Here is a 56,481-nt window from a genome sequence, read left to right as displayed (position 1 = left end):
CCGAGGACGCGGTCTACGCGGCTTCCGGCTGGGTGTGGTACAAGGCGCGGGTGGCGCCGATGTCGCGCATCCAGACCGTCGACACCGTGCGGGGGCCGCTGCAGCAGATCTTCAAGCTGTCCGGGGTGAAGGTCACCACGGCCTCGGCGGCAGGCTCGATCACCATCCAGGGGCTCGACCACGTGCTCGCCGCCGACCTCGTCGAGCGGCTCACCGCCAGGACGCAGGCCGTCCCCGGGGACGCGACGTGACCGGGCACGACATGACCGGGCACGACATGGCAGGGCGGGACGTGACCGGGTGTGGCACGGAGGGGCGTGACGTGTCCGGCGGGTGGGAGCGGCTCGACCGGCGGACGGTGGGGACCGGGCTCGGCTGGGTGATCGGCCCGGCGATCCCCGCGACAGCCGTCGTCGCCCTCGCGGGGCCGAGCCCGCGGACGGTCATCCCGCTCCTCGCCCTGCTGACGGTCTTCGCCGGCATCGCGGTGCTCGTCACGCTCCGGTACGCCACCACCCGGTTCCGCGTCACCGACGAGCGGGTCGAGCTGCGCGCCGGGCTGCTGTTCAGGCGGCACCGCTCGATCCCGCGCGACCGCGTCAGGGCCGTCGACCTCACGGCCGGGCCCGCGCACCGGCTGTTCGGCCTGGCGGTGGTGCGCGTCGACGCGGGCGAGCAGCAGGCGGGGCTCCGTCTCGACGCGATCGCCGGACCCAGGGCCGAGCACCTGCGCCGGCTGCTGCTCGGCGGGGGGACGGCGGCGCAGCGGGACAACACGCTCGCGGGCCTGCGCCCGCGCTGGATCGGGTTCGCGCTGCTGAGCAGCTGGACGCCGCTCATCGGGCTGGCCCCGTTCGGCGCCTTCTTCCGCGTGCTGGACATCTTCGGAGTCGAGCCCGCAGAGGTCGGGTTCCTGCGTGACGCCTGGGCCGCGGCGAGCACGACCTCGCCGGCGCTGCTGGTCGTGGCGGCGGTCGTGACCGTGACGGTGATCGGGCTGGTGGGCGCGTTGGCCCTGTACGTGGAGGTGTGGTGGCGCTTCCGCCTGTCGCGCGAGTCCGACGGCGCCTACCGGGTACGGCGCGGCCTGCTCACCACGCGGTCGCTGTCGCTGGAGGAGAGCCGGTTGCGCGGGGTCGAGCTGGCCGAGCCGGCGCCTCTGCGTTGGGGCGGCGGCGCCAGGCTGCGCGCGCTGGTCGCCGGCATGAAGCCCGACGACAGCGAGGAGCGGACGTCGGCCGCGCTGCTGCCGCCCGCGCCCCGGGTGACCGCGCTGCGGGTGGCCGCGCAGGTTCTCGGCGGGCCCGCGCTGGAGGTGCCGCTGCGCCCCCATCCGCGGGCGGCGCTGCGGCGGCGGCTGCTGCGGGCCGTCTGGCCGCTCGTGCCGGCGGCGCTCGCGCTGGCCGGGCTCGGGGCGTGGCTGAGCTGGGTTCCCGGCGCGCTGTGGCTGCTCGCTCCCGCGTGCGCGCTGGTGACCGTGCCGCTGGCCGTCGGCGCCTATCGCAGCCTCGGGCACGGGCTGGCCGGGCCGTACCTGGTGACCCGGTACGGCGCGGCGCTGCGCAGGACGGTGGCGCTGCGCAGGGACGGGGTGATCGGCTGGACGTTCGGCACGTCGCCGGCGCAGCGGCGCAGGGGGTTGATGACGCTGACGGCGGCGACGGCGGCGGGGGCGTACCGGGTGAAGGACGTCGGCGTGGGGGAGGGCGTGGTGTTCGCCGAGGAGGCGGTTCCCGGGCTCCTGGCTCCCTTCCTCGTCTCCAGCGTCTCCCCGCCGGCGCCGCCGCGTTCATGAATGAGACGGGCGCACGGCGACGAGGACCAGCGCGCCACCGCCACCGGGGGACTGCGGCGACCAGCGCACCACGGCCCGGCGGGCGCGGCGCCCCCCAATGTGACCGTCCGGCGGGCGCGGCGACGGGCATGCCGCCGCCCGTCGGGCGCGGCGGCGCGAGGCGTGCCGGCCCGGACGGCTCAGAAGAGGCGCTGGCAGCCGTAACCGGTGATCCCCGTGGGCGTGTCGGCCTCCCCTGACGTGCACAGGATGATGCGGGTCAGCTGGAACGGCGACCAGACGGCGAACGGTTCGAGGATCGGCCCCTGGGCGGGCGCGCCGTCGGTGCCCTGGCAGTAGGCGCCGGTCAGCGTGCCGTCCTCGCCGAGGTTCACGATGACACAGGTGTAGGTGGGGGTCGCGGCGGCGTGGGCGGGCGAGACGGGGCCGAAGAGAGCGAGCAGGGCGAAGCCGAGCAGGGCGACAATGATCTTCACGGAAGGTTCCTTCCTGAGAGAGCGATCAAGCGGGTGGAGTCATGGTCAACGACCCCATGTCGGCAATGTAGTATTCGCTCGATCACGCAACGTAGTCGCCACGAGGGGGAGTGCTCAGGTCATCGGCCAGGCGTCCTGATCGGCCAGGCTGAGCACCAGCGCGGCGATGTTCCACGCGTCGTCCTCGCCGCGATGGTGGCGTCCCTCCAGGGGAAGTCCCGCGATCCGCAGGGCTGCGGCCATCCCCGGCCGCTTGCGCAGCCCGTGCGCCTCGGTGAAGACCGCCTTGGCGTTGGCGTGACGGCGACTGAAGGGGTAGGCCGCGCCGGTGGCCGCGCACTGCCGGGTGAACTGGTGGCGGTCGTAGTCGCCCCAGCTCGCCCACGGCCGCGACCGCGCCGCGTGCTCGGCCGCCAGCGTCCTGCACGCCTCGGCGAAACCCACTCCCGTCTCGACCTCGGCCTGGGTGAGCCCGGTCAGGTCGGTGCAGAAGGCGCTGACCGTGGACCGTGCCGGCCGTACGAGGATGCGGTGGCGGGAGCGGCGCTCACGCGTGCGGAGGTCGACGACGGTCAGCCCGATCTCGATGATCTCGCTGACCGATCCCGGCGGCGGCTGGCCGTCCCAGCAGGTGGCCTCGACGTCGACGACGTTCAGTTCCATGTCGGCGAGCGTAGAGAGGCCACGGGGCCGGGGTCATCTCAGTTTCGGCCGAGCACCGGGTAGTTGCTGCGGAAGACGCCGTCGGGGTCGTGGCGGCGCTTGATGTCGCGCAGCCGGGCGAGGGTCTCGGCGGGGAAGGCGGCCTCGGCGCTCTCTCCGGGCGACAGGAACGTGAACGGCTTGCGCCCGCCCTCGATGATCTCCCGCTGCCGGTCCTCGACGCCGGGCGTGCCGAACAGGTACAGCAGGTAGGAGGCGTCGAGCTGTCCCGCGGCGCTGTCGGACGGCCGCGCGAGGGCCCCGCCCAGGTGCCTGATCTGCACGCCGATCAGCGGGTCGATGGGTGTGAGCCGGTCCAGGAGGAGCGGACGCTGGAGGAGGCCCAGCCGTGCGCGCGGGAGAACCAGGACAGGCCGCCGCCCAGGGTGTACCCGGTGACGGTCACCACGGGTGAGCTGCCCGGCAGGCCGGTCAGGCCGTGCGCGCCGGCCGCCGCCTGCACCTCGCCCCACGCGACGCCGGCGCCGGCACGCGCGGTCCTGGCCGGCACGTCGATCTCCAGGGTGGACAGCCCGCGGGTACGCAGTAGCAGGACGCCGTCGACGTCGCCGCTCGCGCCGTGCCCGCTCGGCTGGGCCGCAACCGCCAGCCCCTGCTTGCGGGCCAGCTTGACGGCGTCGGCCACGTCGTCGGCGTCGTGCGCCTCGGCGACCGCGCTGACGGGCTGGTCGACGGCCAGGTTCCAGGGGCGGGTCGCCTGCTCGAAGCCTGCGTCCCCGGGGAGGAGAAGGTTCACCATCAGCCACCGTTCTCGATGTCAGATATCCAGGATTGTGTCATGGGACGATCAGGTCCGCAGGTTCGCGAACCACGATCGGGTGCCTGCGGGTGTCGCGGGGTAACGCGCCTCGACGGTCTGCCTGATGTCGGCCAGCGTCTGGCTCGCCAACTCGTGCCGCCAGGCCAGCTCCGCCCTGCGCATCGCCTGCGCGATCACGCAGGACTCCCGGTAGTCGACGTGCGGGCTGCCGCCGGGGCCCTGGCGCAGGATCTGCTCACACCTGAACGCCTCGTCCGCGCCTTCGATCGCGGTCACCACGTCCATCAGCGTGATCCGGTCGAGGGGACGGGCCAGCCGGAACCCGCCCTTGGGGCCCGACGTCGAGCTGACGATGCCCGCCCGCGCCAGCGCCTGCAACTGCTTGTTGAGGTACGCCGTGGGGAGGCCGTAGAAGGCGGCCAGCTTGGCCGCCGTCATCGCCTCGCCCGTCTCGATCCACGAGAGGTTGAGGCAGCTGTGGAGCGCCCACTCGACGCCCTCGCTCATGCGCATATCCTGGATATTACACGTCTAGAATAGGGATCGCCATGGTCGCGCCCCACGAATCCGGCCGGACCACGCTGAACCCCATGGCCTGGTAGAAGGCGAACGCTCCGGCGTTGCCCGCGCCCACCCCGAGGTGCAGGCCCGGCACCTCCCTGGCCCGCAGCTCGTCGAGCAGCGTCCGCATCAGCCGTCGCCCCAGACCCGCCCCCTGCCCCCTCGGCAGGACGTCGATGTGCAGGTGGGCGGGGTAGCGGTCGTAGAGCTCGTCCGGTGTCGGCCTGGCGTCGTGGATGCGCTTCACGCACCACCAGTCGAGCGTGCCGTCGCCGGGGTCGGCGGCCATCGTGCGCGGATAGCGGGCCCGCAGGCCGGGCCACCAGTGCTCCTCCAGCCAGTGCTGGAAGGCCGGGGTGTCGGCGGTGGCGATGATGTAGCCCAGCACGCCCCGCCGGTCCACGGCGACGAAGCTCAGGCCGGGATCGGCGGCCGGATAGGGGCCCGCGTAGATGTGGGCGAGCAGGTCGGGGTCGTGGTAGAGCGCGGTGGCGTCCTTGCCCGAGTCTCCCGTCTGGAGACACACGCGGTACATGCCCGGCAGATCGTACGGCTGGAACGGTCGAATCTCCGCCATCTGGCTCATCCCCCTCGCGCACAGTAGCGATTGCGCGAACGTACCAGGCACCGCCCGCCGTACCGCCGAGCGCACCCCCGGCGCAGGCCCGCCGGTTACGTTCGGGAGACCCTGACGTCGCCGTCGACGCTCCTGGCCACGATGGTCCTCTCACTTCCCTTGCCCGCGTCCTTGAGCTCCGCATCGGTACGGCCGTTGCGGCTCTCCGCGGTGATCCCGTACTCGCCCTCCGGCACGGTCACCACCACCCCGCCCTCGCGTGACAGGGCGTCGACCCTGCCCGGCGGGGCGGCGAACTGCACCCGGACGGCGCCGTCACGCGAGTGGGCCCGCACGTCGGCCGACCGGGTGGCCCTCGACCTGATCAGCCCCTCGCTCGTGCGCAGCCGCAGCACACCCGACAGGCCGTCGGCGAGGATGTCGCCGCCGGTGGTGGCGACCGTGACGTCCTGGTCCAGGCCGGACAGCGTCACCCGCTCGTCCCCTCCCTCGACCAGGAGCTTCACCCCCGGCGGCAGGTGCACGGTGTAGCGGGCGCCGCAGGTGGCGAAGAAGACCGTGCAGTCGGTGCGCAGCGACAGCCGGCCGTTCTCCAGCGCCCACGTGGACTTGCCCGGCTCACCGGCGGAGCCCTGCAGCCACCTGTCGACCTTCACCCCCGAGGCGTCGCCGGGGACCACGCGCAGATCGCCCACCCTCGTCTTGACGGTGAGCGTGCCTCCCGGGTGAGGGAAGGTCGTGGCCTGGTGCCGTTCTGTCGTGTCGAGCTGGAGTCCGCAGGCGGTCAGAGTGACGAGGCCCACCGCGGCCAGTGCGATCATCCGCTTCATGAAGCCGATCGTGGCGCCGATCGGCGGCGCTGCTATCGGCCATGTGGACGATCCGCCATCGGCCGATCGTCCCTACCTGTGGAGCGCGGACAGCAGCTTCTCGACGGGGGAGAGGGGGTCGTCGCCGACGGGGCGGAGCACGACGGTGCTCGCGCCGGCCGCCCACAGCGCCTTGACCGCCGCGGCGGCCTGGGCGGGGGAGCCGTCGGCGGCGAAGACCTCGGCCCTGTCGACCTCCAGGAAGCTCGCCACCTCCTCGCGGATCCCGTCCAGCCCGGCCGGGTCGTCGACGCACAGGTGGGTGAAGACGATCAGCTCGTGCTCGCCCGCCGCGCAGATGCGCTCCAGTGCCGGGCCGATCGCCTCGGGGCCGAAGCCCTCGGGCAGGATCGTGCCCTGCGCCACCCGGCCCGACAGGGCCAGCGAGCGAGGGCTCTTCACGCCTGCCACGACCGGCGGGACGACGGCGGGCGGGTGCACCAGCCGTACCTCGTCGAGACGGACGGACCTGCCGTCCATGGTCACGCTCTCGCCGCGCAGCAGCCCGCGCACCGCGGTGATCGTCTCCTCCAGCAGCGCCAGCGGCGAGGGGGCGGCGGCGCCGACCTGCCGCATCCACTCCTGCACGCCGTGCCCGACGCCGCCGACGAAGCGCCCGGGGAACATCCTGGCCAGGTTGGCGAACTCCATCGCCAGCAGCATCGGGTTGCGCAGCGGGGCCGGCGCGATGCCGAGGCCGACGCGCAGCCGCGAGGTACTGGCGAGCGCGGCGGCGGCCGAGGTGAGGCCGCCCGTCCAGCCGAGGTCCTCGACCACCCAGAGGTCGTCCACCCTGGAGTCGAGCGCCTGCGCGAACGGGACGAGCCGCTCGGGCGGCAGGTCGCGGTCGAACATCACGCCAAGCCTCATCAGGCCATCCTCCGACGGTCGGGGCCGCGCCTCAGGCCGGCGCGCGAGCGTCGCCGATGCTAGTGAACGCTCTCAGCCGGCGGCAAGGTCACGCCGCCAGCGCCTGCCGCGCCTCGTCGATCGAGTCGGTCACCTCGAAGTGCCGGTCCAGGTTGGTGATCGTCAGCAGGTGGGGGATCATCCCGTCGCCCACGATCAGCATCAGCCTGCCGCGCTGCTGACGGACCCTGGTCAGCGTCGAGACCAGCAGCCCGAGACCGACCGAGTCGCAGAACGGCACCTGGCTCAGGTCGATGGCCAAATGCGGCTGTTCCATGGTGGCGAGCATGGCAGCGAGCACGGTGTCGATCTCGGCTCTCATCCGGGGGACCGTCGTCAGATCCAGATCCCCGACCGCCTGGAGGAGTGCGAACCGACCGTCCGTCCAGGACCTGACCACCATTTCAGACACCTCCGCTCATGCGGTCTTCCCCTGCCCACAATGGACGGGAGCTATGCCCCCTTTTTGCAGATGTTCTCCCTTGCCGTGCGGGTGTCCGGGGTACTCTCCGGCGACGGCGACACGGACGGTGTGGTGGCCGGCGCGGGCTTGCGGATCTTCGGCTGGTCCCGCCCGGCCACGACCTCGATGCCCTTGATGTCGCTCTCCTTGAGCTCGGCGCCCGGAATCGCCGCGGCCACCGTCTTCGCCGCCTCGGCGTGGTCGGGCGCGTACCGTACGACCGTGGTCGCGAAGTCCTTGCGCGGGGTGTTGCCCGGCTCGTCCGGCACCTTGAACCCGTAGGCGACCAGCCCCGCCTTGGTGCGCGCGCCGAGCCCGGTGATGAGCGTGCCGTTCAGCACCCTGACCGTGATGTCCTTGGCCGGTACGGCCCGCGTGCTCGGCGTGGGCGGCGGCTTCGGCGCGGGCTTGGCCAGGTCCTGGTCGGCGGCGATGCGGCGGAACAGCTCGGTGGCCCGCTCCTTGTCCCACAGCACGGCCGACTCGCCCGTCGGCGTCTTGAAGTCGACGTCGGCCAGCGGCACGTGGGCGAACTTCACGTCGTTGAGGGAGACGCCCTTGAGCTGCTCGACCAGCGGCACGAGCCCGTCGTCGGGATCGACCTTGATCGTGGCGAGCGAGGCGTTGACGAAGGAGATCAGGTTGGCCGGGTTGGCCAGCGCCTCACTGAGCATCGCCGAGATGACCTGCTGCTGGCGGTCGATGCGGTCGAGGTCGGAACGGGCGGTCGCCCTGGTGCGGGCGTAGCCGAGCGCCTTCGCGCCGTCGAGCCGGTGGGTGCCCGCCGCCAGGTCGAGCCCGGTCTTGGGGTCGTCGATCGGCACCGGCGTGCAGACGGTCACGCCGCCGAGCCGGTCGACGACGTCGACGAAGCCCAGGACGTTCACCTCGATGTACCGGGTGATCGGCAGCCCCGTCACCTGCTGCACCGCCTTGACCGCCAGCTTGGCGCCGCCGAACTGGTAGGCCGAGTTGATCTTGTGCTGGCCCTTGCCGGGGATCGTGGTCCAGGTGTCGCGCGGCAGGCTCACCACCGTCACCCTGCGGTGGTCCTCCGACAGGTGGATCACCATCATCGTGTCGGTGCGCTCGCCCGACTCGCGGCCCAGCTTGAGCCGGTTCTGCTCCTTGCGGGTCAGGTCGTCGCGCTTGTCGACGCCGACCAGAAGAATGTTCATCGCGCCGCGAGGGGCCTGCTCGACCGCGCCGAGACCCGCGTCGACCGAGCCGATCTGCCGGGGCGTGGCCCAGACCCAGCCGGTGCCGGCCAGGATGACGCTCGACAGGCCGCCCGCGATGATCAGATTGCGCCGCCGCGCCCGCGCCCCGCGACCCGGCCTGCGCGGCGTGCGACGGGGCGCCAGCCTGACACCCCCGGGGGCGTCACCGCCCACGTGCACACCCGCGTCATCCTCCTCCGGGTCGCGCATGCCCGCCCCCTCCAAGCGCCGCCGGAATCGGGCTTTGGATTGCCCTCCTCCCCTGGTCGTACAGTAGCGTGAGGCCCGCCATGAAGCAGTTGCCCGACTCGCCCGCGCAGCCCGCGTTCCCGCAGACGCGCGCCTGGCCGCCGATCTCCGTCGTGATGCCGATCCTCAACGAGGAGCGTCACCTGCGCGAGGCCGTCGCCCAGATCCTCGCCCAGGCCTACCCAGGCCCCATCGAAGTGGTGCTCGCCGTCGGCCCCTCCCACGACCGCACCCAGGAGGTCGCCGACGCCATCGCGGCGGCCGACCCCAGGGTGACCGTGGTGGCCAACCCGACCGGCCGCACCCCCAACGCGCTCAACGCGGCCATCGCCGCCTCCAGACACGCGATCATCGCCAGGGTCGACGGGCACGCCATGCTGCCCGACGACTACCTCAGGGTGGCGGTCGAGACGCTGGAGGAGACCGGCGCCGACAACGTCGGCGGGGTCATGGCGGCCGAGGGCATCACGCCCTTCGAGCAGGCCGTCGCCCGCGCGATGACCTCCAAGATCGGCGTCGGCGCCGCCGCCTTCCACGTGGGCGGTACGGCCGGGCCGGCCGACACCGTCTACCTCGGCGTGTTCCGGCGCAGCGCCCTCGACCGCGTCGGCGGCTACGACGAGCACTTCCAGCGCGCCCAGGACTGGGAGATGAACCACCGCATCCGCGCGACGGGCGGCCTGGTGTGGTTCCAGCCGCGCATGCGCGTCACCTACCGGCCGCGGCCCAACCTCAGAGCGCTGGCCAAGCAGTACTTCCACTACGGGCGCTGGCGGCGCGTGGTGGCCCGCACCCACGAGGGCACGATCAACCTGCGTTACCTGGCCCCGCCGGCGGCGGTGGTGGCGATGGCGCTGGGGCTGCTGGTCTCGCCGTTCTTCCCGCTGGGCCTGGTCATCCCCGGCGGCTACGCGCTGGCGATCGTCGCGGGGTCGGTGCTGACGGGCAGCGGGCTGCCGGGACGGGCCAGGGCGGTGCTGCCACTGGTGTACGCGGCGATGCACCTGTCGTGGGGCTGGGGGTTCCTGACGAGCCCCCGCGAGCTGTCCCGCCCCCAGCACTGAGCACGTTCCCCGGGGGCCCGCTCGCGGGCCCCCTCTGACGTCGCGTGGCTCCGGCTCGCCGGCGCCGGTCCGGGCCGCGGTCAGACGTCGATCACCTGACCGGTGCGGTCGGTGGCCAGCAGGTCGACGGCGATCCCCGGGGCGTCCGTGCCCGCGGTCGCGACGCAGTTCACCGCGATCCCGTCCGGCGCCCAGTCCTCGGCCAGGCCCCGCGACAGCTCGGCCACCGCGGCGGCCGCCGACCGGGCGACCCCTTCGCCCGTCAGGCGCGACGAGGTGAGCAGCAGCAGCCGCCCGCCGGAGTCGCGCAGGTGCGGGTGCGCGGCCCTGGCCACGTCCACCGCCTCCAGGTAGGCGTCCCCTGCCGCCGCCAGCCGGTCGCCTGGCCGTACGGCGGCGGCGTGGACCACGCAGTCGACCCTCCCCGCCTCCGCCAGCGCCGCGGAGACGGCCGCGTGGCCGCCCGCGGACGGCAGGCGGAGCACCCGCGCGGCCCCGTGCGCCCGCGCCAGCTCGGCCACGCCCGCCCCGATCCCCCGGTCGCCGCCGGCGACCACCACCGTCCTGCCCTCCAGCGCCGTCGCGGACGCCCGCGGCACGGGCGCGGCGGCCAGCCGGAACAGCGTGTCCGCGACCTGCAGGTCGAGCGGGTGGGTCACCTTGATGTTGCGCTCGCTGCCCTCCACCACCACGATCGGCACCTCGGGCAGGTAGCGCAGCACCACACCGCAGTCGTCCGTCGGCGGCCGGTCGCCGAAGCCGGGGTCGGCGAAGGCACGCTCGTAGGCCGCTCTGATCACCGACAACCGGAAGCCCTGCGGTGTCTGCACGCGCCGCAGCCGTGCCCGCTCCGGCACCTCGCGCACGACGTCGCCGCGCGGCCCCGGCTCCACCACGACGACGGTGTCCGAGCTGGGGATCGCCACCTCGACCGCGCTGTCATGCTTCAGCGCCTCGACGCACGCGGTGATGATGCGCGGCTCCAGCAGCGGCCGTACCGCGTCGTGCAGGAGCACGTCGCACTCCTCCGGGCCCAGCGCGTCGAGCGCCCGCCACGTGGTCTCGGTGCGGGAGGCACCGCCCTCGAGCACCTTGCTCACCTTGGCGAAGCCGCGGGCGGCCACCAGCTTCTCGACCTCGGCGGTGAAGCCCGGCGTCATCAGCACGACGACCTCGTCGATCTCGGGCGCGGCGTCGAACACGGCGAGCGTGTGCTCGATGATCGACCTTCCGGCGACCGTGACGAGCTGCTTGGGGGTGTCGAGCCCGACCCGCTGCCCCACGCCGCCCGCCAGGAGCACTCCGACGACCCGCAGGCGAGATTCCATATGGCGAGCGTAACGGTCTCTTCCGACACGGGCGTGGCCCGTGAATTGCCGTCATCCGATCGCTACGCTGGGCAACGCACTCCTCGTGTCCGAAGGAGAACTGCGCGTGCCAGAATCCACGACCGCCAGAACAGGCGTCACGGCCGCGGCCGTGGTGCTCGCCACGACCCCGGCCGCCCACCTGTCATGCGCGGACGGCACCCTGCTCGACCGGATCAACGACCAGCTCGTGCTGCTGCCGGTGCGCGACGTGCACCTGGTGCCGCAGGGCGGCGGCCTGGGCGCCGACCTGCGCGGCGTGGCCAAGATCGCGCGCATCTGCACCGGACCGGTCGTCCTGCTGACCGCCGACCTCGTCGCGCACACCGAGGCGCTCGCCCTGCTCATGGAGCACCCCACCCGGGGCACGGGCGCGCTGGTCAGCTCGGACGCCACCGTCGGGCCGCTGCGCCCGCCCGTCAGGACGACCGGCAACAGGGTCGTCGCCGCCGGAAGCTCCTTCCACACCGTGCCGGACGCGAACGCCACGTTCCGGGGCGTGCTCCAGGTGAGCGAGGCCGATCTCGCCACCCTGGCCGACGTCGCCGACGAGCTGGCCGAGCTGGCCGAGACCGGACGGTTCGGCCCCGTGAGCCCCATCGAGGTCGTCGACCTGCTGCTGGTCGGGCTGGTGCGGTCAGGGCTGCCGGTGCGGGCGGCGCAGATCGGACGGCTGCACGCCGACCGCGTGGCCGCGCAGTCCGCCGCCGACCTGGCCGTGAGCAGGCTGGCCGACGTCGACGAGACCCAGGTACGGCTCGACGCCGCGGTCAAGAGCGAGGACGGCTTCTTCACCACCTACTTCGTCAGCTCCTGGTCCCCTCACCTGGTCCGCCTGGCGGTGCGCCTGGGGCTGACACCCAACGCGGTGACCGGCATCTCGGTGGGCCTGGCGGTGCTGGCGGCCGTGTGGTTCTCGGCGGGCACCAGGAACGCCCAGGTCGTCGGCGCCGTGCTGCTCCTGCTGTCGTTCGTGCTCGACTGCGTCGACGGCCAGCTCGCCCGCTTCACCAGGGGGTTCACGCCGCTGGGCGCATGGGCCGACGGCATGGGCGACCGGTTCAAGGAGTACGCGGTCTACGTCGGCCTGGCTGTCGGCTACACCGCGGGGCTCGAGGCGGGCGACGGCGGCCCCGACGGGATCTGGCGGCTGGCCGTGGCGGCCATGATCCTCCAGACGCTCCGCCACATGGTGGACTTCTCGTTCAAGGGGGCGCTGGCCGACGCCAGGCGGATCGGCGCCGCCTGGAGCAGGTCGCGCCGGTCGCTGCTGGAGTCCGTCGACGCCGAGCGCGTCGCGGTGCCGGCGCAGGGCGTGCGCGGCCTGGTGCGGCGCATGGACCGCCAGTCGCTCACCCGATGGGCCAAGAAGGTGATCGTCCTGCCGATCGGCGAGCGGATGGCGCTGATCGCGGTCACCGCCGCGCTGTTCAACGCGAAGGTCACGTTCACGGCGCTGCTCGCCTGGGGTGCTCTCGCGCTCTTCTACCAGCTCCTGGGCAGGCTCATGAGGTCGACCGGATGATCTCCGTACAGATGGTTCCCGTTCCGCGCAGCCTGGTCGTGGCCTACCGCGACGACGGTCTGCTCTCGCGCGGCATGGGCGCGCTCGTGGCCGGGCAGCTGCCGCCGCTGCCGCCCGCGGTCGCCGGCGCGTTCGTCATCGGCATCCTCCTGCTGGTCGGGGTGGGCGGCACCGACGGGCTGGCGGTGTTCGCGCCCGCCGTGACGCTGCTGCTGTCCGGGCCGGGCAGCTCCCACCCGCACGACGGCAGGCTCGACTGGCTGGTGCCGCCGATCCTGCGGCTGACGGAGTACGTCTTCATCGCCTCGGTGTGCTTCGGCCACGACGTCCACCCGCTGATCGTCTTCATGCTGCTCGGCGCGATGGCCTTCCACCACTACGACGTGGTCTACCGGATACGGCAGCACGTCTACCCGCCGCCGTGGCTGTCGACCGCGGGCCTGGGATGGGACGGCAGGATGCTGGTCGTGGCGGCGGGCGCCCTCGTCGGCCAGGTGACCGCGGTGTGCGTGCTGCTGGCCCTGTACCTGTGGTGCCTGTTCGGGTGGGAGTCGCTGACGTGCTGGCTGGCCGCGCCGCGTTCCGGGCTGGATGCGGCCGATACGGGAACTCCTGACTAAGTGGGGATGACACGATCAGGGCCTCGAGGGAACTAACCTTTGGGGTCTTACATAGTCATGCTCGACTGAGGAGTGCACGTTGCTGGGAATGGTGCTGGCCGCCGGGGCCGGACGACGCCTGCGGCCGTACACCGACACGCTGCCCAAGGCGCTCGTGCCGGTCGACGGAGAGACGACGATCATGGACATCTCGCTGCGCAACCTCGCCGCGGTGGACCTGCGTGACGTCGTCGTCGTGGTCGGTTACGCGGCGCAGGCCGTACACGAGCGCAAGGCCGAGCTGGAGAAGCGGCACGGTGTGAAGCTCACCCTCGTGCACAACGACAAGGCCGAGGAGTGGAACAACGCCTACTCCCTGTGGTGCGCGCGCGACTACTTCGCCCAGGGGGCGCTGCTGGTCAACGGTGACACCGTGCACCCCGTCTCGGTCGAGGAGACGCTGCTGTCGGCGCCCGCGACCAGCGACATCCTGCTCGCCGTCGACGACGTCAAGAGCCTGGCCGACGAGGAGATGAAGGTCACGCTCGACGACGGCGCGCTCAAGCGGATCACCAAGCTCATGGACCCCGCCGAGGCCTACGGCGAGTACATCGGCGCGACGCTGATCAGGCCCGGCGCCGCCGCGCGCCTGGCCGACGCGCTGCAGGCGACCTTCGAGCGCGACCCGCAGCTCTACTACGAGGACGGCTACCAGGAGATGGTCGAGCGCGGCGAGAAGATCCACGTCGCGCCGATCGGCAAGGTCGAGTGGGTCGAGGTCGACAACCACGACGACCTGACCAAGGCCCGCGACATCGCCACCCGTTACTAGAGGAGGCTCGATGCCGCTTCTAGCGAGGATGCTGCCGGCGCCCCTCACCATGGAGGTACGGCGGGGCGCCGTCGCCCAGCTCGGCGCGCTGCTCGCCGACAGCAGGGTGGCCACCTCGGGCAGGGTCGCCGTGGCGGTCGGCCCGGGCCAGGGTGACCACATCGAGGGTCTCATCGCGCCGACCCTCACCGAGGCCGAGGTGTTCCGCGTCTCGGACGGCTCGGTCGAGGCGGCCGTCTCGCTCGGCGCCGACCTGCGCAAGGGCGCCTACGAGGTGGTCGTCGGCGTGGGCGGCGGCCGCACCATCGACGCCACCAAGTACGCCGCCTCGCTGGCGGGGATCCCGATGGTGGCCGTGGCCACCAACCTCTCCCACGACGGCATCTGCTCGCCGACCGCGTCGCTGGTCTACGAGGGCGGCAAGGGCTCCTTCGGCGTGCCGATGCCGCTGGCCATCCTGGTCGACCTCGACTTCGTCCACGCGGCGCCCGACGCGCTGGTGCGGTCCGGGGTGGGCGACGTGGTCAGCAACCTGTCGGCGATCGAGGACTGGCAGCTGGGCAACGTGGAGCGGGGCGAGCCGATCGACGGCCTGGCCTGCTCGATGGCGCGCACGTCGGCCGAGGCGCTGATCGGCCGTACCGACTCCATCGAGTCCGACGCGTTCCTCACCGTTCTGGCCGAGTCGCTGATCCTGTCGGGCATGTCCATGGTGATCGCCGGATCATCCCGTCCTTCCAGCGGCGGAGATCATGAGATCCTTCATGCCGTGGATCAGCTCTTTCCTGGCACCTCCAACCACGGCGAGCTCGCCGGGATCGGTGCCGCCTTCTGCTTCTTCCTCAGGGAGGACCAGGCCAGGCTGACGCAGGTGGTGAGTTGCCTCAGGCAGCACCAGCTCCCTGTCACGCCGGGCGACATCGGTCTCAGCGCCGAGCAGTTCACCGAGGCCGTCATGCTGGCGCCGGCCACCCGTCCAGGTCGCTACACGATCCTGGAGCACCTGCGTCTGTCGGAAACCGAGGTTCGTGATCGGGTGGAGAGCTATGTCCGGGCCTTCGGTAGCTGAGCTGCGGGCGGTCGCCCAGCCCGCCGGCACGATGGACCGTCAGAGCGGCGAGCACTGGGCCGGCTCGCTCTACATGCGCAAGCTGTCCATCTACGTGACCTGGGCGCTCGCCAAGACGCCGATCACGCCCAACCAGACCACCGGGCTGATGATCGTCACGGGGCTCGTCGCCGGAGCGGTGCTGGCACTGCCGGGGCTGGCCGCGGCTGTCGCGTCCTTCCTGCTCGTCCAGCTCTACCTGCTGTTCGACTGCTCGGACGGCGAGCTGGCCCGCTGGACGCGCCGCACCTCGATCACCGGCGTCTACCTCGATCGCGTGGGCCACTACTTCTGCGAGGCGGCCCTGCTGATCGGGCTCGGCTTCCGGGCCTCGACCACGCTGCCCGACTGGTACACCGTGCTCGGCGTCGCCGCCGCGCTCGGCGCGATCCTGATCAAGGCGGAGACCGACCTGGTCGACGTGGCCAGGGCGCGCTCGGGCCTGCCGGCGGCGACCGAGTCGTCGGCCGGGCAGTTCCGGTCAGGGCTGATGGGGCTGGCGCGCAGGGTCATCGGCGCCACCAAGTTCCACCGCATCGTCCAGGCGGTGGAGCTGTCGATCCTCGCGGTGCTGGCCGCCGTGATCGACCTGGTCGTCGGCGACATCACCGCCACCAAGGTGCTTACCGTGGCGTGCGTGGTCGCCGCGGGCATCCAGGTCATTCTTCATCTGGTCAGCATTCTGGCTTCGAGGCGGCTAGCGTGAGTCGGAACCGTCGGGGCGCCGTACCCGTCGAAGGGATCAGACGCCCGCTGTTCGGTGGGGGTTCACTGACGGTTCCGATACTCTTGTCTCCATCAATCCGCATATTGGCAGACCCCAGCAGACTCGGTGATCATGAAAGAATGCTCCGCTCGTGCTCTCGACGCGTCAAGGCGATGACCCGTTGAAGATCTCGTGCGTCATCCTCACCATGGGCAACCGGGTCGCCGAGCTGAACCGGGCGGTCGAGTCCGCGCTGCACCAGATCGACGGCGACGTCGAGGTGGTCATCGTGGGCAACGGTGCCGACGTGCCCGCGCTGTCGGCGACACCGCCCGAGGGCTCTGCCGCGACCGTCAAAACCGTCCGCCTGGCGCACAACACCGGCATTCCCGCGGGGCGTAACCGCGGGGTCGAGGAATGCTCGGGCGACGTGGTCCTCTTCCTCGACGACGACGGCTGGTACGCCAGCCAGAAGGTCGTCGCCCACGTCCGCGACCGCTTCGCCACCGAGCCCGACCTGGCCGTCATCTCCTTCCGCGTGATGGACCCCGACGGCGGCATCGGCCAGCGCCGCCACGTGCCGCGCCTGCGCGCGGGCGACCCGGAGCGCTCCTCACCCGTCACGACCTTCCTCGGCGGCGCCTCCGCCATCCGCAGGTCGGCCTTCCTCCAGGTGGGCGGGCTGCCGGAGCGGTTCTTCTACGCCCACGAGGAGACCGACCTGGCCTGGCGGCTGCTCGGCGAGGGCTACCGCATCGAGTACGACGCCCAGACCGTCATGTACCACCCGCAGGTGCCGCCGACCAGGCACGCGGACTTCTACCGGCTCAACGCCCGCAACCGGGTGTGGCTGGCGCGGCGCAACCTGCCGTGGCCGCTGGCGGCGTGGTACCTGCTCGACTGGGTGGTGCTCACCCTCTGGCGCGAACGGCGTTCGCCGGTCGCGCTGCGGGCCTGGTTCGAGGGCTTCCTGGAGGGGTTGCGCACTCCGGCGGGCGAGCGCAGGCCGATGGCGTGGCGTACGGCATGGCGCATGGTGAAGCTGGGCCGTCCCCCGATCGTCTGACCCGGTCCCGCGACTAGCCGGCTGCCTGATTCTCGGCGCTCGCCGCGTCGAAGGTCATGGACGCCCGCAGGGTCGTCGACATGAGCGCCCGCTTCGGCAGGCCCAGTTCGCTGAGCTCCTTGGCGACGGGATGGTTGCCCAGCCGGACGAGTGCCCCGCCGGGACGTACTCGCATCGCGCTGCCCCACATCCTGGCGGGGACGCGGCGGGTGACCCCGTCCTGGTGGGTGTAGGCGGTCAGCGGCGCCGCCGCGCCGGGCACCGGCAGCCCGGGTTTCACCAGCATGTCGATGACCAGCCGCCCGTCCTTGCGCAGGATGCACCGCTTGTAGGGCGACGACAGGCGCAGCTCGATGTCGGCGAGTTCCTTGGGGAAGCCCCAGATCGTCCGGCCCGCCTCCAGCGTGAAGCCCTGGTCCACCGGCAGCCAGTGGACGAACGCGCCCGCCGACCTCAGCGTGGCGGGCCCCGCGGTACGCGAGCGCGGGCTGCCCGGCGGACGCACCAGGAAGGTGACGCCGAACTCGTGGTAGGAGTCGAGGTCGCTGTCGCGGTACTCGACGAACACCAGCGTGCAGATGGCCTTGCCGGGCAGTACCTCGGCCACGTCGAGCCCCGAGTAGGCGATCACCGCGCGGGCCGCGTCGGCGCGGACCGGGTACATGGCGCTGCAGACCGTGGCGTCGGTCACCCTCACGGGCATGGTGATCGTGCGGCCCTGGATCAGATGCGAAGCCATGGCTCCAGTACATGTGACCATCAGGCCCTGCGTCCACGTCTTGCCGCAACTCCGCCGGGGGAAGGCGTCAGACGGCCAGCTCGTGGGCGACGCCCGCCCAGTTCTCCAGGCGCCCGACGAACGCCGCCGCCTGGTCGGGCCAGTGGTGGTGGCGGCGGGCGAGCGCGTTGCCCGCCGCGCCCAGCTTCGCGCGCCGCTCGGGGTCCTCCTTGAGGTCCAGCAGCGCGTTCAGGGCGGCGTCCACGTCCCCGTACGGCACGACCGACCCGCAGCCCGCCTGCTCCACCACAGCGCCGGCCACGGGCGTCGTGACGACGGGCACGCCGCGGCCCATGTAGTCGAGGACCTTGGTGGGCGGCCTGGCGGAGGGCTCGCGCCACAGGCACACCCCCGCGAGAGCGCCCTCGGCCATGCGGAGGGCGTGCCGGTTGGGCACGTAGCCGTACCAGTCGAGCAGGCCCACCCGCTGGGCGTCGCGCAGGAGGGGCCTGACCTCGCGGTCGGCGGCCCCGATGAGGTCGAGCCTGATCCCGTGGGGCACCAGCCGATGGGCCAGGTCGATCAGCTCCTGGACGCCCTTGGGTGTGGTCAGCCGTCCGATGTGGACGATCCTGGTGTCACCGGGCGGCGGCGGCGCGGTGGCGGCCTGGGTGGCCTCGGCGGCGTCGGGTTCGAGCACGTGGTGCAGTCGCCGGGCCCGGGTGACGAGCCCGCGGCCCAGCGTCCCCACCGGCTCGTCGCGGATGTCCAGCACGACCGGCGGATGCCGGAACGGCAGCGCCAGCAGCAGCTCGGGCTCGTGCAGGACCAGCAGGTCGGCGTCCTTGGCCCCACGTCTGAGCGCGGCCCGCGGTACGCCGCCCCGCCTGACGTCGATCGCGGTGATCGGCGGCACGGGCGTCACGTTGAAGTGGGTGAAAGGAGCGACGTAGGTCACCTCGTGGCCCGCGTCGAGCAGCGCCCTGATCTGCCGGTGCATGATCCGGGCGTCCTCGGGATGATGAAGGGTGGTGCCGACGCAAACGCGCATAAAGGTGATGGTGCGCGGCTATGCCATCACCTGCGTGAATGCGAAGGGAACTGCCGTTTAACTTCCGGACGGCCGGCGGTAGAGCCACGTCAGGCGCGGCTCGAGCACCCACTTGAACACCGTGCGCGTCTCGGGCAGGCACAGCACGATGGCGAGCGCGAACGCGCTGGTGCTGATCGCCAGCACGCCCAGCGGCCCGTGCAGCCAGGGCAGGTCGAGCCAGCCCATCTCCTTGGCGATCAGCACGGGGATGCCGTGGAGCAGGTAGCAGTAGAGCGTGCGGGTGCCGAGGTCGGTGTACCAGGTCTCGCCGCGCGGCACCAGCGCGAGGAAGGCGAAGCACATCGCCAGCGAGGCGAGCAGCAGCCCCGCCCGCAGCCCGAGACCCATGTACCACGACAGGTCCATGTCCTGGAAGCTGTGCTTGAAGTAGAACGGCTTCAGCGACCACGGGCCGAGCCCGATGTAGATCGCCACGCCGGCGGCGGCCAGCAGCGTCACGGCCGAGACGACCTTGACCCAGACGCGGTTGAGCATCTCGAAGTGCTCGGGCTGCATCACCAGGCCGATCACGAAGAACGGCAGCAGGCCGAAGAAGCGGTCCATGCTGAAGTCGCCGGAGATCTGCGAGAACCCGGCGAACAGGTAGATCGCGATGGCCACGGGGACCGGCTGCCGCATCCGCTTCCACACCGGTGTGGACAGCCGCCAGAACAGCAGCGCCAGCAGGTACCAGTTCAGCCAGGCCGGGTCGATGATCGTCAGGCTCCACTTCTGCCCGAGGGAGAAGCGCAGCGCCGCGTAGCCGATCTCCACGATCACGTACGGCATGACGAAGGTGTCGACCAGCTTGTTGGTCTTGGCGTTGGAGTTCCAGAAGTTCCTGGACAGGTAGCCGCTGATGATGACGAACAGCGGCATGTGGAAGGTGTAGACGAAGACGTAGAGCGCCTTGGAGGAGTCGGCGTCGAGCGTGGGCACCAGCGAGTGGCCCACCACCACGAGCGCGATCAGCAGGAACTTGACGTTGTCGAGGTACGGCTCGCGCTTGCGCGGCTTCGGCCGTTCGGGCTCGCTCTCGCCGGGACCCTCCTGCGCGCCTTCAGCGGGACGCTCCTGCGCGAGCTCGCCGGGCCGCTGCTGCTGCGCGGGGGCCGAACCCCAGAAGGACGCCTCCGCCGGCTGCTCGCCCCACATCGCGCCCTGCTGGGGCGGCTCGCCCGGCCCTGGCCGGCGGGTGTCCACCCGTCCCTTCTCGGCAGGCGGCGCCCCCGCGGCGGCGCGCGCGGTGCCGTTGCTGCTGTGGGCCGGAACCGGGAAGGGCGATCGGGGGTCACTCACGGTGGGGACGCTCAGCTATCTATCGGGGCCGGTGATCGCAAGCCACGGTAACCGTGGCTCCATGCACACGCCTAGCAGGATGCCGAATCGCGTTGGCGGTCTGACAACAGTAATGGCCTGTGCGGCGGATGTCGCGGCGGAGACGGGGGAAACGGAGGGAATCCACAGGGAATCCGGAGGTTGACCGGCAGGCAGGGAGCGAGTCAGAAGACCCGCTCCGTGCCCGTCCGTGACGGTCGTCCACCGACAGGCCTTAGGAGCAGATGTTCTTGGTATCGGCCTTGATGGCCGTCTCCTTGATGCCGTCGGGGATCTCCGTGCGGACACCGGTGAAGTCGTCACCGATCAGCAGCTGGATGACCGGGGCCGCGTCGGCGCCGGTGTCCGACACGGTCTGGGTCGCGGCGCCGCCGCCGGTGAACGGTGCCGGGTTGACGACCTTGACCTTGCCCTTGGTGGCGGCCCGCTTGGTGCCGGACAGCTTGCCGGCGAGCACGTCGGCGTAGTCGGGGCCGGCGGTGTCGCGCTTGCCGTACAGGAGCTTGGTGGTCGGCTGGCTGGTGCCGGCCGCGGTGAGGGCGTTGCCCGTGCCGACGACCTGGAAGCCCAGGTCGGACAGCTGCTTGGCCACCTCGCCCGCCCTGCCGACGGTGGTGGTGCCGTTGATGACCTGGACCTTGACCTGTTGCACCTTCGGCACGACCTTCTTGACCGTGGTCGACGGGGCCGGATCGGGCAGCTGGGTGTCGTTCTTGATGGCCGAGAAGAGCGCCGGCGCGGTGGCGGTGTTCCAGATGACGCGGTTCTTGTCCTGGGGGTCGTCCAGGACGGGAACCGTGTAGAACTGGACCTTGCTCGCCGTGAGCGACTTGGCGCTCTGGGCGATCTCGAGGAGCTTGGTGGTGTTGTTGGCCAGTTCCTTGTCCATGGTGACCGAGGAGGCCGCCGCGTTGATCAGGCTGATCAGCTCGGTGGGGTTGGTCAGCACCCCGCCGCTGGTGACCTTCTTGACCACCTGGCTGGCGAAGATCTGCTGCCGTTTGATGCGCTGGAGGTCGCTGCCGTTGCCGTAGGCGCGCAGGCGGACGTAGCCGAGGGCCTGCTCGCCGTTCAGTGTGGAGCGGCCCGCCGGTAGCTTGAGCTTGGACTTCCGGTCGTCGACGGGGTTGGCCAGGCAGATCTCGATGCCGCCGAGGGCGTCGACGATGCTCTTGAAACCGTTGAAGTCGATCTCGACGTGGTGGTCGATGTGGATGTCGGTCAGGCTCTCGATCGTGGTGATCGTGCAGGCGATGCCGCCGGTGTTGTAGGCCGAGTTGATCATACCTCGGGTCGGCGGCATGATCACGCCGGGCTGGCCGTCCTTCTCGCACCTGGGGATCTCGACCATCGAGTCGCGCGGGAAGCTGACGAGCGTGGCCTTGTCGCGCGCTGGAGAGATGTGCATCAGGATCATCGTGTCGGTGCGCTTGCCGGAGTCGCGCATCGAGTCGATCTTGCCGTACTTGGCGTTGCCGTCGCCGTGGCGGGTGTCGGAGCCGACGATCAGCACGTTGAGCGCGCCGGTGGCGTTCACCGGGCGCCTGTTGACGATCTTGCTGTCGACGTCCTCGGTCTTGATCTTGCTGAACGCGCTGCGATAGACCGTGTAGCCGGTCAGCGAGCCGGCGACCATCAGGCCGGTGACCGCGATGCTGGCCCACGCCATGCCGCTCAGCTTCCTGCGGCCGCCGCCACCGCCGCGGTGGCCGCGGGGCTCCTCCGGTGGACGGGGTGGTGGGGGCGGGGACGCGGCGGCGGCCCTGCGGGAGGACCGGTGGCCGGGGCCGGCCGGTACGACCAGGCGATCCTGGACGCCGACGCTCCTGTGGTTGCTCATACGATCCCCTCACCCGAGGGCGGGGAGTCCGTGTTCGGCGTGCTGCTCACCACGGCCTCCTCGTCCGGAGATTCGGAGCCCGCTTCATGCTGGCTCGGTCGATCGCTCATCGCGCCATGAGACTAAGTCACTGTAAGCGTTGCCGGAGCCATGATCGACCTAATCGGTCGTGACCCGAGCGTGATGATCTAGGCCCAGAGCTTACTCAGACCCGGACATTTCATGGAATGTGGATGTGCAAAATTTTACGGTTTGGGGCTGCTGGAGAGCGCCGCGGCCAGGCAGGCGAGCGGTACGGCCGGCAGCGTGTAGCGGTAGTCGAACTCGGCCACGGCGGGCGGCACGATCAGCAGCACCCATGCCGTCGACCAGGGCAGCAGCCACGCGCCCTGGTAGCTCCTGCGCCTGATCGCCAGGATCGGCGGGACGAGCAGGATCACCAGGAGGGCGGCGCCCGGCAGGTGCGCCACGTCCTGGTAGGCGCGCATCCAGCCGGCGAACGGCTCCACGATGTCCGTGCCAATAGCGCCATTTTCGTATTTTTGTGCGAATTGTGCGCCGACTTGGGCGGGATAACGGCCCGGCGGTCCCGGGGGATTCACAGGAAACTCGTAGTAGCCGTAGATTTCCGCGTCCGGATAGACCGGCCTGCCCAGCGCGAAGGTGCGGGCCAGCTCCGACAGCACCGAGCCCGCGTAGTCGAGCGGCTGGGCGCGGATGGCCAGCAGCGCGAACCTGCCCGCCAGCTCGTCGTTGGCCCGGGAGAAGGTGATGCCGGGCAGCTTCACCAGCGGCGCGTCCTTGGCCCAGATGTACTCCTGCGACGGCGGCCGCCGGCCCGCCGGACGCGGGTCGCACAGCACGGCCAGGTCGGCGGGCGGATCCATCCTGGCGCAGTCGGCGAACGACATCGTGCGGGCGTAGAGGAAGACGCCGTTGGCGCCCACGATGCCGACCCGCTGGTAGGTGGCGTGGAACCAGGCTCCGTAGGCCAGCACGGGCAGCAGCGCGGCCGCCGCCATGACGCCGGCCGGCCCGATCCGCCTGCGCAGCAGCAGCCACGCGCCGATGACCACGACGAGCGGCTGGCCGACGGTCCTGGTGAGGGAGGCGAAGGCCAGCAGCAGCCCGATGGCGAGAGCCATACGCCAGGTCAGGTTCTTCCTGATGGCCAGGACCACGGCCGCCACCACCAGGAACGTGAACAGCGCGTCGGAGACCAGCAGGTGCTCCAGCTCGATCTGGTAGGCGTCGAGCAGCACGGGAACGGCGGCCAGCGTGGCCGCCCACCGCGGCACCCTGCGGGCGGCCAGGTAGACCAGGACGCCGGTGGCCAGGCCCAGCAGGTGCTGGACAGCGGTCACGGCCGCGAAGCTGTGGAAGGGCTGCAGCAGCTTGAGGAAGAGCGAGTAGCCCGCCGGGCGCACCAGGTCGGGGCGCGGGTGGAAGACGGTGACGATGTAGGTGTAGGAGTCGGGGAACCACAGCGCGGGCCGGTAGCCCAGCATCGTGATCGCCCGCAGCAGGGCGCCGAGCGTGAACACGGCCAGGAACCAGCGGTGCCGCAGGGCCCACGGGCCGGCCGCCTTCCGCGCCCTCGCCGCCGCGTCGCGTGACGCCTGGGCGAGCCGTCGCGTCCAGGCCACTCGCCTCCAGGCCGTCAGCCCGGTCTCCACCCCGCGTGTCCTCCGTCCCCGACGCTGCAGCCACCGGCCGGGCGGCACCCGACGCCAGCCGTACGCTACCCGCTCCTGCCACTGCTCCCGGCTACGCGGCGTCCCGCGCCCGGCGCGCCCGTCGTGACCCCGGCCACGGCCGGGTGGTGTGAGCGGTGGCCCGCGTTGGATAGCCTCCCGATCAACCGATGAGACTGGCCTGGTTCGATCAGACGCGCGGACCGTCGGCGGGCAGGGTGCTCGCCGTCGTCTCCGTGCTGCCCGCCCTCGCCGTGGCGAGCTGGCTGCTGGCCGGGCTGCCGCTGCTGCTGGCCGGCTGGTTCCGCCCGCTGCCCACCCTGGTGCTGAGCGTCGTGGTCCTCGTGGCGCTGTGCAGGATCACGCTGCCCAGGATCACCGACCTCGACGCCACGGCCTGGCAGGCCGGCGGCGTCGTCGGCGTCGCGTTCGGCTCGCTGGTCTTCAACGCCGTCATGCACAGCGAGCAGCTCATCGTCCGCCGCGACCCCGCCACCTACGCCCAGTACGCCATCTGGATCGCCAGGAACGGCTTCCTGCCCATCCCGCAGCAGGCCGACGCGTTCGGCGGCCCCGACCCCGCGCTGCGCTTCGACAGCATGGGCTTCTACGACTCCGACGGCGCGGTCGTGCCGCAGTTCCTGCCGGGCCCGCCGATGCTCTACGCCGCGGGGGAGTGGCTGGGCGGGCTGCTGCTCACGCCGCCCGTGCTCGGCGCGCTCGCCGTGCTCGTCGTGGCGGGGGTGGTGGCCAGGCTGGCGGGCGCCCGGTGGGCCCCGCTCGCGGCGCTGACCTTCGCGATCAGCATGCCGATCCTCTACACCTCGCGCGCCACGTTCAGCGAGATCGCCTCCGTCATCCTGATCTTCGGCGGCATCGCCCTTCTGCACGACGCCCACGACAGGTGGGAGACGGCCGTGGCGGGGCTGGTGTTCGGGCTGGCGGTGCTCGTGCGCATCGACGCGCTGCGCGACGTGCTGCCGGTGCTCGCCTTCGGTGGGCTGCTGGTCGCGCTGCGGCGCGGCTTCTCCCTGCTGGCGGGGCTGGCCGTGGGCGTGGGGCTGGGCTTCGTCGCGGCATGGGTGTTCGCGGGGCCCTACCTCGACTACCTGTCCCGTTCGGTGCGTCCGCTGCTGCTGATCTGTGTCGTGGTTCTGGTCCTGACCGCCGTCGGCACGGCGCTGGCGGGACGGCTGACGCGGATCAGGCTGCCCCGGCGGCTGCCCGAGATCGGCGCCGCCCTGGTTGTCCTGGTCATGGTCGGCCTGGCCGTACGCCCGTGGGTGCAGACGGTGCACCGCACCCCCGTCACGGTCGAGGACCGGACCACCTTCCGGTTCCTCGAGGCGACCCAGAAGGCCAACGGCCTGCCCGTCGACGGCACCCGGCTCTACTTCGAGGACTCGCTGTTCTGGGTGGTCTGGTACGTCGGCGTCCCCGTCGTCGTGCTGGCGACGCTGGCCGCGGCCGTCCTGGTCAGGCGGATGCTGCGCGGCTCCTCCGGCGAGTGGTTGCTGCCGCTGGCCGTCATCGGCTGGACCACCGTCACCACCCTGCTGCGTCCCGAGATCACCCCCGACCACCCGTGGGCCACCCGCCGCCTGGTGCCGATCGTCATCCCCGGCCTGATCGCGCTGGCCATGTGGGGGCTGGCCTGGTCGCGTGACAAGCTGGGCCGGCGGGGCCACGGCACGCGCTGGTTCGCCGCGGCCGGCACGGTGCTCGTCCTCGTGCCGGTGGCGGTCGTCTCCATCGGCGCCGCCTTCACCCCCGTCGAGCGCGGCGAGCGCGCCGCCGTCGCCGGGCTGTGCGCGCGGATCCCCCCCGACGCCTCGGTGCTGATCGTCGAGCGGGTCACCGCCGACCGGTTCACGCAGGTCGTGCGCGGCACTTGCGGCCTGCCCACGGCACAGGTGAACAGGTCTTCCTGGTCCGACGTGGCCGCGCCGGGCGAGGTCCGCCGGCTGGTCGAGCGCATCCGCGCGGCGGGCCGCCGGCCCGTCCTGCTGGCCGCCGAAAGCCGCCAGCTGGCGCCGTACGGCACGCCGCGGCACGTGGTCTCCCTCGACACCCGCCAGGACGAGCGCTCGCTCGTCGAGCCGCCCAACGGGACGTGGCGTCTGGTGGTCGACGTGTGGATGGCGCTGTCGGTGTAAGAGCGAGGTGAGCGGGCAGTGGGGGTGGCCAAGGAGCCACGATCACATTCCAGGTAACGGTACCCTCGTCCCACGTGAGCACGCTTGAGCCCCCCGAGACTGGATCCGCTGTGGAAGCTACGCCGTACGTCACGATCGTCCTGCCCTGCTACAACGAGCAGGACCACGTCATTGACGAGGTCGAACGCATCACCGAGGCGATGGACTCGAGCGGCTACACCTACGAGCTGGTCGCGGTCGACGACTGCTCGACCGACGAGACGCTGGTCAGGCTGCAGGAGGCGGCTCCGCGTTTCCCGCACATGCGCATCCGCGCCTTCCACCGCAACGGCGGCTCGGGCACGGTCCGCAGGATCGGCACCCAGGAGGCGCGCGGCGAGATCGTCGTGTGGACCGACGCCGACATGACCTACCCGAACGAGCGGATCCCCGAGCTCGTCCAGATCCTCGAGAAGGACCAGACGGTCGACCAGGTCGTGGGCGCGCGGACCAGCGAGGAAGGCTCGCACAAGCTGCTGCGGGTGCCCGCCAAGTGGGTGATCCGCAAGATCGCGGAGAAGCTCGCCGGGCAGAAGATCCCCGACCTCAACTCGGGGATGCGCGCGTTCCGCAAGTCGGTGGCCAGGCCGTACCTGAGGCTGTTGCCTCCCGGTTTCTCCTGCGTCACGACGATCACGCTGTCGTTCCTGTCGAACCAGCACGACGTCTACTACCTGCCGATCGACTACGCCAAGCGGGCGGGCAAGTCCAAGTTCAGCTTCGTCAGCGACGCCTACCGCTACATCCTGCAGGTGCTGCGGATGGTGATGTACTTCAACCCGCTCAAGGTCCTGATGCCGCCCGCGCTGTGGCTGGTGGTCCTCGGCCTGGGCAAGGGTGTCTACGACGTGGCCCGCTACGGCTTCTACCTCACCAGCAACACCATCGTGATCTTCCTGTCCGGCATGCTGATCGGCTCGGTCGCGCTGCTGGCCGACCTGATCGTGAGGTCGCGCGGCGAATGAGGATCGCGATCGTCGGCCCCACGTACCCGTACAAGGGCGGCGGGGCCCAGCACACCACCGAGCTGGCGCGCCGGCTCGCGGCTCTGGGCCACGACGTGGTGATCGAGTCGTGGAAGGCGCAGTACCCGTCCTTCCTCTACCCGGGGCAGCAGACGATCGACGTGCCCGAGGGCGAGCCGTACCCGAAGACGCGCAGGAAGCTCGACTGGCGCAGGCCCGACGGGTGGCTGGCGGCGGGCCGCCGGTTCAGGACCGCCGACCTGGTGATCCTGGCCGTCCTCAGCCCGGTGCAGGTGCCGCCCTATCTCGGCATCGCGTACGGCGTGGGCCGCGCCGCCAGGGTCGTGGCGCTGTGCCACAACGTGCTGCCGCACGAGCGCAAGCCCTGGGACGAGCCGCTGATGAGGGCGCTGCTCCGGCGGGTCGACGGCGTGCTCACCCACTCCGAGGAGCAGGCGGAGCTGGCCAGGAGCCTGACGGGCAGGCCGGTCAGCACGGCCGCGCTGCCGCCCCACCTGCCCGCCAGGAGTCAGGCCAGGGGCGAGGGCGTCCACCGCAGGCTGCTGTTCTTCGGCATCGTCCGCCCCTACAAGGGGCTCGACCTGCTGCTCAGGGCGCTGCCCGAGGGCGTCTCGCTGACCGTGGCCGGCGAGTTCTGGGGCGGGATCGAGCAGACGAAGGCGCTGGTCGCCGAGCTCGGCATCGGAGACCGGGTCGAGCTCAGGCCGGGCTACGTGGCCGCCGCCGACGTACCCGCGCTGTTCGCCGCGGCCGACGCGCTCGTCCTGCCGTACCGGCACGCCACCGCCAGCCAGAACGTCTGGCTGGGCCACGAGCACGGGGTGCCGGTGATCGCGACGCGGGTCGGCGCGCTGGCCGACAACGTCCGCGACGGCGTCGACGGGCTGCTGGTCGAGCCCGGTGACGTCGAGGCGCTGCGCAAGGCGATCGAGCGCTTCTACGAGGACCCGGAGCGGCTGCGCGGGGGCGTGCGGGCGGTCGACCCCGAGCCCTACTGGAGCGACTACACCGACACGCTCCTCGGGGCCTGAGAGGATGCGGGTGTGGTGAGGGAAAAGCAGCTGGAGTACTCCGAGTTCCAGTCGGCGATGCTCGACGAGGCGAAGCGCCGGCGCAAGGCCGCGAAGATCATCGCGGTGCTGGAGCACTTCCACGGGCCGCTCGACGGGCTGACGGTCGGCGACATCGGCTGCTCGGCCGGGTTCATCGCCGACGAGCTGGCCGCGGCGGGCGCGGGCCGCACGCTGGGCATCGACATCGACGTGCCGGGCCTGCGCAAGGCGGCCGACAGGTTCGGCAAGCGGGTGGCCTTCATCTGCGGCGACGGCACCGCGCTGCCCTTCCCCGACGGCTCGGTCGACGTGCTGGTCTTCAACCACATCTACGAGCACGTCATCGACCCCGACGCGGTCGTGGCCGAGATGCACCGCGTGCTGTCCGACGACGGCGTCCTCTACCTCGGCCTCGGCAACAAGCTCGGCATCATGGAGCCGCACTACAAGCTGCCGTTCCTGTCCTACCTGCCGCCCGCGCTCGCCGACCGCTACGTCCGCGCCTTCGGCCGGGCCGACCACTACTACGAGCGCTTCCGCACCCGGCGCGGCCTGCGCCGGATGACCCGCGCCTTCCACGTGTGGGACTACACCTTCCCCGTGCTGGCCACGCCCGCGGCCTTCGCCGGCGGCGAGCTGTTCCCCGGAGCGCTCGGCAGGCTCGTCAAGACCGTGCTGGCCAGGACACCGCGCGGCGTGCTCAAGCTGATGCTCCCGCTGGTGCCGACCTACCTGTGGGTGGCCACCAAGCGGCCGCGCACCCCCGCGGGCGCCAGGCTCCCGCAGCCGCCGGAGCGACTGTGAAGAAGGCGGTACGGCTCGGCTTCCTGCTGGTCGCCCTCGGCTTCGGGGCCTGGGTCGTCGCCAAGCAGTGGGACGCCGTGCTGGCCGGGTTCGCCAGGCTGACCTGGCCCATGGTGGCCGGCTCGCTCGTCTCCGTCGTCGCCGCCCTGCTGGCCGCCATGCTGACCTGGCGCACCCTGCTGGCCGATCTGGGCTCCCCGTTGCGGCTCAGGCCGGCGGCCAGGGTGTTCTTCGTCGGCCAGCTCGGCAAGTACATCCCCGGCGCGGTCTGGCCGGTGCTCGCCCAGATGGAGATGGGCAAGGACCTCGGCGTGCCACGCGCGCGCAGCGCGGCGGCCTTCTTCCTGATGATGCCGATCCAGCTGGCCACCGGGCTGCTGGTCACGCTGGTCACGCTCGGCTGGGACCGCTTCGGCTGGGCGCTGCTGCTCATCCCGGTGCTCGCCGTGCTGCTCGAACCCAAGGTGATCAACTCGCTGATCGGCTTCGGGCTGCGCAAGCTGAAGCGCGAGCCGCTCGAACGGCCGCTGACCCGCAGGGGCATGCTGATCGCGCTGGCCTGGTCCGTGGCAGGCTGGACCGCCTACGGCGCCCACCTCTACCTGCTGGCCGCCGACATGGGCGCCTCGGGCGGGCTGCTGTTCTCCGTCGGCGCCTTCGCCCTGACGTGGTGCCTGGGCATCATGACCTTCGTCGTGCCGGCCGGGGCGGGGGTGCGCGAGGCGGCCATGGTGGCGGTGATGTCGCCCGTGCTCGACCGCGGCTCGGCGCTCGCGCTCGCGCTCTGCTCCCGCATGGTGATCATCCTCGGGGATCTCGTCTGCGCCGCCATCGCGGGCGCCGCCGCCAAGTCCGCCATGGACCGCAATTCCGTGTGATTCGCCCCACACGGTCGTAGGGTTGAGGGCAGGCGAGGGTCTTCTGGGGAGGGATCTTTCGTGATACCCCGAGTGCTCATCGACGCGGCCGCCGTGCCGGCCGATCGTGGCGCGCTGAACAGGTATGTCGACGGGCTGGTCGGTGGGCTCCACCGGGCGGGCGCCGATGTGAGCGTGGCCTGCCAGCGGGCCGACGCCGACCGGTACGCCAGGATCGCGCCGTCGGCCAGAGTGGTGCCGGGGCCCGCCTCCATCACCAACAAGGCGGCCAGGCTCACCTGGGAACAGTCCGGGCTGCCGCTGATCGCCCAGCGGGTGGGCGCCCAGGTCATCCACGCGCCCTACTACTCGATGCCGCTGCGCTCCGGCCTGCCCACCGTGGTGACCGTGCACGACGTCACCTGGTTCAGCCAGCCGGAGCAGCAGGAGTCCGTCTTCTTCCGGTCAGCCACCCGCACCGCCGTACGGCACGCCCACCGCGTGATCGTGCCGTCCAAGGCGACGCGCGACGAGCTGGTCAAGGTACTGGCCGCCGACCCGACCAGGATCGACGTGGCCTACCACGGCGTCGACCACGCGATGTTCCACTCGCCCAGCGAGGCGGAGATCGGGCGGGTGGCCGACCGGCTGGCGCTGCACGGCCGGCCGTACGTCGCCTTCCTGGGCGCGCTGGAGCCGCGCAAGAACGTGCCGAACCTGATCAGGGGCTTCGCCAGGGCTGTCGAGGGGCTGCAGGACCCGCCCGCGCTGGTGATCGGCGGCGGCGTGCACGAGGCCGACGTCGACGCGGCCGTCAGCGAGGTGTCGGCGACGGTGAAGGTCGTCAGGCCCGGCTACCTGTCCTACGCCGACCTGCCGGGCTTCCTCGGCGGCGCGCTCGTGGTGGCCTTCCCCTCCATGGGGGAGGGCTTCGGGCTGCCGGTGCTGGAGGCGATGGCCTGCGGGACGCCCGTGCTCACCACGCAGCGCACCTCGTTGCCCGAGGTCGGCGGCGACGCGGTCGCCTACACCGAACCCGACTCCGACAGCATCGCCACCGCGCTCCGCCAGCTGCTCACCTCGGCCGAGCGGTGCGCGGGGCTCGCGGCCGCGGGCCTCGCCAGGGCGAAGGAGTTCAGCTGGGACGCCTCCGCGCAGGCACATCTGTTGTCCTATCAACGCGCGGTCGAATAGTTGGGTAACCTCACGGGGTGATGGGAAGCTCCTTGCCAGGTCTTGAGGCCATACTCCTGGTCGGAGGCCAGGGAACGCGCCTGCGCCCACTGACGCTCGGCACGCCGAAGCCGTTGTTGCCGACAGCCGGAGTTCCGTTCCTGGCGCACCAGCTCGCCCAGGCGCGCTCCTTCGGCGTACGGCGCATCGTGTTCGCCACGTCCTACAAGGCAGCGATGTTCGAGCCGGTCTTCGGCGACGGCTCCGCGATGGGCCTCGAACTGGTCTACATGACCGAGGAGACGCCGCTCGGCACCGGTGGAGCGATCCGGAACGCGGCCCAGGCGCTGACCGCGGGTCCCGACGACCCCGTGCTGATCCTCAACGGCGACATCCTGTCCGGGCACGACGTCGGCGACCAGGTCAGGCAGCACGTCGCCCGTGAGGCCGCGGTGACGCTGCACCTGACCGAGGTCGACGACCCGTCGCGGTTCGGCTGCGTGCCGACCGACTCCGACGGGCGGGTCACCGCGTTCCTGGAGAAGACCCCGCATCCCGTGACCAACCGCATCAACGCCGGGTGCTACGTCTTCACCCGGTCGGTGATCGACTCCATCCCGCCGGACGAGGTCGTGTCGGTGGAGCGGCAGACCTTCCCCGGGCTGATCGAGTCGGGCGCCCTGGTGCTCGGCTACGCCGACCGCAGCTACTGGCTCGACGTCGGCACTCCCGCCGCCTTCGTGCAGGGCTCGCGCGACCTGGTCCTCGGCCGGCTCAGCTCCCCGGCGCTGCCGGGGCCGACGGGCGAGTCGCTGACGCTCGACGGGGCCGTCGTGTCGCAGGAGGCCAAGGTCACCGGCGGCTCGGTGGTGGGGGCGCGGGCGGTGGTCGAGGCGGGCGCCTCGGTGCGCGGCAGCGTGCTCGGCGACGGGTGCGTGATCGAGAAGGGGGCGACGGTGGTCGACTCCCTCATCGGGCTCGGCGCGCGCATCGCCCAGGGCGCCGCGGTGCGTGACTCGGTGATCGGCGACGGCGCGACCGTGGGGCCGGGCAACGAGCTGCAGGCGGGGGCCCGGATCTGGCCTGGCGTGGTGCTGCCGGAGTGCGCGGTCCGCTTCTCCAGCGACGCGTAGCCTGGCTGTCATGGACGGCCTCTCCCCGGCCCCGGACGCCCGCCCGGTCCGTACGGCGGCGCCCCGCCCCCTGCCGGCCGTGCGGCCGAGACCGGTGGCCGCGATGGAGCGGAGGCTGGCGGTCGGCGCCGACCACGCGCGGATCCTGGGGCCGCACCAGCACGGCGGGCACGACCCGACCTGGCACCGGGCCGCCGACGGCACCATCTGGCGCACCTGCCGCACCCCTGACGGTCCCGGCACCCTGCGCGTCACCAGATGGGGCGGGCAGGCGTGGGGGCCAGGCGCGGCGTGGCTGCTCGACTCGCTGCCCGGCCTGCTGGGCGCGGAGGACGATGTCTCCGGCTTCGTGGTGCACCATGACGTGCTGCGCGGCTACGGCGTGCCCGGGATCGGGCGCACCGGCCGGGTGTTCGAGGCGCTGGTGCCCGCCGTCCTGGAGCAGAAGGTGGTCGGCCGGGAGGCGTGGCGCGCGTGGCGGTGGCTGCTGCGCAGGTACGGCACGCCCGCGCCGGGGCCGGCGCCCGAGGGCATGCGGGTGATCCCCGAACCCGAGGTCTGGCGCCAGATCCCCGCCTGGGACTGGCATCGGGCGGGTGCGGAGGCTGTGCGCGCCAGGACGATCGCCACCGCGGCCTGGCATGCGGACAAGCTGGAAGCAGCCGCCGACTCCGCCTCGCTGGACCGGCTCCTGCGGGCGTTGCCCGGCATCGGAGTCTGGACGTCGGCGGAGGTTCGGCAGCGCTGCTGGGGTGATCCCGACGCGGTGAGCGTCGGCGACTACCATCTCGCCTCGATCGTGGGCTGGGCGTTGACGGGGCGAAAGGCCGACGACGCCGAGATGTTGCGGTTGCTCGAGCCGTACCGGGGGCACCGGCACCGGGCCTGCCTCCTGGTCGAGCTCACCGGGCGGCGGCCGCCCGCGCGCGGGCCTAGACTGCCCGCCCGCGACTACCGGTCATTCTGAAAGGCGGCTTCCTCCAGTCCCTGCCGTCGCGCGAGTCGGTGCCCAGGAACGGGCCGGCGATGGCGAGGAGGGCGATGAGGCTGACGACGAAGATCCAGGACATGGTGTGCTCCTTTTGCTCACCTCCAATTATTGTCTGTGCATCTATTTACGTCCATCGAGACTTTCTACGAACTACCCTTCAGCATTGCTTAACGACTAGGGTGCCGGTATGACCCAAGTCAGCGATTCCGCACTCCGTCGCGCGCTCGCCCGCGCCCGCGACGGCAAGGCCCTCGACCGCACCGAGGCCGCCGTGCTGCTCCAGGCCCGTGACGAGCATCTGGACACCCTGCTGGAGCACGCCTCGCGCGTGCGTGACGCCAACGGCCGCAACGGCGTCATCACCTACAGCAGGAAGGTCTTCATCCCGCTGACCAGGCTCTGCAGGGACAGGTGCGGCTACTGCACCTTCGCCACCGCGCCGGGCAAGCTGCCCGCCGCCTTCCTGAGCCCCGACGAGGTGCTGGAGATCGCCAGGCAGGGCGCGGCCATGGGGTGCAAGGAGGCGCTGTTCACGCTCGGCGACCGGCCGGAGGACCGCTGGCACCAGGCACGCTCGTGGCTGGACGCCCACGGCTACGACGACACGCTGTCCTACGTGCGGGCGATGGCGATCAGGGTGCTCGAGGAGACCGGCCTGCTGCCCCACCTCAACCCGGGCGTGCTCTCGTGGCGGGACTTCCAGCGGCTCAAGCCCGTCGCCCCCTCGATGGGCATGATGCTGGAGACCACCTCGCGCCGGCTGTTCGAGGAGAAGGGCCAGCCCCACTACGGCTCGCCCGACAAGGACCCCGCGGTACGGCTGCGCGTGCTGGAGGACGCCGGCCGCTCCAACGTGCCCTTCACCACCGGCATCCTGATCGGGATCGGCGAGACGATCGAGGACAGGGCGGAGTCCATCTTCGCGATGCGCCGGGTGGCCAGGGAGTACGGCGGCATCCAGGAAGTCATCGTGCAGAACTTCCGCGCCAAGCAGGACACGGCGATGCGCGGGCTGCCCGACGCCTCCTTGCAGGAGCTGGCCGCGACGATCGCGGTGACCAGGCTGGTGCTGGGCCCCAAGATGCACGTCCAGGCGCCGCCGAACCTGGTCGACGACGAGTACGCGCTGATGATCAGGGCCGGGATCGACGACTGGGGCGGGGTGTCGCCGCTCACCCCCGACCACGTCAATCCCGAGCGTCCGTGGCCGCACATCGACGAGCTGGCCGCCCGTACGGCCGCCGCCGGGTTCGAGCTGAAGGAACGGCTGACGATCTATCCCGAGTACGTGCTGGCCGGCGAGCCATGGCTCGACCCCCGGCTCTTCGCGCACGTCTCGGCGCTGGCGGACCCGGCCACCGGGCTGGCGCGCGAGGACGCGCCGCTGGTGGGACGGCCCTGGCAGGAGCCCGACGGCGGGTTCGAGGCGGCCGGGCGCACCGAGCTGCACGTCGAGGTCGACACCTCCGGTCGCACCAACGACCGGCGCGACGACTTCGACGACGTCTACGGCGACTGGGAGGCCCTGCGCGACCGCCTCCCCGGCGGCGGGCCCTCCTCCTCCGACGCCCAGGAGGCGCCTGCCGGCGCCGTCGGGGCGCCCGGGGCAGGCGTCATGGGAGACGTCGCCGAGGCGCTCCGCCAGGCCGAACGCGACCCGGCCGGCCTGACCGACGCCCAGGCCGTCGCCCTGCTCGGCGCCGACGGCGAGGCCCTGGAGGAGCTGGCCCGTCTCGCCGACCACCTCAGGCGGGAGGTCGTGGGCGACGACGTCACCTTCGTCGTCAACCGCAACATCAACTTCACCAACGTCTGCTACACCGGCTGCCGGTTCTGCGCCTTCGCCCAGCGGAGGACCGACGCCGACGCCTACACCCTCTCGCTCGACCAGGTGGCCGACCGCGCCCAGGAAGGCTGGGAGGCGGGCGCCACCGAGGTGTGCATGCAGGGCGGCATCCACCCCGACCTGCCCGGCACCGCCTACTTCGACATCGCCAGGGCGGTCAAGGCCAGGACGCCCGACATGCACGTCCACGCCTTCTCCCCGATGGAGGTCATCAACGGCGCCAGCCGTACGAACCTGTCCGTCGAGGACTGGCTGGTCGCGGCCAAGGAGGCGGGCGTCGACTCCCTTCCCGGCACCGCGGCCGAGATCCTGGACGACGACGTGCGCTGGGTGCTGACCAAGGGCAAGCTGCCGGCCAAGGAGTGGATCGAGGTCATCACCACCGCGCACCGGGTGGGCATCCCGACGACCTCGACGATGATGTACGGCCACGTGGACACCCACCTGCACTGGGTGCGGCACATCAGGCTCATCCGCGAGATCCAGGAGCGGACCGGCGGCTTCTCCGAGTTCGTGCTGCTGCCGTTCGTGCACCACAGCGCGCCCATCTACCTGGCGGGCATCGCCAGGCCCGGCCCCACCGCCCGCGAGAACCGGGCCGTCCACGCCCTGGCGCGGATCCTGCTGCACGGCGCGATCGACAACATCCAGTGCTCGTGGGTGAAGCTTCGCGACGACCTGTGCCGGCAGGTGCTGCGGGGCGGCGTCAACGACCTGGGCGGCACGCTGATGGAGGAGACGATCAGCCGGATGGCGGGGTCGGAGAACGGCTCCTACAAGACCATCAGCGAGATCGGCGAGATGGTCGCCGCCGCGGGGCGCCCGCTGCGCCAGCGCACCACCGAGTACGGCACGCCGTCGGCGGAGCGGCTGGCGGCGTCGGCGGCCAGCGACGGCGTCTGCCGCAGCGTCCGCCGCCCCCTGCCAGTCGTCTGACCATCCCACCGGATATCCACGACCCGCAGATTCGGAAGTATGAATTCGGGTAGATTGGATATCGTCCGCCATAGGTGAAGGGAGGCCTCGATGGCGAAGACCACGATTGACATCGATGCGGCGAAGGCGGCGAAAGCTCAGGCCATCCTCGGCACCGACAGCCTCCGCAGCACCGTTGACGCCGCCCTCCAGCACGTCATCGCGGAGCGGGCCAGGGAGCAGTTCGTCGAGTTCGCCGCGTCGGGAGCCTTCGCGATCCTGCTGGATCCGGCGACCGAGGAGGCCATGTGGAAGTGACCTGCTATCTCGGTGACAAGAGTGCTCTGGCCCGGCTTCACATGGCCCCGGTCAGGGCCCGGCTCGCGCCTCTGATCACCAGAGGACTGGTGTCGATCTGCGCACCCACTCAGCTCGAACTGCTCTACTCTGCCCGTGGTCCGGCCGATTACGCGCAGCTCAAGAGCCAACTCGACGCAGGGTTTCCGTGGATGCCGATTCCCGACAGGGGTTGGCAGCGGGCGTGCGAGATTCAGGAGTCGCTGGCCAAGAGCGGCAAGCATCGAGGTCCGTCGATCGCCGACCTGCTCATCGCGGTCACGGCCGAGGCCTGGGAGCTGACCGTGCTGCACTACGACCGCGATTTCGAGACGATCGCCGAAGTCACCCAGCAGCCGACCGAATGGGTGGTTCCGGCGGGTGCGGCGGAGGCCGGGCCCGGGTGAGCGGACCGCCCGCCGTCGCACGACGGCGGGCTTCCGGCGGGTCAGCGGGTGACGATGAAGTCGGCGGCGTCGCGCGGGGCGCGGTCGCGGGGCGGTGCGGCGGCGTGCCCGATGGCGACGCACCCCATCGGGTCCCACGACTCGGGCAGGTCGAGCACCTCACGCACCACCGGGCGGCAGAACATCGTCGACGACACCCAGGCCGAACCGAGCCCCTCCACCGCCAGCTGGACCAGGAAGTTCTCCACCCCCGCGCCCGTCGCGACGACGAACATCTCGCGCTCGGCCGCGTTGCGCCTGTCATCGCGGTAGGTGTGCGAGCCCTCCATCACCAGGCAGGGCACGGCCAGGTAGGGGGCGTTCCGCAGGACGTCGCCGCGCCTGATCCGCTTGGCGATCGACTGCTCGGAGAACCCGTCGCCGCGCAGGTCGGCGATCCACGCCTCGCGCATGGCGTCCACCAGCCGCAGCCGCGTCTCGGCCGACTCCACCAGCACGAACCGCCACGGCGTCGTGTGGTGCGGCGCGGGGGCCGCGATGCCGGCCGCCACGGCCCGCCGTACCGCCTCCGGGTCGACGGGGGCGGAGGAGAACTCCCTGATCGTACGGCGGGCGAAGACCACGTCGCGGGAGCCGTAACGGAACAGGTCCTCGTCGGCGGGACGGATGAGCGGGCGGACCCCCGGACCGTCGTCATCGGTCACCAGATGGGACAGGCCGCGCACGATCGCCACCGGGACGCCCGCGACCTTGCCCTTGACCAGCTCGGCCGCTGCGGCGATCTCGTCGATCAGCGCGGTCACCGTGACGACGAGCGGGTTGCCGTGGGTGTCGGTGCCGCCCCTGAAGTCCTCGAGCGGCCGCACGCCCGCCGCGCCGACGGCGACGTCGGTGAGCCCGTGCCGCCATGGCCGGCCGAAGGTGTCGGAGACGATGACGCCGACGCGCCCGCCGAGGGCGGCCCTGATCCGGCGCGCGGAGGCGTCGGAGTCCTCGGGCAGCAGCAGGACGGTGCCCGGCTCGGTGTTGGAGGCGTCGACGCCGGCCGCGGCCATGACGAAGCCGTGGCGGGTCTGGGAGATGACGGTGTCGCCTCGCCTGGCGACCACGCGGTCGGTCTCCTCCTCGATGGCCGCGGTGCGGTCGGTGTCCTGGCGAAGGCGGCCCTCGGCCTTGCTGACGATCTTGGAGGTGATGACGACGATGTCGCCGTCACGCAGGTCCTCCGCCTTCAGCAGCGCGGCGATGTCGTCGCCGGGACGGACCTCGCCGATGCCCTGGACGCCGAAGACCTGGATCCCGGCGGTCATCGCTTCAGCTCCTCGGCCAGGGACAGGGCCGCGCGGGCGATGTCGGCGGCGGCGTCGGCGTCGTGCATGATCAGGGGCCGGGCCTCGACACGCACGCCGTCGAGGGCGACGGCGGCGTCCTCCTCCGCCACGAGCCAGCCGTCGATCAGGTCGGCGCCGTAGAGGGACAGCACGGCCTGCGCGCTGGTCTCCACGCCGATGGCCGTCAGGCAGGCGTCGGCCATGCCGCGCACGGGCGCCCCGCCGATGATGGGGGAGACGCCGACGACCGTCTTGGCGACCAGGGCGTCACGGATGCCGGGGATCTGCAGGATGGTGCCGATGCTCACCACCGGGTTCGAGGGCGGCAGGATCACCACGTCCGCCTCGGCGATCGCCTCGAGGACGCCAGGGGCGGGCCTGGCCGTGTCGGCACCGATCAGCGCGATCGACTCGGCGGGCACGGAGGCGCGCAGCCGTACCCACCACTCCTGGAAGTGGACGGCGCGGCGGCCCTGGTCGTCGCTGATGACGACATGGGTCTCGCAGCGGTCGTCGCTCATCGGCAGCAGCCGCACCCCCGGCTGCCACCGCGCGCACAGCGCCTCGGTGACCTGGGAGAGGGGGTAGCCGGCCTCCAGCATCTGCGAGCGCACGATGTGGGTGGCGAAGTCACGGTCGCCGAGCCCGAACCACTGCGGCTCGACGCCGTAGGCGGCCAGCTCCTCCTTGACGACGTGGCTCTCCTTTTCTCGCCCCCAGCCCTGTTCCTCGTTGATGCCGCCGCCGAGCGTGTACATCACGGTGTCGAGGTCGGGGCAGACCCGCAGGCCGAAGAGGGTGATGTCGTCACCGGTGTTGCCGATGACGGTGATCTCGGCGTCGGGGACGGCGGCACGCAGGCCGCGCAGGAAGCGGGCTCCGCCGATGCCACCGGCTAGGGACACGATACGCATGCCGTCAGTCTTGCATCCGGGTCTCGGAGACCTGTCCGGAGCGGCAGCGTTCCATGTCCTCATGTCATGAAATTTCAGTGCATCTGGGCTGATCAGGGAGGATTGGGGTAGATGAGCTTGCTGGGACTCCCGCCACCAAAGTCAGCTATGTGGCAAACTCCCCTCGGGTGGTAAGCCACCAGCAGGGGGTTAACTGTGAGCAAAATAGACGTCAGCCGGCTGAGAGAGCCGGCTGCATTGATCATGCTTGCCGTCGCGGCGGGGAACGTCCTCGCCGCGCTCGTGCGTTTGCTGGTCTCCGAGTCCGGCACGGTGTCCTCGCTGGTGCTCAGGGCGCGCATGGTCCAGGGTGACCTGACGAGCCCCGTCGCGGCCGCGCTCGCCGTCGGCGCCGTGGTCCTGGTCACCCAGCTGGGCGGAAGCCCCACCCCCAAGGCGAAGACCATCGCCTACGGCGCGGCCGGCACGCTGGCCGCGGGTGCCGTCTTCGGCGCCATCGCGCTGCTGCTGGGCCTGTTCGCGGGCCTGGGCTTCGCCGCCCTGCTGACCTTCGTGCTCACCGGTGTCCCCACCCTCGCGCTCACCGCGCTCGGCGTGGTCTACCTGCTCCCGCAGGTGCTCGCCGCACGTCCCGCCACCCCCTCCTTCAGCGGGTACGGCCAGCAGCCCGGCTTCGGCCAGCAGCCCGGATTCGGTCAGCAGAGCTTCGGCCAGCAGCCTCCGAGTCAGGCGCCCGGCCAGCAGACCCCGGGCCACCAGACTCCGGGCCACCAGACTTCGGGCCACCAGACTTCGGGCCAGCAGCCGCAGGGCCAGCACCCCTCCGCGCCGCAGCCCCCCTCCGGCCAGCAGTACGGCCAGCAGCCCCCCGGCCAGACCCAGCAGTACGGCCAGTCCGCCGCCGGATACGCCCAGCAGCCCCCCTCCTCCGGTCACGCCCCGCAGCCGGCGGCCCACGGCGGCCCGCAGGGCTACGACCAGCAGCCGTTCGGCCAGGGCGCCGCCGCCGGCCCCGCCCCGCAGCAGGTCCAGCCGGAGGTTGCCTACCAGCCGCCGCCCAGACCCGAACTGCCCGCCCTGCCGCCCGCGCCCACGCCGCAACCGGAGCCGCAGACCGCCTACGCGCCGCAGCCCGAGTCGCAGAACGTCTACGCGCCGCAGCCGGAGTCGCAGAACCTCTACGCCGCGCAGCCGGAGCCGCAGAATCTTTACGCGCCCCAGCCGGAGTCGCAGAGCGCCTATGCGGCCCCCCAGGCGGAGTCGCGGAACGTCTACGCGCCCCAGCCGGAACCGCAGAACGTCTACGCCGCGCAGCCGGAGTCGCAGAGCCTTTACGCGCCCCAGTCGGAGTCGCCGAGCCTCTACGCGTCGCCGTCCGAGCCGCAGAACCTCTACGCGCCCCAGCCGGAACCGCAGAGCGCCTACGCGGCACCTCAGCCGGAACCGCAGAGCGCCTACGCGCCGCAGCCCGAGTCGCAGAACCTCTACGCCGCCCAGCCGGAGTCCCAGCACCTCTACGCGCCGCAGCCGGAGCCGGGCGCCTACACCTCGCTGGACAGCCCCTACGCCGAGGCGCCCCAGCAGACCGCCTACGACACGCCGCAGCAGCCCGCCTACGCGCCGGTCGAGCCGCAGCCGAGCGCCTACGCGCCCGAGCCCCAGATCTACCGGCCCGAGCCGGCCTCCTACGCCTCGCCGCAGGAGCAGAACGGCTACACGCCGTCCGAGACGCTGCCGAGCAACGGCTTCGCGCCGCAGCAGGATTACCAGCCCGCGCCGTACGTGCCCGCCGACAGCCTCCCCAACGCCTACAACCCGCCGCCGAGCGCACCGGCCGCCTACGACACGCCGCCGAGCGCCTACGACACGCCGTCCTACCAGCCGGCCGAGACCGCGCCGAGCACGCCGTACCCGCAGGCGGAGCCGCAGCAGCAGCCCTACTACGAGCAGCCGCCCGCCTTCGAGCAGCAGAGCGGCACCCCGTTCGCCGGTTACTCGGGCCAGGAGTACGCCCAGCAGCAGCCGCCCTACGCCGAGCCCGACCCGCCCGTCGACCCCCGCTCGCAGCAGATGCTGCACGCCTACCAGCAGGCGGAGAGCTACCAGCAGTCGACCGCCGGCACGCATCCGCAGTTGCACTTCGACGCGGCGCAGCCGTACCAGCAGCCCTACGACGACCCGTTCGGCCACCCGCAGTCCCCGCCCGCGGCCACCTACCCGCAGGGGCAGCACGCCGAGTCGACGATCAGGTTCGACCAGAGCGGCTACCGCCCGGGAGACGACCCGATCGACCCGACGGCCATCTACACGCCGAACGATCCGCGCCGGTAAAAAGGCCGGTAAGAGGGCCGGTATGAGGTCGGTCAATTCCGGATAGAGAGAAGGTGGGCCCTGGGCGGGCGTCAAGTCTGCCCTGGTACGGTTCCGACCGCTGACAGCGTTGAACAAGTCACGGCAAGGCCATGGATACCGGATTCACACGGTCGTGAACCTCCCATGGCAAGCACACCGGGGCGAGGTGGTCTTTCCCCGGATACCGGCATGCCGCTTGACGTCGGCCACGGCCCGCGCGTGTAATTACAGCCATGTTGTTACGCCTCCAGGAGGGGTATAGAGGGAGGCGTCTATGGGGGGCTCCATTGCGGGCGGGCGGCAGGGAGGTGTGCAGTGACCGACTTGGTGGTCATCGCACAAGATCAGCTTGAGGCTGAAGAACTCGGCTGGCAGGAGCGTGCGTTGTGCGCTCAGACCGATCCTGAGGCGTTCTTCCCGGAGAAGGGTGGCTCCACCCGAGAGGCCAAGAAGGTCTGTCGTTCATGCGAGGTGCGGGCCGAGTGCCTGGAATACGCACTCGAGCACGACGAGCGGTTCGGCATCTGGGGTGGGCTGTCCGAGCGGGAACGCCGAAGGATCAAGAAGCAGGCCGTTTAACTGATTCAACGAGATATCTACTAAGGGTCACGCGGCGGTTCGGTGTCTGCCGCGTGACCCTTTTCGGCTGTCATGGTGCCCGACGCTGATCATCTCCCCGGTCGGAGCCGACCCGCCGACCGTGTCGTCAGCGCCGGCAACAGCAGCAGGAACGGCTCGGCCGCGGGCTTCCCCGGAAGGGCCATCCGGTCCGTGGCCGGGGTGGTCAGCGTTCGTCGTAGCCGGGGTCGACCGTCTCGGGGGACACGCCGAGCAGGGACGCCACCTGCTCCACCACCGTGTCGTGGACGAGCGCCCCCAGCATGTCGCGGTCGCGTGCCCGCGCCTCCAGCGGCCGCCGGTAGATCACCACCGACGCCGGTTGGGACCCCGACGCCGCGTCGGCGCGCCCGAAGGGGATCGGGTCCGATCCGAGCCGGCCAGGTCCGTCGCCCAGCTCGCTGGCCGGCGGGACCTCCTCCACCGCGAACTCCACGGCGGCCAGCTGCTTGCCCCACTTGGGCTTCAGCCGGTCGACCGCGTCGAGGACGAGGTCGTCGAAGCGCTCGCTGCGCGAGCGGGCAAGGGGAACGTACGAGGGAGCGAGCGGACCGCGAAGGCCGCGCCCGTGGCGGTCGCGCCGTCGAGGGCCGCGCGTCGGTGTCACACCCCAAGCTTAAGCTTTCGGCCGCACCCAATCAGGGCCGACATCGGTACAGGTGGGTGGAAACAGTGGGACAGGTGTCCGAATTGTGGCGACACGCTCGTTAAGAGTGCTCAGGTAGTGGCGCCTCGCACGCATAGCAGATACGGTCCCTCCGTGAGCCCCGTCCGTCGCTGTTCCCGCACTGCGTGCAGTCAGCCTGCCGTCTTCACGCTCACGTACGTATACGCCGACTCGACCGCTGTTCTCGGCCCCTTGGCGACGTACGCGGAGCCGCATTGCTACGACCTGTGCGCCGAACACGCCGAACGGCTGACCGCCCCCCGTGGTTGGGAGGTCGTGCGCCTGCCGACGGACGGTGCCAGCCCGAGCACCGATGACCTCGAGGCGTTGGCCAACGCCGTGCGCGAGGCGGCCAGGCCGCCTTCGTCCGGCAGCACCGAGCCCGTCGGGCAGGGTGTGGAGGTCGGCCGGCGCGGTCATCTGCGTGTTCTGCGCTCCGCCCAACCCCACCGGGAGCGCTAGTAGGCTCGTCCCAGTAAGCAGGCGACCAAGGGGCGGACGAGTGGGCGATCTCTCCAAGATCTTCAAGGCGTACGACGTGCGCGGCGTGGTGCCCGAGGAGCTCGACGAGGAGAGCGCCGAGGCCGTCGGGGCGGCGTTCGTCGACGTGCTCGGCGCCGAGCAGGCCGTCCTCGCCCATGACATGCGGGTCTCCTCACGCGCGCTGGCCGACGCCTTCATCCGCGGCGCCACCGCCAGGGGCGCGGACGTGATCGACGCCGGGCTCGGCTCCACCGACCTGCTCTACTACGCCAGCGGCAGCCTCGGTCTGCCCGGCGTGATGTTCACCGCCAGCCACAACCCCGCCCGCTACAACGGCATGAAGATGTGCCGGGCCGAGGCGGTGCCGGTGGGCGCCGGCACCGGGCTGACCGAGATCCGCGACAGGGCCGCCGGCTACCTCGACGGCGGCATCCCCGCCGGCCGTACCGGCACCAGGATCGAGAAGAACCTGCTCCACGACTACGCCCGGCACCTGCGCTCCCTGGTCGACCTGTCCGGCATCAGACCGCTCAGAGTCGCCGTCGACGCGGGCAACGCGATGGGCGGTCACACCGTCCCCGCGGTGTTCGAGGGGCTGCCGATCACGGTGACGCCGCTCTACTTCGAGCTCGACGGCACCTTCCCCAACCACGAGGCCAACCCGATCGAGCCCGACAACCTGCGCGACCTGCAGCGGGCCGTCCTCGACAACGGCGCGGACCTGGGGCTGGCCTTCGACGGCGACGCCGACCGGTGCTGGGTGATCGACGAGCGTGGCGAGTCGGTCTCGCCGTCCACGATCACGGCCCTGGTGGCGGCCCGCGAGCTGGCCAAGCACCCGGGCTCGACCGTCATCCACAACCTGATCACCTCGCGCGGCGTGCCGGAGATCATCGCCGAGCACGGCGGCGTGCCGGAGCGCACCCGGGTGGGCCACTCCTTCATCAAGGCCGAGATGGCCCGCACGGGCGCGGTCTTCGGCGGGGAGCACTCGGCCCACTACTACTTCCGCGACTTCTGGTTCGCCGACTCCGGCATGCTGGCCGCGCTGCACGTGCTGGCCGCGCTGGGCGAGCAGGATCGGCCGTTGTCGCAGGTGCTGGCGCCGTTCGCGCGCTACAGTGCCAGCGGCGAGATCAACAGCACGGTCGCCGACCAGCAGGAGGCCCTGCGGCGGGTGCGTGAGCGTTTCACGGGCCGCGGCGAGTTCGACGAGCTCGACGGCCTGACCGTGACGGGGTTCGGCTGGTGGTTCAATCTGCGTCCGTCCAACACCGAGCCGCTGCTCAGGCTGAATGCCGAGGCGGCCGACCCGAGCCAGATGGCGGCGATCAGGGACGAGGTCCTCGCCGTTGTAAGGAGCTGAAACAGTGAAGATCGACGACTGGCTGCTGGAGATCCTGGCCTGCCCGGCGTGCAAGGCGCCGTTGCGCGCGCAGGACGACCCCGACGGCACGGACGAGCTGGCCTGCACCGGCTGCGGCCTGGTCTACCCGGTCAGGGACGACATCCCGGTGCTGCTCGTGGACGAGGCAAGGAAGCCGTGACCTGGGAGCCCGAGCGGCTCGACGACCAGACCCTGCTCGCCGAGGCCGACCAGGGCGGCATGCTGCCCGTGGTCGCTTCCGCGGCCGCGCAGGTGCGCACCGCCCACCGCGACGCGAGCGAGGCGGGCGTCGCGCGCCTCACCCGCGACGGCAGGCCCAGGGCGATCGTGGTGGCGGGCATGGGCGCGGCCGCGCTCGCGGGCGACATCCTGGCCGCGGTCTGCGGGTACGGCGCGCCGCTGCCGATCATCACCGTGCGCTCCGGCCGGCTGCCCGGCTGGGTCGGCGCGACCGACCTGGTGATGGCGGTGTCGAGCTCGGGCCGGACGGCGGAGACGCTCGCCGCGGCGACCGAGGCTGTACGGCGGGGCGCGTCGCTGCTGGTGGTCAGCGCTCCGGAGTCGCCGTTGCAGGCGATCGCCACGCAGGCCTCGGCGCTGTTCGTGCCGGTGCGGGCGCACGGCCCTTCGCGCGCGAACCTGTGGGGCCTCGCCGTACCTCTGCTGGTGGCGGCCGGGTCGCTGGGGATCGCGCAGGCGGACGACGACCTGTTCGAGGGGACGGCCAGGGCGTTGGAGGAGATGGCGCACCGCTGCCGGCCCACGAGCGAGTCGTTCATCAACCCGGGCAAGTCGCTGGCCATGGAGCTGGCCGACAGCGTGCCCGTGCTCTGGGGGACCTCGCCGCTGACGGCGGTCGCCGCCCACCGGCTGGCGCTGCAGCTCAACGAGAACGCCAAGTATCCGGCGATCTGGGGCGAGATCCCCGAGGCCGGGCATAACCAGCTGGCCATGCTCGACGGCCCGCTGGCCCAGCGCGACATCTTCGCCGACACCGCCGAGCGCACGCTGCGTCTGGTCGTGTTGCGCGAGGCCGACGACCGTCCGCAGGAGCTGCTCAGAATGGCCCAGGACCGCGGGGTCCCGGTCAGCGAGCTGACCGCGGAAGGCGTCACGCCGCTCGAACGGCTGGCCACGCTGATCGAGCTGGGCGACTACGCGAGTGCCTACCTCGCGCTCGGGTACGGCACTGATCCGACCCCGGTGACGTCGATCACAGAGCTAAAGGCGAGACTTTCCCAATAGGATCCCATGTCCGGGAATCCAGTGGCATGAGCGGAGAAGTGCGTTGAGCGCGAGTGGCGGTACCAAGGCAATTGTCGCGGCGTTGGGGGCGAACCTCGCGATCGCCGTGGCCAAGTTCGTCGCGTACGTGTTCACCGGCTCCTCGTCCATGCTGGCGGAGTCGATCCACTCGGTGGCCGACTCGGGCAACCAGGCGCTGCTGCTGGTCGGCGGCAAGCGGGCGCAGCGGGGCCGCACCCCCCAGCACCCGTTCGGCTACGGCAGGGAGCGCTACTTCTACGCCTTCGTCGTCGCGGTCGTGCTGTTCACGATCGGTGCGGTGTTCTCGCTCTACGAGGGCTTCCACAAGATCGCAGAGCGGCAACCCGTCGAGTCGCCGGCGTGGGCGTTCGGCGTCCTGATCTTCGCGATCATCGCCGAGGCGTTCTCGTTCAGGACGGCGATCAAGGAGTCGAACGAGCACCGCGGCAGCCAGAGCTGGTGGGCCTTCATCCGCCGGTCGAAGTCGCCCGAGCTGCCGGTGGTGCTGCTGGAGGACCTCGGCGCGCTGCTGGGCCTGATCTTCGCGCTGTTCGGCGTCACCATGGCCGTGGTCACGGGCGACGGCCTCTGGGACGGCGTCGGCACGGTGATGATCGGCGCGCTGCTGGCGGTCATCGCGATCATCCTGGCGATCGAGACCAAGTCGCTGCTGCTGGGAGAGGGCGCCACCCCCGAGGTCGAGACGCAGATCAGGAACGCGCTGGAGAGCGCCCCCGAGGTCAGCCGCATCATCCACATGCGCACGCTGCACCTGGGCCCCGAGGAGCTGCTGGTCGCCGCGAAGATCGCGGTCGCCCACGACGACACGGCCGCCGAGGTGGCCCGCGGCATCGACGAGGCCGAGCAGCGCATCCGCGCCGCCGTCCCCATCGCCCGCGTCATCTACCTCGAGCCGGACCTGGACAAGGCCGCCGCCAGATGAGCCCCCTCGGCGGCCTCCCCGTGGTGGCCGGCGCGGCTCACTCGTGCCCGGTGATGCAGGAGGTCCCGCGGTCGGTCTGGTCGAACAGGCAGCGGCCGTCCTTGTCGAGGGAAATGACCTTCTTGACCGTGCTGAACTGACGCAGCGTCCTGTCGATGGTGTGCAGGATGCGGGCGTCGCCGCCGACGCCGAGCCCGAACACCGTACGGCAGAAGCGCAGCGTGGCCGTGCCGCTCTTGATCGACAGCTTGAAGTCGGCCCCGCAGTCGGATCTGCCCCTGATCTGCGGGCCGAGCTCGGAGTGCAGGCCGCGCCTGTGCTCGGCCTTGGTCGGGCCCTTGATGAGCTGCTGGATGGCGAACGTGGCCACTCCGCGGTCGGGCGCCTTCCTGGTGACGGCGACGACCTTGCCGGGGACGTCGAAGTCGGCGGAGAAGTAGACCTTCACCGTCCCGCCTGAGGAGCCGCCTGAGGCGGCGGCTGCGGAGGTCGTCGAGGCGGCCGTCGAGGCCGTGGGGGAGGCCGCTGACGCCTGCGCGGGCATCAGGGCGAGCGCGGGAACCACCGTCAGCGCGGTGGCCGTGAGGAGAGCCTTCATATCCGGTTGGACGGTCCGTTCGCGCCTCTGGTTTGCAGCAGTCGCAACGCCTTCTCCTTCTCGAAGTCCAGTGCCCTCCTGGGCGCGTGGAGGCGGCCGATCCGCAGGCCCAGGTCCCTGACGGCCTGGGTCACCGCCGGCTCGGCCAGCGCCCGCAACGCGAAGGCCAGCTCGGCGGGTGAGACGTCGAACCGCTTCTCCAGCTCCACGGCCTGGGCCACGGCCGTCAGGTCCTCCTCGGTGAACCTGCGGTGCGCGCCCTGCTCCCTGACCGGCGGCAACAGTCCCAGTGCCTCCCGGTAGCGGAGCATGCGAGGGGACATCCCCAACCGTCTCGCTGCCTCAGTGATGCGCATCCTTACATTCTTGTGGAAGATTCAGCCCCCGCGAGATGCGGCTCGGAGAACCGGCGCCTAAACTCGACGGCGACAACTTCGTGTATCGAGGGGTAATCAGATGGACTTCAAGGTCGCCGACCTTTCACTTGCCGACTTCGGCCGCAAGGAGATCCGGCTCGCCGAGCACGAGATGCCCGGCCTCATGGCGGTTCGTAAGGAGTACGCGGCCTCCCAGCCCCTTCGCGGCGCGAAGATCATGGGCTCGCTCCACATGACCATCCAGACCGCCGTCCTCATCGAGACGCTCGTCGCGCTCGGCGCCGAGGTCCGCTGGGTCAGCTGCAACATCTTCTCCACCCAGGACCACGCCGCCGCCGCGGTCGCCGTCGGCCCCAACGGCACCGTCGACAACCCGCAGGGCGTCCCCGTCTTCGCCTGGAAGGGCGAGACGCTGGAGGAGTACTGGTGGTGCACCGAGCAGGCGCTCACCTGGCCCGGCGGCGAGGGTCCGAACATGATCCTCGACGACGGCGGCGACGCCACGCTGCTGGTCCACAAGGGCGCCGAGTACGAGAAGGCCGGCGCCGTCCCCGCCGCCTCCGACGAGGACCCGGAGGAGTGGCACGTCATCATCGACCTGCTCACCCGCACGGTCGGCGAGGACAAGAAGTGGACGCAGATCGCTGAGCAGATCAAGGGCGTGACGGAGGAGACCACCACCGGTGTCCACCGCCTCTACGAGATGTTCAAGAGCGGCTCGCTGCTGTTCCCGGCGATCAACGTCAACGACTCGGTGACCAAGTCGAAGTTCGACAACAAGTACGGCTGCCGCCACTCGGTCATCGACGGCCTCAACCGCGCCACCGACGTGCTCATCGGCGGCAAGGTGGCCGTGGTCTGCGGCTACGGCGACGTCGGCAAGGGCTGCGCCGACGCGCTGCGCGGCCAGGGCGCCCGCGTCATCGTCACCGAGATCGACCCGATCTGCGCGCTCCAGGCGGCCATGGACGGCTTCCAGGTCACCACGCTGGAGGAGGTCGTCGGCATCGCCGACATCTTCGTGACCACCACCGGCAACTTCGACATCATCACGGCCGACCACATGGCCAAGATGAAGCACCAGGCGATCGTCTCCAACATCGGCCACTTCGACAACGAGATCGACATGGCCGGGCTCGCGAAGACTCCCGGGATCGTCAGGAACACCATCAAGCCGCAGGTCGACGAGTGGGTCTTCCCCGACGGCCACTCCATCATCGTGCTGGCCGAGGGCCGCCTGATGAACCTGGGCTGCGCGACCGGCCACCCGTCGTTCGTGATGTCCAACTCCTTCACCAACCAGGTCATCGCGCAGATCGAGCTCTTCACCAAGACCGAGGAGTACCCGATCGGCGTCTACACGCTGCCCAAGCACCTGGACGAGAAGGTCGCCCGCCTCCACCTCGACGCGCTGGGCGTCAAGCTGACCACGCTGACCAAGGCGCAGGCGGAGTACATCGGCGTCGACGTCGAGGGCCCTTACAAGTCGGACCACTACCGCTACTGACGTTCCTCGCGACGGCGGGCGCCCGGCCGGGCACCCGCCGTCGTCCCATATCCTGGCCGCACCCGTCGCGCCGGGCGGGGGTTTCCGTTCTCGCGGGGCCGGGCCCGGTGCCCGTACGGCAAGCCGGGCCTGGCGCCTGCGCGGTCACCGGGTCACCGCCCGCCGCGGGCGCCCGCCCGGCAGGACTCCGGTCCCTGCCGTCACGGCGCCCCGAAGACCTGGCGGCAGGGTTCCGGTGCCCTGTCGGGGCTCCCGGCGAGCCGATGGCGCGCGGCCGGTGGGACGGCCGTCCGCGGAAGCCGGTGCACGATACGACGTGACGGTGGCCACCGGAGTCCTGCTGGAGTGCTGTGATGGACGGGCGGTCACCGGTGACCACGGTGGCGCCGAGTGGGCTTGCCGTACAAGAGACTGGAGATGTGGTGGGAGAGCGGAGGATCGCGTGGGCGGGGAGGGCGATGCCCGTCCTCACCGCGATCGGGGAGCGGTTCGGGCGCGAGCGTCCGCTCGATGGCCTCAGGATCGCCGCGTGCCTGCACGTGACCGCCGAGACCGCCGTCCTCATGGGCGCGCTCAAGGCGGGCGGCGCCGAGATCGCGCTGGCCGCCTCCAACCCGCTGTCCACCCAGGACGACGTCGCCGAGGCGCTCCAGGGCTACGGCATCGCGGTCCACGCGCGCGCGGGCGTCGACCGGGCGACCTACTACCGCCACATCCATCAAGCGCTGGACCTGGCGCCCGACATCGTCCTCGATGACGGCTGCGACCTGGTCAACATCCTCCACACCGAGCGCACCGACCTGCTCGACGGCGTGAGCGGCGGCTGTGAGGAGACCACCACCGGCATCATCAGGCTGCGCCAGATGGCGGCCGAGGGCGCGCTGAGGTTCCCCGTCGTCGCGGTCAACGACACGCGGACGAAGCGGATGTTCGACAACAGGTACGGCACCGGGCAGTCGACCCTCGACGGCATCATGCGCGCCACGAACGTCATGCTCGCCGGCCGGACGGTCGTGGTGGCCGGGTTCGGCTACTGCGGGCGGGGCGTCGCCGAGCGGGCCAAGGGCCTGGGCGCGCGGGTGATCGTCACCGAGATCGACCCGGTCAAGGCGCTCGACGCCTCCCTGCAGGGCTACGAGGTGCGCACCATGGCGGCCGCCGCGCTGGTCGGCGACCTGTTCATCACCGTCACCGGCAACCGCGACGTCATCACGGCCGAGCACCTGTCGGTGATGAAGGACGGCGCGATCCTCGCCAACGCGGGCCATTTCGACGTCGAGGTCGACGTGCGCGGGCTGGAGGGGCTGGCCGTCGCGCTCAATCCGGGGGTGCGGCCCAACACCGACGAGTACGTGCTCGCCGACGGCCGCCGCCTGCTGCTGCTGGCCGAGGGGCGCCTGGTCAACCTCACGGCCGCCGAGGGGCATCCGGCCGCCGTCATGGACATGTCCTTCTCGGCCCAGGCGCTGGCCGTCGCCTGGCTGGCCGTCGAGCGCGTACGGCTGGCGCCGGGCGTCTACGACGTGCCCGAGGACATCGACATCGAGGTGGCGCGGCTGAAACTGGCGGCGGCGGGCATCGAGATCGACCGGCTGACCGCCGAGCAGGAGGACTACCTCCACTCCTGGCGGACGGGCTCCTGATTTTCGTGTGACAGTTCCCGGACAATCACTTGGTTGATCCACCGACTCTAGGGATAATCCAGGACATTTCCATCTCTGGAGGCTCCATGGGACTGCGTGGCTTATCCTCCCTCCTGGCCGGGATCGTGGTGGCGATCGCCCTTGTTCCCGTCCCCGCCTCGGCCGGCGACGAGGTCACCAAGAGTGACAACATCCGGCACGAAGCCCACCTCGATCTGCCCGCCGGTGTGCAGATCAACACCGACATCGCCTTCCAGGGCGACTACGCCTACGTCGGCAGCTACAGCGGATTCTCGATCTACGACATCAAGCACCCCAAGCGCCCCAAGCTGGTCAGCTCGGTCACCTGTCCGGGTGGTCAGATGGACGTCACCGTCTACGGGGACATCCTGGTCACCTCCGTCGACGAGTCGATGAAGGACGACTCCTGCTCCGGCACGCGCCAGTCGGCCCGTGAGAAGAGCTCGTGGGAGGGCCTGCGGATCTTCGACGTCAGCGACAAGGCCAACCCGAAGTACGTCAAGTCCGTCGAGACCAGCTGCGGCTCCCACACCCACACGCTGGTGCCGGGCAAGTCGCGTGACGCCTTCTACGTCTACGTCTCCTCCTACTTCCCGGCGGCCGACTTCCCCGACTGTCAGCCGCCGCACGACCGCATCTCGGTCGTGAAGGTCCCCGTGCGCAACCCGGCCGCGGCCGCCGTGGTGAACACGCCGGTGATCTTCCCCGAGGGCGGCAACGACCGCACCCAGCAGCCCAACCTCCTGGCCGACACCAGCGGCTGCCACGACATCACCGTCTACGCCGAGAAGGACCTCGCCGCGGGCGCCTGCATGGGCGACGGCGTCCTCCTCGACATCTCCGACAGGGAACACCCCAAGGTCATCGACACGATCAGGGACACGAACTTCGCGTTCTGGCACTCGGCGACCTTCAACAACGCCGGAACCAAGGTGGTCTTCACCGACGAGCTCGGCGGCGGCTCGCAGGCCCGCTGCACCGCGGCCGAGGGCCCGACCAGGGGCGCCGACGCCATCGTCGACATCGTCGGCCGCAAGCTCGTCTTCAAGAGCTACTACAAGATCTCCAGGATCCAGACGAGCACCGAGAACTGCGTCGCCCACAACGGATCGCTGATCCCGGTCAGGGGACGCGACATCATGGTGCAGGCCTGGTACCAGGGCGGGCTGTCGGTCTGGGACTTCACCGACTCGTCCCGCCCACGCGAGATCGCCTTCTTCGACCGCGGCCCGATCAACGACACCCAGCTCACGCTGGGCGGCTTCTGGTCGGCCTACTACTACAACGGCTACATCTACGGGAGCGAGATCTTCCGCGGGTTCGACGTCTTCAGGGTGAGGGATCCGCGGGTGAACTCGGCCGACGGCGTCAGGTTCGACCGGCTGAACGTGCAGACCCAGTCCAGGTACCGGAGCCGCGGCCACTGACCGCGCCTGCTGGGCCCGCGTCGCGATCGGCGCGGGCCCTCTCTTCCCCATACGGCTCCCCCCCGGCGACTTCCCCGTACGGCTCCCGCGCCCCGGCGACGTGCGTCCTCCCACCGGTGCGTTCCGCCACGGGGGCCCTGACGAGTCGCCGGGACGGCTGTGCGGGCCGTACCGCGAGCCCTCACGGAGCGGTCAGAGGGCTGCCTGCATCTCCCGCATGCGCCGGATCTCCGCCGTCTGCTCCGCGCCGATGTCGGTGGCCAGCTCGGAGATCCGCTGGTGCGAGCCCGCGGTGAGCTGCTTCGTGGACATCGTGATCGCCCCGCTGTGGTGCGCGATCATCAACTCCAGGAACAGCTTGTCGAACGCCGCGCCGGAGGCCGCCTTCAGCGCCTCCATCTGCTCGGGAGTGGCCATGCCCGGCATGGTCGCGTGCCCCGCGTGGTGGGCGGGCACCTTCTGGCCCTGTTCCTGCAGCCACGTCGTCATGTACTGGATCTCCGGGGCCTGCGCGTCCTTGATCCGGGAGGCGAGTCCCTTCAGCTTCTCCGACTGGGCCCTGGTCGGGGCGAGGATCGCCATGTCGAGCGCCTGGCGGTGATGGATGATCATGTCCTGCATGAACGTGACGTCCGCCGCGTTGGCCGTGGGCGTGGGAACGGCGGTCGCGGCCTCGGCAGGCGACAGCGTCCGTGCCGGCTCGCCCGGTTTGCCCGGCGCGAGCACCGGTGCCGTCGACGTGTCCGTGGCGGCGACGGGACGACTGTCACCACTGCAGCCCGAGAGGGCGATCACCGTACCAGTGATGACAATGAGCGCGGCGCGCACCTGACCTCCCTGTGTCGAGAGAGCGAACTGTAAACCATAACCGTGATCATTAAAAAGACGGCAAAGCGCAATATCATCTGACATTCTGGACGCTGGTCATCAGACGGGTCGCGGGCGAAGATTCTCTACATTTATGTCCCCTTTATGGAGGCAACTGAGTGATCACCCCCCGCAAAGCCCTCGTCATGCTCGGAGCGGCAGGCGCCTTGGTCCTGACGGCGCTGCCCGCCCAGGCGTCTGACATCCCCGCCCCCGGCGAGATCGCGATGAGCCCGAACATCGAGCACGTCACCAACGTGCCCAAGCCGGGCGTGCTGACCGACATCCACACCGACATGGCCTTCCAGGGCGACTACGCCTACGTCGGCAACTACGCCGGGTTCTCGATCTACGACATCAAGCACCCGAAGAAGACCACCCTCGTCAGCTCGGTGGTCTGCCCGGGCGGCCAGATGGACGTGTCCGTCTACGGCAACCTGCTGTTCGGCTCCGTCGACTCCTCCCGCAACAACGACTCGTGCAACAGCACGTCGCAGAGCGCGTCGATCAAGGAGTCGTGGGAGGGCGTCCGGATCTTCGACATCAGCGACAAGACCAACCCGACGTACATCAAGTCGGTCGAGACCAACTGCGGTTCGCACACCAACACCCTGGTGCCGGACAAGACGGGCGAGAACGTCTACATCTACGTCTCGTCCTACAGCCCGAACGCCAACTTCCCTGACTGCAAGCCCCCGCACGACCTGATCTCGGTCATCAAGGTGCCGCTGAACAACCCGACGGCCGCCGCCGTCGTCGGCACGCCGGTGCTGTTCCCGGCCGACCGTGACACCAACGGCGACGGCATCCCCGATGACGGCGGCTACGGGGGTGTGTCGCTGCCGTACCCGAACGGCAAGTCGGCGACCAGCGGCTGCCACGACATCACCGCCTACCCGGAGAAGGACATCGCGGCCGGCGCCTGCATGGGTGACGGCATCCTGCTCGACATCTCCGACCGCGAGCACCCGCGCGTCACCGAGGTCGTCCGCGACACGGAGAACTTCGCCTTCTGGCACTCGGCGACGTTCAACAACGAGGGCACCAAGGTCATCTTCACCGACGAGCTCGGCGGCGGCACCCGTGCCACCTGCAACGCGGCCATCGGCGCCAACCGGGGCGCCAACGCCTACTACGACCTCGTCGGCGGCAAGCTGGAGCGTCGCGGCTACTTCAAGATCGCCCGCCACCAGGCGGACACCGAGAACTGCGTCGCCCACAACGGCTCCCTGATCCCGGTCAAGGGTCGCGACATCATGGTGCAGGCCTGGTACCAGGGCGGCATCTCGGTCGTCGACTTCACCGACTCGGCCAACCCGCAGGAGATCGCCTTCTTCGAGCGCGGCCCCGACAACACCGCTCCGCCGCTGTCCGGCGGCTTCTGGTCGGCGTACTACTACAACGGCTACATCTACGGATCGGACTTCAACCTGGGGCTCGACGTGCTGCGGATCAACGACCCGCGCACGAACCAGGCCAACAGCGTCAAGTTCGACCTCCTGAACGCCCAGACGCAGCCGTCGTACGCCGAGCACGGCCGCGACTAGGTTCCTTCCCTCCTTCCGCAACTCGGCGAGCCGCCAGGGCAGATCCCTGGCGGCTCGCCGCTTTCGCGGGGTGTTCTCCGATGGCGGGGGCGCCGTGTCACGCGGACGCGGTGGGTGGTTCGCCGTCGAAGCCGTTGGCCCAGTACCTCCCGTGAGGGGAGAGCGCGAGCAGCATCTGCGGCTTCGGCCGGCAGTCGCAGTGAGCAGGACTCCAGCCACCGCAGGAGCATGGAGACCTGTCCGCCCGGGGAGCACCGCGACGTCGATGCTGGAGTGTCGCGTCCATCGCCTCGGCGCGGGCCGGGAACACCGTGGCGGTCGCCTCGCTGGGCGCGTCCACGAACCGGCGCAGCGCCCGGCCGTCCCCTTCGCCGAGCAGGACGACGCGGCAGGCGTCACGCTCTTCGGCGGCGTGAACGGACCGGTCTGTGGGAGGGCGGGGGCGGGCGTGGGTCCGGGTGGCAGGGCTCGGAGGGGGTGTGGGGAGCTGTTCGGTCGGCTGGAGAACCGGCGTGAGGGTCTGAGCTGGGGCGACGGGGTGGCTGGGGTTGCGGGCGGAGCGGTCTGTGGGAGGGCGTGCCATACGGGGGTTGGCCGGGGGAGGTGTATCGGCTCGGTATCGGGCCGGATTGAGGGTGATTTGTGGTGACATAGTGGGCCGGTCTGATCGTTTAGTCTCGACAGGAGGTCTCGGTGGCGTCCAGACTCGGCCGCTTGTTCATGATGGCCGGTATGGCCCTGACTCTGGCGGCGGCCACGACGCCGGCGCAGGCGGAGTCGGCTGACACGATCATCAAGAGCCCCAACGTCCAGCACGTGGCCAACCTGCCCAAGACGGGATCGTTCAAGGGCGCTGACGCGTTCAACTCCGATCTGGCGTTCCAGGGCACCTACGCCTTCCAGGGCAACTACAACGGTTTCACGATCTACGACATCAAAAACCCGGTGAAGCCCAAGGTCGTCAGCCAGGTGAACTGCCCCGGCGCGCAGAACGACATCTCGGTGCACGGCGACCTCCTCTTCCTGTCGGTGGACGACCCCCGCGACGGCGAGTCCTGTTCGAGCGACTACGGCGTGCCCACGAGCAAGGCCTCGTGGGAGGGCATCAGGATCTTCGACATCAGCGACAAGTCCCGGCCGAAGTACGTGAAGGCGGTCGAGACGGCCTGCGGCTCGCACACGCACACGCTGGTGCCCGGTAAGTCGGGCAAGTCGGTCTATCTGTATGTCTCCTCGTACATGCCGGCCCCCGTCTTCGCCGAGTGCAAGCCGCCCCACGACAAGATCTCGATCGTCAAGGTGCCGCTGGACAAGCCGGCCGCCGCGAAGGTCGTCGCGACGCCCGTGCTCTTCCCCGACGGCGGCAACGAGCAGCAGAACGGTCTGCTGCTGCCCACCAGCGGATGTCACGACATCACCGTCTTCCCCTCCAAGAACCTGGCCGCCGGTGCCTGCATGGGCGACGGCGTGCTGATGGACATCTCCGACCGTGAGCGCCCCAAGGTGACGGCGACGGTCACCGACGAGAACTTCGCCTTCTGGCACTCGGCGACCTTCAACAACACCGGGACGAAGGTGGTCTTCACCGACGAGCTCGGCGGCGGCAGGTCGGCCACGTGCAACGAGCGGGTCGGCGGGCAGCGCGGCGCGGACGCGATCTTCGACATCGTGGACGGACAGCTGACGCACAAGGCGTACTTCAAGATCCCCCGCCATCAGGGGGCGGCGGAGAACTGCGTGGCGCACAACGGCTCGCTGATCCCCGTCAAGGGCAAGGACATCATGGTGCAGGCGTGGTACCAGGGCGGCGTCTCGATCTGGGACTTCACCGACTCGGCCAGCCCCAAGGAGATCGGCTACTTCGACCGTGGCGCGTTGCAGCCGCGCCGGGCGGGCGGGTCGTGGTCGGCGTACTACTACAACGGCTTCGTCTACAGCAGTGACATCCAGCAGGGGTTCGACGTGCTGCGGATCTCCGACAAGCGGACGGACGCGGCGGCCAAGGTGCGGCTGAAGGTGCTGAACACGCAGACCCAGCTGCCCTTCTGACCCTTCCGGTGCCGCGCCGTCGCACGATACGGCGCGGCACCGCCCTTGGCATGGGACGGCGCGGCACCGCCCTTCGCGCAGGACGGCCCGCCCGGAGGCGGTCGGCGGAAGACCGAGGTGCCGGCGATCCGCGCACCCGAGAACACTCCCCGGTGCCGGGGTGCCGGGGTGCCGGGGTGCCGGGGTGCCGGGGTGCCGGGGTGCCGGGGTGCCGGGGTGCCGGGGTGCCGGGGTGCC

General features: G+C 70.9%; 54 protein-coding genes (1 of these 54 only partly in view). 32 read left to right on the top strand and 22 right to left on the bottom strand.

Annotation, left to right across the window (positions count from 1 at the left end; all coding sequences use genetic code 11):
* Both ABZX22_RS04575 and ABZX22_RS04570 read left to right on the top strand, forming a co-directional pair.
* Positions 1–251: the 3' portion of a PH domain-containing protein gene (locus ABZX22_RS04575; protein ID WP_354906064.1), read on the top strand. The gene continues 238 nt to the left of window position 1, outside the view; 251 of the gene's 489 nt are visible here — the last part of the coding sequence; its start codon lies off the left edge, out of view; the stop codon is at positions 249–251.
* Entirely contained in the window at positions 248–1,795 is a 1,548-nt protein-coding gene (locus tag ABZX22_RS04570) for a PH domain-containing protein (RefSeq protein ID WP_354906062.1), read from the top strand. Before ABZX22_RS04575 ends, ABZX22_RS04570 begins: the two co-directional genes overlap by 4 nt.
* A gap of 179 nt (positions 1,796–1,974) precedes the next feature.
* Here the strand turns inward: ABZX22_RS04570 and ABZX22_RS04565 are convergent, their stop codons facing one another.
* The 10 genes from ABZX22_RS04565 to ABZX22_RS04520 form a co-directional block, all read right to left on the bottom strand.
* The gene (locus ABZX22_RS04565; protein ID WP_354906060.1) at positions 1,975–2,271 is read right to left on the bottom strand and encodes a hypothetical protein; all 297 of its coding nucleotides are present in this window, start codon (positions 2,269–2,271) and stop codon (positions 1,975–1,977) included.
* A gap of 114 nt (positions 2,272–2,385) precedes the next feature.
* Positions 2,386–2,934: a 3'-5' exonuclease gene (locus ABZX22_RS04560; protein WP_354906058.1), complete on the bottom strand. Its 549-nt coding sequence runs from the start codon at positions 2,932–2,934 to the stop codon at positions 2,386–2,388.
* Positions 2,935–2,972: 38 nt separating this feature from the next.
* The gene (locus ABZX22_RS04555; protein WP_354906056.1) at positions 2,973–3,257 is read right to left on the bottom strand and encodes a BBE domain-containing protein; all 285 of its coding nucleotides are present in this window, start codon (positions 3,255–3,257) and stop codon (positions 2,973–2,975) included.
* A gap of 5 nt (positions 3,258–3,262) precedes the next feature.
* Positions 3,263–3,733 carry an FAD-binding protein gene (locus ABZX22_RS04550; RefSeq protein ID WP_354906054.1) on the bottom strand — a complete coding sequence of 157 codons (471 nt, stop codon included), beginning with the start codon at positions 3,731–3,733 and terminating at the stop codon, positions 3,263–3,265.
* A 48-nt stretch (positions 3,734–3,781) separates the two neighbouring features.
* Positions 3,782–4,261: an Rrf2 family transcriptional regulator gene (locus tag ABZX22_RS04545; RefSeq protein WP_354906053.1), complete on the bottom strand. Its 480-nt coding sequence runs from the start codon at positions 4,259–4,261 to the stop codon at positions 3,782–3,784.
* Between the two features lie 16 nt (positions 4,262–4,277).
* Positions 4,278–4,892: a GNAT family N-acetyltransferase gene (locus ABZX22_RS04540; RefSeq protein WP_354906052.1), complete on the bottom strand. Its 615-nt coding sequence runs from the start codon at positions 4,890–4,892 to the stop codon at positions 4,278–4,280.
* Between the two features lie 95 nt (positions 4,893–4,987).
* A complete protein-coding gene (locus tag ABZX22_RS04535) occupies positions 4,988–5,722 on the bottom strand; it encodes a hypothetical protein (RefSeq protein WP_354906051.1) in 735 nt (244 codons plus the stop codon).
* Positions 5,723–5,794: 72 nt separating this feature from the next.
* Positions 5,795–6,631, bottom strand: a complete 837-nt coding sequence (locus ABZX22_RS04530) for an LLM class flavin-dependent oxidoreductase (protein ID WP_354906049.1) — start codon at positions 6,629–6,631, stop codon at positions 5,795–5,797.
* Positions 6,632–6,719: 88 nt separating this feature from the next.
* Positions 6,720–7,073 (bottom strand): STAS domain-containing protein, encoded by a 354-nt coding sequence (locus tag ABZX22_RS04525; protein ID WP_354906047.1) that lies wholly within the window; start codon positions 7,071–7,073, stop codon positions 6,720–6,722.
* 50 nt (positions 7,074–7,123) lie between these two features.
* The gene (locus ABZX22_RS04520; protein ID WP_354906046.1) at positions 7,124–8,563 is read right to left on the bottom strand and encodes an LCP family protein; all 1,440 of its coding nucleotides are present in this window, start codon (positions 8,561–8,563) and stop codon (positions 7,124–7,126) included.
* 80 nt (positions 8,564–8,643) lie between these two features.
* On the opposite strand from ABZX22_RS04520, the gene ABZX22_RS04515 reads away from it, so the two are divergent.
* Positions 8,644–9,666 carry a glycosyltransferase family 2 protein gene (locus tag ABZX22_RS04515; protein ID WP_354906045.1) on the top strand — a complete coding sequence of 341 codons (1,023 nt, stop codon included), beginning with the start codon at positions 8,644–8,646 and terminating at the stop codon, positions 9,664–9,666.
* An 80-nt stretch (positions 9,667–9,746) separates the two neighbouring features.
* On the opposite strand, the gene ABZX22_RS04510 is transcribed toward ABZX22_RS04515, so the two are convergent.
* Positions 9,747–10,994, bottom strand: a complete 1,248-nt coding sequence (locus ABZX22_RS04510) for an SDR family oxidoreductase (RefSeq protein ID WP_354906043.1) — start codon at positions 10,992–10,994, stop codon at positions 9,747–9,749.
* Positions 10,995–11,100: 106 nt separating this feature from the next.
* Here ABZX22_RS04510 and ABZX22_RS04505 point away from each other — a divergent pair, with 106 nt between their 5' ends.
* The 6 genes from ABZX22_RS04505 to ABZX22_RS04480 all read left to right on the top strand — a co-directional run bounded on the left by ABZX22_RS04505 (position 11,101) and on the right by ABZX22_RS04480 (position 16,869).
* Positions 11,101–12,558, top strand: coding sequence for a CDP-alcohol phosphatidyltransferase family protein (locus ABZX22_RS04505; RefSeq protein ID WP_354906041.1), 1,458 nt, complete (start codon positions 11,101–11,103; stop codon positions 12,556–12,558).
* Positions 12,555–13,178 (top strand): DUF5941 domain-containing protein, encoded by a 624-nt coding sequence (locus ABZX22_RS04500; protein WP_354906040.1) that lies wholly within the window; start codon positions 12,555–12,557, stop codon positions 13,176–13,178. Before ABZX22_RS04505 ends, ABZX22_RS04500 begins: the two co-directional genes overlap by 4 nt.
* Before the next feature lie 79 nt (positions 13,179–13,257).
* Positions 13,258–13,989 (top strand): phosphocholine cytidylyltransferase family protein, encoded by a 732-nt coding sequence (locus ABZX22_RS04495; RefSeq protein ID WP_354906039.1) that lies wholly within the window; start codon positions 13,258–13,260, stop codon positions 13,987–13,989.
* Positions 13,990–14,017: 28 nt separating this feature from the next.
* Positions 14,018–15,058, top strand: coding sequence for an iron-containing alcohol dehydrogenase family protein (locus ABZX22_RS04490; protein ID WP_354906491.1), 1,041 nt, complete (start codon positions 14,018–14,020; stop codon positions 15,056–15,058).
* Positions 15,036–15,803 (top strand): CDP-alcohol phosphatidyltransferase family protein, encoded by a 768-nt coding sequence (locus ABZX22_RS04485; protein WP_354906038.1) that lies wholly within the window; start codon positions 15,036–15,038, stop codon positions 15,801–15,803. The genes ABZX22_RS04490 and ABZX22_RS04485 overlap by 23 nt, the downstream gene beginning before the upstream one ends.
* 181 nt (positions 15,804–15,984) lie before the next feature.
* On the top strand, positions 15,985–16,869 hold the full coding sequence (locus ABZX22_RS04480; protein WP_354906490.1) for a glycosyltransferase: 885 nt from the start codon (positions 15,985–15,987) through the stop codon (positions 16,867–16,869).
* A 13-nt stretch (positions 16,870–16,882) separates the two neighbouring features.
* Here ABZX22_RS04480 and ABZX22_RS04475 read toward each other — a convergent pair whose 3' ends face one another.
* The 5 genes from ABZX22_RS04475 to ABZX22_RS04455 all read right to left on the bottom strand — a co-directional run bounded on the left by ABZX22_RS04475 (position 16,883) and on the right by ABZX22_RS04455 (position 23,504).
* Complete coding sequence (locus ABZX22_RS04475) at positions 16,883–17,608, bottom strand: acetoacetate decarboxylase family protein (RefSeq protein WP_354906036.1); 726 nt, start codon at positions 17,606–17,608, stop codon at positions 16,883–16,885.
* 67 nt (positions 17,609–17,675) lie between these two features.
* The gene (locus ABZX22_RS04470) at positions 17,676–18,638 is read right to left on the bottom strand and encodes a glycosyltransferase (protein ID WP_354906035.1); all 963 of its coding nucleotides are present in this window, start codon (positions 18,636–18,638) and stop codon (positions 17,676–17,678) included.
* Between the two features lie 57 nt (positions 18,639–18,695).
* Positions 18,696–19,979 carry an acyltransferase family protein gene (locus ABZX22_RS04465; protein ID WP_354906034.1) on the bottom strand — a complete coding sequence of 428 codons (1,284 nt, stop codon included), beginning with the start codon at positions 19,977–19,979 and terminating at the stop codon, positions 18,696–18,698.
* 253 nt (positions 19,980–20,232) lie between these two features.
* Positions 20,233–21,858, bottom strand: a complete 1,626-nt coding sequence (locus tag ABZX22_RS04460; RefSeq protein WP_354906033.1) for an LCP family protein — start codon at positions 21,856–21,858, stop codon at positions 20,233–20,235.
* Positions 21,859–22,103: 245 nt separating this feature from the next.
* Positions 22,104–23,504: a hypothetical protein gene (locus ABZX22_RS04455; protein ID WP_354906031.1), complete on the bottom strand. Its 1,401-nt coding sequence runs from the start codon at positions 23,502–23,504 to the stop codon at positions 22,104–22,106.
* Positions 23,505–23,722: 218 nt separating this feature from the next.
* On the opposite strand from ABZX22_RS04455, the gene ABZX22_RS04450 reads away from it, so the two are divergent.
* From ABZX22_RS04450 to ABZX22_RS04400, 11 genes are all read left to right on the top strand, one after another.
* On the top strand, positions 23,723–25,708 hold the full coding sequence (locus ABZX22_RS04450) for a hypothetical protein (protein WP_354906030.1): 1,986 nt from the start codon (positions 23,723–23,725) through the stop codon (positions 25,706–25,708).
* Positions 25,709–25,818: 110 nt separating this feature from the next.
* The gene (locus ABZX22_RS04445; RefSeq protein WP_354906029.1) at positions 25,819–26,712 is read left to right on the top strand and encodes a glycosyltransferase family 2 protein; all 894 of its coding nucleotides are present in this window, start codon (positions 25,819–25,821) and stop codon (positions 26,710–26,712) included.
* A complete protein-coding gene (locus tag ABZX22_RS04440; RefSeq protein ID WP_354906027.1) occupies positions 26,709–27,764 on the top strand; it encodes a glycosyltransferase family 4 protein in 1,056 nt (351 codons plus the stop codon). Before ABZX22_RS04445 ends, ABZX22_RS04440 begins: the two co-directional genes overlap by 4 nt.
* 15 nt (positions 27,765–27,779) lie before the next feature.
* Positions 27,780–28,589 carry a class I SAM-dependent methyltransferase gene (locus tag ABZX22_RS04435; protein WP_354906026.1) on the top strand — a complete coding sequence of 270 codons (810 nt, stop codon included), beginning with the start codon at positions 27,780–27,782 and terminating at the stop codon, positions 28,587–28,589.
* Positions 28,586–29,467: a lysylphosphatidylglycerol synthase transmembrane domain-containing protein gene (locus tag ABZX22_RS04430; protein WP_354906024.1), complete on the top strand. Its 882-nt coding sequence runs from the start codon at positions 28,586–28,588 to the stop codon at positions 29,465–29,467. The genes ABZX22_RS04435 and ABZX22_RS04430 overlap by 4 nt, the downstream gene beginning before the upstream one ends.
* Positions 29,468–29,527: 60 nt before the next feature.
* A complete protein-coding gene (locus ABZX22_RS04425) occupies positions 29,528–30,640 on the top strand; it encodes a glycosyltransferase family 1 protein (protein WP_354906023.1) in 1,113 nt (370 codons plus the stop codon).
* A 20-nt stretch (positions 30,641–30,660) separates the two neighbouring features.
* Positions 30,661–31,752, top strand: a complete 1,092-nt coding sequence (locus ABZX22_RS04420) for an NDP-sugar synthase (RefSeq protein WP_354906022.1) — start codon at positions 30,661–30,663, stop codon at positions 31,750–31,752.
* A 10-nt stretch (positions 31,753–31,762) separates the two neighbouring features.
* Positions 31,763–32,719 carry a DNA-3-methyladenine glycosylase 2 family protein gene (locus tag ABZX22_RS04415; protein ID WP_354906021.1) on the top strand — a complete coding sequence of 319 codons (957 nt, stop codon included), beginning with the start codon at positions 31,763–31,765 and terminating at the stop codon, positions 32,717–32,719.
* A 211-nt stretch (positions 32,720–32,930) separates the two neighbouring features.
* A complete protein-coding gene (locus tag ABZX22_RS04410) occupies positions 32,931–35,525 on the top strand; it encodes a bifunctional FO biosynthesis protein CofGH (RefSeq protein ID WP_354906020.1) in 2,595 nt (864 codons plus the stop codon).
* 90 nt (positions 35,526–35,615) lie between these two features.
* A complete protein-coding gene (locus ABZX22_RS04405; protein ID WP_354906019.1) occupies positions 35,616–35,822 on the top strand; it encodes a type II toxin-antitoxin system VapB family antitoxin in 207 nt (68 codons plus the stop codon).
* Positions 35,813–36,247, top strand: a complete 435-nt coding sequence (locus ABZX22_RS04400; RefSeq protein ID WP_354906018.1) for a PIN domain nuclease — start codon at positions 35,813–35,815, stop codon at positions 36,245–36,247. The genes ABZX22_RS04405 and ABZX22_RS04400 overlap by 10 nt, the downstream gene beginning before the upstream one ends.
* A gap of 41 nt (positions 36,248–36,288) precedes the next feature.
* On the opposite strand, the gene ABZX22_RS04395 is transcribed toward ABZX22_RS04400, so the two are convergent.
* Both ABZX22_RS04395 and cofD read right to left on the bottom strand, forming a co-directional pair.
* A complete protein-coding gene (locus ABZX22_RS04395) occupies positions 36,289–37,557 on the bottom strand; it encodes a coenzyme F420-0:L-glutamate ligase (RefSeq protein ID WP_354906016.1) in 1,269 nt (422 codons plus the stop codon).
* Entirely contained in the window at positions 37,554–38,492 is a 939-nt protein-coding gene (gene cofD / locus ABZX22_RS04390) for a 2-phospho-L-lactate transferase (RefSeq protein ID WP_354906014.1), read from the bottom strand. The genes ABZX22_RS04395 and cofD overlap by 4 nt, the downstream gene beginning before the upstream one ends.
* A gap of 195 nt (positions 38,493–38,687) precedes the next feature.
* Here cofD and ABZX22_RS04385 point away from each other — a divergent pair, with 195 nt between their 5' ends.
* Complete coding sequence (locus tag ABZX22_RS04385; RefSeq protein ID WP_354906013.1) at positions 38,688–40,823, top strand: hypothetical protein; 2,136 nt, start codon at positions 38,688–38,690, stop codon at positions 40,821–40,823.
* Between the two features lie 336 nt (positions 40,824–41,159).
* The gene (locus ABZX22_RS04380; RefSeq protein WP_354906012.1) at positions 41,160–41,423 is read left to right on the top strand and encodes a WhiB family transcriptional regulator; all 264 of its coding nucleotides are present in this window, start codon (positions 41,160–41,162) and stop codon (positions 41,421–41,423) included.
* A gap of 205 nt (positions 41,424–41,628) precedes the next feature.
* On the opposite strand, the gene ABZX22_RS04375 is transcribed toward ABZX22_RS04380, so the two are convergent.
* On the bottom strand, positions 41,629–42,069 hold the full coding sequence (locus tag ABZX22_RS04375; RefSeq protein WP_354906011.1) for a metallopeptidase family protein: 441 nt from the start codon (positions 42,067–42,069) through the stop codon (positions 41,629–41,631).
* A gap of 153 nt (positions 42,070–42,222) precedes the next feature.
* Here ABZX22_RS04375 and ABZX22_RS04370 point away from each other — a divergent pair, with 153 nt between their 5' ends.
* From ABZX22_RS04370 to ABZX22_RS04350, 5 genes are read left to right on the top strand one after another with little or no spacing between them, the layout of a single operon-like run.
* Complete coding sequence (locus tag ABZX22_RS04370) at positions 42,223–42,591, top strand: DUF3499 domain-containing protein (protein ID WP_354906010.1); 369 nt, start codon at positions 42,223–42,225, stop codon at positions 42,589–42,591.
* Positions 42,592–42,631: 40 nt separating this feature from the next.
* Positions 42,632–43,978, top strand: a complete 1,347-nt coding sequence (locus tag ABZX22_RS04365) for a phosphomannomutase/phosphoglucomutase (protein WP_354906008.1) — start codon at positions 42,632–42,634, stop codon at positions 43,976–43,978.
* 4 nt (positions 43,979–43,982) lie between these two features.
* Positions 43,983–44,159, top strand: a complete 177-nt coding sequence (locus tag ABZX22_RS04360) for a Trm112 family protein (RefSeq protein ID WP_354906006.1) — start codon at positions 43,983–43,985, stop codon at positions 44,157–44,159.
* Positions 44,156–45,244 carry an SIS domain-containing protein gene (locus ABZX22_RS04355; protein ID WP_354906005.1) on the top strand — a complete coding sequence of 363 codons (1,089 nt, stop codon included), beginning with the start codon at positions 44,156–44,158 and terminating at the stop codon, positions 45,242–45,244. The genes ABZX22_RS04360 and ABZX22_RS04355 overlap by 4 nt, the downstream gene beginning before the upstream one ends.
* Before the next feature lie 43 nt (positions 45,245–45,287).
* Positions 45,288–46,208 (top strand): cation diffusion facilitator family transporter, encoded by a 921-nt coding sequence (locus tag ABZX22_RS04350; RefSeq protein ID WP_354906003.1) that lies wholly within the window; start codon positions 45,288–45,290, stop codon positions 46,206–46,208.
* 37 nt (positions 46,209–46,245) lie between these two features.
* Here ABZX22_RS04350 and ABZX22_RS04345 read toward each other — a convergent pair whose 3' ends face one another.
* Positions 46,246–46,806, bottom strand: a complete 561-nt coding sequence (locus ABZX22_RS04345) for a GerMN domain-containing protein (RefSeq protein ID WP_354906002.1) — start codon at positions 46,804–46,806, stop codon at positions 46,246–46,248.
* Entirely contained in the window at positions 46,803–47,162 is a 360-nt protein-coding gene (locus tag ABZX22_RS04340) for a MerR family transcriptional regulator (RefSeq protein ID WP_354906001.1), read from the bottom strand. The genes ABZX22_RS04345 and ABZX22_RS04340 overlap by 4 nt, the downstream gene beginning before the upstream one ends.
* Positions 47,163–47,262: 100 nt before the next feature.
* On the opposite strand from ABZX22_RS04340, the gene ahcY reads away from it, so the two are divergent.
* From ahcY to ABZX22_RS04325, 3 genes are all read left to right on the top strand, one after another.
* On the top strand, positions 47,263–48,690 hold the full coding sequence (ahcY, locus tag ABZX22_RS04335; protein ID WP_354905999.1) for an adenosylhomocysteinase: 1,428 nt from the start codon (positions 47,263–47,265) through the stop codon (positions 48,688–48,690).
* A 422-nt stretch (positions 48,691–49,112) separates the two neighbouring features.
* Positions 49,113–50,333 carry an adenosylhomocysteinase gene (locus ABZX22_RS04330; RefSeq protein ID WP_354905998.1) on the top strand — a complete coding sequence of 407 codons (1,221 nt, stop codon included), beginning with the start codon at positions 49,113–49,115 and terminating at the stop codon, positions 50,331–50,333.
* Positions 50,334–50,419: 86 nt separating this feature from the next.
* Positions 50,420–51,781 (top strand): hypothetical protein, encoded by a 1,362-nt coding sequence (locus ABZX22_RS04325; RefSeq protein ID WP_354905996.1) that lies wholly within the window; start codon positions 50,420–50,422, stop codon positions 51,779–51,781.
* 192 nt (positions 51,782–51,973) lie between these two features.
* On the opposite strand, the gene ABZX22_RS04320 is transcribed toward ABZX22_RS04325, so the two are convergent.
* Positions 51,974–52,609, bottom strand: a complete 636-nt coding sequence (locus tag ABZX22_RS04320; protein WP_354905995.1) for a DUF305 domain-containing protein — start codon at positions 52,607–52,609, stop codon at positions 51,974–51,976.
* 158 nt (positions 52,610–52,767) lie between these two features.
* Between ABZX22_RS04320 and ABZX22_RS04315 the strand changes: the two genes are divergently transcribed.
* Entirely contained in the window at positions 52,768–54,195 is a 1,428-nt protein-coding gene (locus ABZX22_RS04315; protein WP_354905994.1) for a hypothetical protein, read from the top strand.
* 732 nt (positions 54,196–54,927) lie between these two features.
* On the top strand, positions 54,928–56,244 hold the full coding sequence (locus ABZX22_RS04310; protein ID WP_354905992.1) for a hypothetical protein: 1,317 nt from the start codon (positions 54,928–54,930) through the stop codon (positions 56,242–56,244).
* Positions 56,245–56,481: the final 237 nt, after the last annotated feature.

The sequence above is a fragment of the Nonomuraea sp. NPDC003804 genome, from assembly GCF_040610675.1.
GTDB lineage: Bacteria > Actinomycetota > Actinomycetes > Streptosporangiales > Streptosporangiaceae > Nonomuraea.
The sequence above is the reverse complement of the archived record's forward strand: the minus strand, read 5'-3'. Positions and strand labels throughout refer to the sequence as shown.

Bases quoted from the DNA above. Each gene is read 5' to 3' on its own strand.
- ABZX22_RS04470 (WP_354906035.1), bottom strand. From the start codon at position 18,638: ATGCGCGTTTGCGTCGGCACCACCCTTCATCATCCCGAGGACGCCCGG.
- ABZX22_RS04510 (WP_354906043.1), bottom strand. From the start codon at position 10,994: ATGGAATCTCGCCTGCGGGTCGTCGGAGTGCTCCTGGCGGGCGGCGTG.
- ABZX22_RS04520 (WP_354906046.1), bottom strand. From the start codon at position 8,563: ATGCGCGACCCGGAGGAGGATGACGCGGGTGTGCACGTGGGCGGTGAC.
- ABZX22_RS04405 (WP_354906019.1), top strand. From the start codon at position 35,616: ATGGCGAAGACCACGATTGACATCGATGCGGCGAAGGCGGCGAAAGCT.
- ABZX22_RS04490 (WP_354906491.1), top strand. From the start codon at position 14,018: ATGCTGCCGGCGCCCCTCACCATGGAGGTACGGCGGGGCGCCGTCGCC.
- ABZX22_RS04310 (WP_354905992.1), top strand. From the start codon at position 54,928: ATGGCCCTGACTCTGGCGGCGGCCACGACGCCGGCGCAGGCGGAGTCG.
- ABZX22_RS04475 (WP_354906036.1), bottom strand. From the start codon at position 17,608: ATGGCTTCGCATCTGATCCAGGGCCGCACGATCACCATGCCCGTGAGG.
- ABZX22_RS04450 (WP_354906030.1), top strand. From the start codon at position 23,723: ATGAGACTGGCCTGGTTCGATCAGACGCGCGGACCGTCGGCGGGCAGG.
- ABZX22_RS04325 (WP_354905996.1), top strand. From the start codon at position 50,420: ATGGGACTGCGTGGCTTATCCTCCCTCCTGGCCGGGATCGTGGTGGCG.
- ABZX22_RS04460 (WP_354906033.1), bottom strand. From the start codon at position 21,858: ATGAGCAACCACAGGAGCGTCGGCGTCCAGGATCGCCTGGTCGTACCG.
- ABZX22_RS04530 (WP_354906049.1), bottom strand. From the start codon at position 6,631: ATGAGGCTTGGCGTGATGTTCGACCGCGACCTGCCGCCCGAGCGGCTC.
- ABZX22_RS04410 (WP_354906020.1), top strand. From the start codon at position 32,931: ATGACCCAAGTCAGCGATTCCGCACTCCGTCGCGCGCTCGCCCGCGCC.
- ABZX22_RS04500 (WP_354906040.1), top strand. From the start codon at position 12,555: ATGATCTCCGTACAGATGGTTCCCGTTCCGCGCAGCCTGGTCGTGGCC.
- ABZX22_RS04535 (WP_354906051.1), bottom strand. From the start codon at position 5,722: ATGAAGCGGATGATCGCACTGGCCGCGGTGGGCCTCGTCACTCTGACC.
- ABZX22_RS04440 (WP_354906027.1), top strand. From the start codon at position 26,709: ATGAGGATCGCGATCGTCGGCCCCACGTACCCGTACAAGGGCGGCGGG.
- ABZX22_RS04395 (WP_354906016.1), bottom strand. From the start codon at position 37,557: ATGACCGCCGGGATCCAGGTCTTCGGCGTCCAGGGCATCGGCGAGGTC.
- ABZX22_RS04545 (WP_354906053.1), bottom strand. From the start codon at position 4,261: ATGAGCGAGGGCGTCGAGTGGGCGCTCCACAGCTGCCTCAACCTCTCG.
- ABZX22_RS04415 (WP_354906021.1), top strand. From the start codon at position 31,763: ATGGACGGCCTCTCCCCGGCCCCGGACGCCCGCCCGGTCCGTACGGCG.
- ABZX22_RS04485 (WP_354906038.1), top strand. From the start codon at position 15,036: ATGTCCGGGCCTTCGGTAGCTGAGCTGCGGGCGGTCGCCCAGCCCGCC.
- ABZX22_RS04550 (WP_354906054.1), bottom strand. From the start codon at position 3,733: ATGGTGAACCTTCTCCTCCCCGGGGACGCAGGCTTCGAGCAGGCGACC.
- ABZX22_RS04540 (WP_354906052.1), bottom strand. From the start codon at position 4,892: ATGGCGGAGATTCGACCGTTCCAGCCGTACGATCTGCCGGGCATGTAC.
- ABZX22_RS04420 (WP_354906022.1), top strand. From the start codon at position 30,661: ATGGGAAGCTCCTTGCCAGGTCTTGAGGCCATACTCCTGGTCGGAGGC.
- ABZX22_RS04560 (WP_354906058.1), bottom strand. From the start codon at position 2,934: ATGGAACTGAACGTCGTCGACGTCGAGGCCACCTGCTGGGACGGCCAG.
- ABZX22_RS04340 (WP_354906001.1), bottom strand. From the start codon at position 47,162: ATGCGCATCACTGAGGCAGCGAGACGGTTGGGGATGTCCCCTCGCATG.
- ahcY (WP_354905999.1), top strand. From the start codon at position 47,263: ATGGACTTCAAGGTCGCCGACCTTTCACTTGCCGACTTCGGCCGCAAG.
- ABZX22_RS04515 (WP_354906045.1), top strand. From the start codon at position 8,644: ATGAAGCAGTTGCCCGACTCGCCCGCGCAGCCCGCGTTCCCGCAGACG.
- ABZX22_RS04525 (WP_354906047.1), bottom strand. From the start codon at position 7,073: ATGGTGGTCAGGTCCTGGACGGACGGTCGGTTCGCACTCCTCCAGGCG.
- cofD (WP_354906014.1), bottom strand. From the start codon at position 38,492: ATGCGTATCGTGTCCCTAGCCGGTGGCATCGGCGGAGCCCGCTTCCTG.
- ABZX22_RS04345 (WP_354906002.1), bottom strand. From the start codon at position 46,806: ATGAAGGCTCTCCTCACGGCCACCGCGCTGACGGTGGTTCCCGCGCTC.